Source organism: Maribacter polysaccharolyticus, assembly GCF_028882255.1.
GTDB classification, from domain to species: Bacteria; Bacteroidota; Bacteroidia; order Flavobacteriales; family Flavobacteriaceae; genus Maribacter_A; species Maribacter_A polysaccharolyticus.
On the sequence record NZ_JARBUY010000006.1, the window covers coordinates 100,263 to 157,933 of the forward strand.

At 42.6% G+C, this 57,671-nt stretch carries 46 protein-coding genes, 2 tRNA genes and 1 riboswitch (2 of these 49 cut by a window edge); of the genes, 18 read left to right on the forward strand and 30 right to left on the reverse strand.

Going from position 1 to position 57,671, the window contains the following annotated elements; translation table 11 throughout:
- The 5 genes from thrA to PHU20_RS17805 all read right to left on the reverse strand — a co-directional run.
- A protein-coding gene (gene thrA, locus PHU20_RS17785; RefSeq protein WP_274826760.1) for a bifunctional aspartate kinase/homoserine dehydrogenase I crosses the window boundary here: on the reverse strand, positions 1 to 2,339 show its 5' portion. Its footprint begins 1,048 nt before the window's first position; the window shows 2,339 of its 3,387 coding nt (coding positions 1-2,339); its start codon is at positions 2,337 to 2,339; its stop codon lies off the left edge, out of view.
- A 76-nt stretch (positions 2,340 to 2,415) separates the two neighbouring features.
- On the reverse strand, positions 2,416 to 3,696 hold the full coding sequence (locus tag PHU20_RS17790) for an O-acetylhomoserine aminocarboxypropyltransferase/cysteine synthase family protein (RefSeq protein WP_274826761.1): 1,281 nt from the start codon (positions 3,694 to 3,696) through the stop codon (positions 2,416 to 2,418).
- Positions 3,697 to 3,849: 153 nt separating this feature from the next.
- Positions 3,850 to 3,966, reverse strand: a riboswitch (SAM riboswitch).
- A 71-nt stretch (positions 3,967 to 4,037) separates the two neighbouring features.
- Positions 4,038 to 5,294, reverse strand: a complete 1,257-nt coding sequence (gene metK / locus PHU20_RS17795) for a methionine adenosyltransferase (RefSeq protein ID WP_274826762.1) — start codon at positions 5,292 to 5,294, stop codon at positions 4,038 to 4,040.
- A gap of 299 nt (positions 5,295 to 5,593) precedes the next feature.
- On the reverse strand, positions 5,594 to 8,272 hold the full coding sequence (locus PHU20_RS17800) for a TonB-dependent receptor (RefSeq protein WP_274826763.1): 2,679 nt from the start codon (positions 8,270 to 8,272) through the stop codon (positions 5,594 to 5,596).
- A gap of 64 nt (positions 8,273 to 8,336) precedes the next feature.
- Complete coding sequence (locus PHU20_RS17805) at positions 8,337 to 9,233, reverse strand: GLPGLI family protein (RefSeq protein WP_274826764.1); 897 nt, start codon at positions 9,231 to 9,233, stop codon at positions 8,337 to 8,339.
- A gap of 261 nt (positions 9,234 to 9,494) precedes the next feature.
- On the opposite strand from PHU20_RS17805, the gene PHU20_RS17810 reads away from it, so the two are divergent.
- The 3 genes from PHU20_RS17810 (at position 9,495) to PHU20_RS17820 (ending at position 11,805) form a co-directional block, all read left to right on the forward strand.
- Positions 9,495 to 10,109 carry a deoxynucleoside kinase gene (locus PHU20_RS17810; RefSeq protein ID WP_274826765.1) on the forward strand — a complete coding sequence of 205 codons (615 nt, stop codon included), beginning with the start codon at positions 9,495 to 9,497 and terminating at the stop codon, positions 10,107 to 10,109.
- A gap of 12 nt (positions 10,110 to 10,121) precedes the next feature.
- A complete protein-coding gene (gene pepE, locus PHU20_RS17815) occupies positions 10,122 to 10,832 on the forward strand; it encodes a dipeptidase PepE (protein ID WP_274826766.1) in 711 nt (236 codons plus the stop codon).
- Positions 10,833 to 11,094: 262 nt separating this feature from the next.
- On the forward strand, positions 11,095 to 11,805 hold the full coding sequence (locus PHU20_RS17820; protein WP_338040898.1) for an energy transducer TonB: 711 nt from the start codon (positions 11,095 to 11,097) through the stop codon (positions 11,803 to 11,805).
- A gap of 69 nt (positions 11,806 to 11,874) precedes the next feature.
- Here the strand turns inward: PHU20_RS17820 and PHU20_RS17825 are convergent, their stop codons facing one another.
- From PHU20_RS17825 to PHU20_RS17840, 4 genes are all read right to left on the reverse strand, one after another.
- The gene (locus PHU20_RS17825) at positions 11,875 to 14,280 is read right to left on the reverse strand and encodes a sodium-translocating pyrophosphatase (RefSeq protein WP_274826767.1); all 2,406 of its coding nucleotides are present in this window, start codon (positions 14,278 to 14,280) and stop codon (positions 11,875 to 11,877) included.
- Positions 14,281 to 14,388: 108 nt separating this feature from the next.
- Positions 14,389 to 14,916: an inorganic diphosphatase gene (locus tag PHU20_RS17830; protein ID WP_274826768.1), complete on the reverse strand. Its 528-nt coding sequence runs from the start codon at positions 14,914 to 14,916 to the stop codon at positions 14,389 to 14,391.
- 71 nt (positions 14,917 to 14,987) lie between these two features.
- Complete coding sequence (locus tag PHU20_RS17835; RefSeq protein WP_274826769.1) at positions 14,988 to 17,483, reverse strand: DUF5686 family protein; 2,496 nt, start codon at positions 17,481 to 17,483, stop codon at positions 14,988 to 14,990.
- Positions 17,484 to 17,592: 109 nt separating this feature from the next.
- Positions 17,593 to 18,570: a pyruvate dehydrogenase complex E1 component subunit beta gene (locus tag PHU20_RS17840; protein ID WP_274826770.1), complete on the reverse strand. Its 978-nt coding sequence runs from the start codon at positions 18,568 to 18,570 to the stop codon at positions 17,593 to 17,595.
- Between the two features lie 185 nt (positions 18,571 to 18,755).
- Here PHU20_RS17840 and PHU20_RS17845 point away from each other — a divergent pair, with 185 nt between their 5' ends.
- From PHU20_RS17845 to PHU20_RS17865, 5 genes are all read left to right on the forward strand, one after another.
- Entirely contained in the window at positions 18,756 to 19,502 is a 747-nt protein-coding gene (locus tag PHU20_RS17845) for an electron transfer flavoprotein subunit beta/FixA family protein (RefSeq protein WP_274826771.1), read from the forward strand.
- An 87-nt stretch (positions 19,503 to 19,589) separates the two neighbouring features.
- Complete coding sequence (locus PHU20_RS17850) at positions 19,590 to 20,558, forward strand: electron transfer flavoprotein subunit alpha/FixB family protein (RefSeq protein WP_274826772.1); 969 nt, start codon at positions 19,590 to 19,592, stop codon at positions 20,556 to 20,558.
- 86 nt (positions 20,559 to 20,644) lie between these two features.
- Positions 20,645 to 21,274 carry a bifunctional nuclease family protein gene (locus PHU20_RS17855; RefSeq protein ID WP_274826773.1) on the forward strand — a complete coding sequence of 210 codons (630 nt, stop codon included), beginning with the start codon at positions 20,645 to 20,647 and terminating at the stop codon, positions 21,272 to 21,274.
- A 121-nt stretch (positions 21,275 to 21,395) separates the two neighbouring features.
- A complete protein-coding gene (locus PHU20_RS17860; RefSeq protein WP_420828689.1) occupies positions 21,396 to 22,766 on the forward strand; it encodes a NupC/NupG family nucleoside CNT transporter in 1,371 nt (456 codons plus the stop codon).
- A 152-nt stretch (positions 22,767 to 22,918) separates the two neighbouring features.
- Positions 22,919 to 23,743: a thymidylate synthase gene (locus PHU20_RS17865; RefSeq protein WP_274826775.1), complete on the forward strand. Its 825-nt coding sequence runs from the start codon at positions 22,919 to 22,921 to the stop codon at positions 23,741 to 23,743.
- A gap of 77 nt (positions 23,744 to 23,820) precedes the next feature.
- On the opposite strand, the gene PHU20_RS17870 is transcribed toward PHU20_RS17865, so the two are convergent.
- Positions 23,821 to 24,117: an isoamylase early set domain-containing protein gene (locus PHU20_RS17870; protein WP_274826776.1), complete on the reverse strand. Its 297-nt coding sequence runs from the start codon at positions 24,115 to 24,117 to the stop codon at positions 23,821 to 23,823.
- A 487-nt stretch (positions 24,118 to 24,604) separates the two neighbouring features.
- Here PHU20_RS17870 and PHU20_RS17875 point away from each other — a divergent pair, with 487 nt between their 5' ends.
- Together PHU20_RS17875 and PHU20_RS17880 are read left to right on the forward strand one after the other, a co-directional pair.
- Positions 24,605 to 24,991 (forward strand): 2TM domain-containing protein, encoded by a 387-nt coding sequence (locus PHU20_RS17875; RefSeq protein WP_274826777.1) that lies wholly within the window; start codon positions 24,605 to 24,607, stop codon positions 24,989 to 24,991.
- An 83-nt stretch (positions 24,992 to 25,074) separates the two neighbouring features.
- Positions 25,075 to 25,569, forward strand: a complete 495-nt coding sequence (locus tag PHU20_RS17880) for a dihydrofolate reductase (protein ID WP_274826778.1) — start codon at positions 25,075 to 25,077, stop codon at positions 25,567 to 25,569.
- 5 nt (positions 25,570 to 25,574) lie between these two features.
- Here PHU20_RS17880 and murI read toward each other — a convergent pair whose 3' ends face one another.
- Together murI and pafA are read right to left on the reverse strand one after the other, a co-directional pair.
- Positions 25,575 to 26,363: a glutamate racemase gene (gene murI / locus PHU20_RS17885; RefSeq protein WP_274826779.1), complete on the reverse strand. Its 789-nt coding sequence runs from the start codon at positions 26,361 to 26,363 to the stop codon at positions 25,575 to 25,577.
- Positions 26,364 to 26,378: 15 nt separating this feature from the next.
- Entirely contained in the window at positions 26,379 to 28,073 is a 1,695-nt protein-coding gene (pafA, locus tag PHU20_RS17890) for an alkaline phosphatase PafA (RefSeq protein ID WP_274826780.1), read from the reverse strand.
- A gap of 112 nt (positions 28,074 to 28,185) precedes the next feature.
- Between pafA and PHU20_RS17895 the strand changes: the two genes are divergently transcribed.
- Positions 28,186 to 28,923: an MlaE family ABC transporter permease gene (locus PHU20_RS17895; RefSeq protein WP_274826781.1), complete on the forward strand. Its 738-nt coding sequence runs from the start codon at positions 28,186 to 28,188 to the stop codon at positions 28,921 to 28,923.
- The gene (locus tag PHU20_RS17900; RefSeq protein WP_274826782.1) at positions 28,923 to 29,690 is read left to right on the forward strand and encodes an ABC transporter ATP-binding protein; all 768 of its coding nucleotides are present in this window, start codon (positions 28,923 to 28,925) and stop codon (positions 29,688 to 29,690) included. The genes PHU20_RS17895 and PHU20_RS17900 overlap by 1 nt, the downstream gene beginning before the upstream one ends.
- Here the strand turns inward: PHU20_RS17900 and PHU20_RS17905 are convergent.
- From PHU20_RS17905 to PHU20_RS17915, 3 genes are read right to left on the reverse strand one after another with little or no spacing between them, the layout of a single operon-like run.
- Positions 29,687 to 31,144 (reverse strand): DUF389 domain-containing protein, encoded by a 1,458-nt coding sequence (locus PHU20_RS17905; RefSeq protein ID WP_274826783.1) that lies wholly within the window; start codon positions 31,142 to 31,144, stop codon positions 29,687 to 29,689. The two genes, PHU20_RS17900 and PHU20_RS17905, sit on opposite strands and share 4 nt — an antisense overlap.
- A 2-nt stretch (positions 31,145 to 31,146) precedes the next feature.
- A complete protein-coding gene (locus tag PHU20_RS17910) occupies positions 31,147 to 32,226 on the reverse strand; it encodes a mannose-1-phosphate guanylyltransferase (RefSeq protein WP_274826784.1) in 1,080 nt (359 codons plus the stop codon).
- A 3-nt stretch (positions 32,227 to 32,229) separates the two neighbouring features.
- Complete coding sequence (locus tag PHU20_RS17915; RefSeq protein ID WP_274826785.1) at positions 32,230 to 32,832, reverse strand: SprT-like domain-containing protein; 603 nt, start codon at positions 32,830 to 32,832, stop codon at positions 32,230 to 32,232.
- A 108-nt stretch (positions 32,833 to 32,940) separates the two neighbouring features.
- Here PHU20_RS17915 and PHU20_RS17920 point away from each other — a divergent pair, with 108 nt between their 5' ends.
- The gene (locus PHU20_RS17920) at positions 32,941 to 33,291 is read left to right on the forward strand and encodes a ribose-5-phosphate isomerase (RefSeq protein WP_274826786.1); all 351 of its coding nucleotides are present in this window, start codon (positions 32,941 to 32,943) and stop codon (positions 33,289 to 33,291) included.
- Between the two features lie 244 nt (positions 33,292 to 33,535).
- Here PHU20_RS17920 and PHU20_RS17925 read toward each other — a convergent pair whose 3' ends face one another.
- The 6 genes from PHU20_RS17925 to porV form a co-directional block, all read right to left on the reverse strand.
- Entirely contained in the window at positions 33,536 to 34,216 is a 681-nt protein-coding gene (locus PHU20_RS17925; protein ID WP_274826787.1) for an SDR family NAD(P)-dependent oxidoreductase, read from the reverse strand.
- Positions 34,216 to 35,262: a M28 family metallopeptidase gene (locus PHU20_RS17930; RefSeq protein WP_274826788.1), complete on the reverse strand. Its 1,047-nt coding sequence runs from the start codon at positions 35,260 to 35,262 to the stop codon at positions 34,216 to 34,218. The genes PHU20_RS17925 and PHU20_RS17930 overlap by 1 nt, the downstream gene beginning before the upstream one ends.
- Positions 35,263 to 35,344: 82 nt before the next feature.
- Complete coding sequence (locus tag PHU20_RS17935; RefSeq protein WP_274826789.1) at positions 35,345 to 36,961, reverse strand: pyruvate dehydrogenase complex dihydrolipoamide acetyltransferase; 1,617 nt, start codon at positions 36,959 to 36,961, stop codon at positions 35,345 to 35,347.
- Positions 36,962 to 36,968: 7 nt separating this feature from the next.
- Positions 36,969 to 37,964 carry a pyruvate dehydrogenase (acetyl-transferring) E1 component subunit alpha gene (gene pdhA / locus PHU20_RS17940; RefSeq protein WP_274826790.1) on the reverse strand — a complete coding sequence of 332 codons (996 nt, stop codon included), beginning with the start codon at positions 37,962 to 37,964 and terminating at the stop codon, positions 36,969 to 36,971.
- A 201-nt stretch (positions 37,965 to 38,165) separates the two neighbouring features.
- Complete coding sequence (gene cdd, locus PHU20_RS17945; RefSeq protein WP_274826791.1) at positions 38,166 to 38,654, reverse strand: cytidine deaminase; 489 nt, start codon at positions 38,652 to 38,654, stop codon at positions 38,166 to 38,168.
- Between the two features lie 77 nt (positions 38,655 to 38,731).
- Positions 38,732 to 39,877 carry a type IX secretion system outer membrane channel protein PorV gene (porV, locus tag PHU20_RS17950; protein WP_274826792.1) on the reverse strand — a complete coding sequence of 382 codons (1,146 nt, stop codon included), beginning with the start codon at positions 39,875 to 39,877 and terminating at the stop codon, positions 38,732 to 38,734.
- Between the two features lie 450 nt (positions 39,878 to 40,327).
- Between porV and gldJ the strand changes: the two genes are divergently transcribed.
- Positions 40,328 to 41,995: a gliding motility lipoprotein GldJ gene (gene gldJ / locus PHU20_RS17955; protein WP_274826793.1), complete on the forward strand. Its 1,668-nt coding sequence runs from the start codon at positions 40,328 to 40,330 to the stop codon at positions 41,993 to 41,995.
- Between the two features lie 63 nt (positions 41,996 to 42,058).
- Positions 42,059 to 43,339, forward strand: a complete 1,281-nt coding sequence (locus tag PHU20_RS17960) for a UDP-N-acetylmuramoyl-tripeptide--D-alanyl-D-alanine ligase (protein ID WP_274826794.1) — start codon at positions 42,059 to 42,061, stop codon at positions 43,337 to 43,339.
- 30 nt (positions 43,340 to 43,369) lie between these two features.
- Here PHU20_RS17960 and PHU20_RS17965 read toward each other — a convergent pair.
- The 9 genes from PHU20_RS17965 to PHU20_RS18005 form a co-directional block, all read right to left on the reverse strand.
- Positions 43,370 to 43,444 (reverse strand) — tRNA-Val (locus PHU20_RS17965).
- 117 nt (positions 43,445 to 43,561) lie between these two features.
- Positions 43,562 to 43,846: a hypothetical protein gene (locus PHU20_RS17970; RefSeq protein WP_274826795.1), complete on the reverse strand. Its 285-nt coding sequence runs from the start codon at positions 43,844 to 43,846 to the stop codon at positions 43,562 to 43,564.
- A gap of 579 nt (positions 43,847 to 44,425) precedes the next feature.
- Positions 44,426 to 44,500, reverse strand: a tRNA-Val gene (locus tag PHU20_RS17975).
- Between the two features lie 59 nt (positions 44,501 to 44,559).
- Positions 44,560 to 45,771, reverse strand: coding sequence for a bifunctional folylpolyglutamate synthase/dihydrofolate synthase (locus PHU20_RS17980; RefSeq protein WP_274826796.1), 1,212 nt, complete (start codon positions 45,769 to 45,771; stop codon positions 44,560 to 44,562).
- On the reverse strand, positions 45,772 to 46,671 hold the full coding sequence (locus PHU20_RS17985; protein ID WP_274826797.1) for an energy transducer TonB: 900 nt from the start codon (positions 46,669 to 46,671) through the stop codon (positions 45,772 to 45,774).
- 150 nt (positions 46,672 to 46,821) lie between these two features.
- The gene (locus PHU20_RS17990) at positions 46,822 to 47,208 is read right to left on the reverse strand and encodes an ExbD/TolR family protein (RefSeq protein WP_188244122.1); all 387 of its coding nucleotides are present in this window, start codon (positions 47,206 to 47,208) and stop codon (positions 46,822 to 46,824) included.
- Positions 47,209 to 47,214: 6 nt separating this feature from the next.
- Entirely contained in the window at positions 47,215 to 47,907 is a 693-nt protein-coding gene (locus tag PHU20_RS17995) for a MotA/TolQ/ExbB proton channel family protein (protein WP_274826798.1), read from the reverse strand.
- Between the two features lie 50 nt (positions 47,908 to 47,957).
- Positions 47,958 to 49,295 (reverse strand): sodium:proton antiporter NhaD, encoded by a 1,338-nt coding sequence (nhaD, locus tag PHU20_RS18000; RefSeq protein WP_274826799.1) that lies wholly within the window; start codon positions 49,293 to 49,295, stop codon positions 47,958 to 47,960.
- Positions 49,296 to 49,307: 12 nt separating this feature from the next.
- Positions 49,308 to 50,543, reverse strand: coding sequence for a Glu/Leu/Phe/Val dehydrogenase dimerization domain-containing protein (locus PHU20_RS18005; RefSeq protein ID WP_274826800.1), 1,236 nt, complete (start codon positions 50,541 to 50,543; stop codon positions 49,308 to 49,310).
- Between the two features lie 273 nt (positions 50,544 to 50,816).
- On the opposite strand from PHU20_RS18005, the gene PHU20_RS18010 reads away from it, so the two are divergent.
- From PHU20_RS18010 to PHU20_RS18020, 3 genes are all read left to right on the forward strand, one after another.
- Complete coding sequence (locus tag PHU20_RS18010; RefSeq protein ID WP_274826801.1) at positions 50,817 to 51,959, forward strand: acyl-CoA dehydrogenase; 1,143 nt, start codon at positions 50,817 to 50,819, stop codon at positions 51,957 to 51,959.
- Positions 51,960 to 52,268: 309 nt separating this feature from the next.
- The gene (gltB, locus tag PHU20_RS18015; RefSeq protein ID WP_274826802.1) at positions 52,269 to 56,777 is read left to right on the forward strand and encodes a glutamate synthase large subunit; all 4,509 of its coding nucleotides are present in this window, start codon (positions 52,269 to 52,271) and stop codon (positions 56,775 to 56,777) included.
- An 8-nt stretch (positions 56,778 to 56,785) separates the two neighbouring features.
- The coding region annotated (locus tag PHU20_RS18020) for a glutamate synthase subunit beta (RefSeq protein WP_274826803.1) crosses the window boundary (this coding region is incomplete at its 3' end): on the forward strand, positions 56,786 to 57,671 show 886 of its 1,425 nt. 539 nt of the annotated region lie beyond the right edge of the window.

The following is a 57,671-nucleotide window of genomic DNA, read 5'->3' on the forward strand; positions in this document are numbered from 1 at the left end:
TGCCCGAAAACGACCACATTCACTTTTTTACTGATTCCGAAAATCTGTCCGTGCATTACATTCAACGCTTTGTGCAGATCCGATTTCTTGACCACCAGGCTCACATTCTTGCCGGTAACCGTATTGTTGAAAAGCAAAGGCACGATTTGATTCTTTATCAAAGCGTTGTAGGGTTTGTGGAACGTACTTAAATCCTGACCCACGATCGAGATCACCGATACATCGCTCACAACGGTTATCTGATTAATATCCTTGGATTGGAAATCATGGGAAAATTCGCGTTGCAAGGCCAACTTCGCCCTTTGCGCCTTATCGGCATTCACCACCAAACCGATTCCCCGTTCGGAAGAGCCTTGGGCAACAATGCTCACACTTATATTATTATCTCCCAAGGACCTGAAAATCCTGGCATCAACACCGACCTTACCCAATAACCCACGACCTTCAAGATTGATCAGGGCGACATTCTCCAAGACCGATAAAGACCGAATACCCTCCTTATTTGATTTGGCACTAATAAGCGTACCTTCATTATCACTGTTGAACGTATTCAATATTCGCAACGGAATATTTTTTTCGATCAGGGGAATGATCGTCTTGGCATGCAAAATCGTCGCTCCGAAATTTGCCAATTCGTTGGCCTCACTATAGGAAAGTTCGGCTATTCTTTTCGCTTCAGGAACATAATCGGGGTTCGCCGTATAGATCCCATCGACATGTGTATAGTTCTGCAATTCTGCCGCATCAAGATAATTGGCCATCATCGCCGCGGAGTAATTACTGCCATTTCTTCCCAAAGTAGTGGTCTCACCATCAATGGTGGAAGCGATAAAACCGGTTATGATAGGTACCGTGTCTTGGCTTAATCGGGAAAATTCGCGCAATACGTTTTCTTTGGATAAAGCTTCGATTACATGGGCATCCCCAAAAGTATTGTCGGTCTTTATCAATTTTCTGGAGTCCATCAATTTTGCATTAACCCCTTTTCCTATCAAAAGCTTGGTCACTAATTTTGCGGAAATCAGTTCACCATAGGCCAACACCTGATCCCTTATTTTCGGACTATAATCCCCCAGTAGGGAAACCCCTTCGAACAATTTAAATAAAGCTTCATATTCCTTTCCAAGGTTCACGTTCTTGAACGAATGGGTCTGATAATTTTCAAATTCCGTGAAATCCTTTGAATAATCTTCCCCTCGTGCCGCTTTTTCGAGCATGGTCTCCAATTGATCGGTGGCTTTCGCCCGGGCAGATAGCACCACGGCAATATTCTCACCACTCTTCACCTTATCGGTAATGATATCGAGCACATATCCTATACCTTCACCATTACTCAACGATTTACCGCCGAACTTCAAGATCTTTACCCGATCGGTCTTTCCATTGGCATTGAAAATTCCCGTAAGGAGTTTCTGCATTTGTTCAAACTCGATCAGAAAGGCATCGTGCCCATGCAATGATCGCACCTCCCCGTAAGTGACGTTGCTGTTCGCTTGTGCCAATTGCCTAAAGGTGTCTTTATTCTCCTTGGCGGTAAAAAAAAGATCTGAATCGACCCCGATGATATGGATATTGGTATCGCTGTTCTGAAGTGCAGCAAACGCAGCATCCCCATTACGGGTAATATCGATGGTCTTTAACAATTGGTTCATCAATTTATAAGCGGAAAGTTGAAAACGGTCCTTTAGTTTTTCACCATGGTGCATTAACCAACTTTCCACATTAAACACCTGCAACTCCTCATTGGTACTTCTCTTAAACCGTTCCTTGAACGACTCCGGTGTCCTATAGCACAACATGGCATGCATACGGGCATCATGCACCGGCTGTTTCGAATTGACCAAGAATTGTTCCTGTATTTGGCAATTGGCAATAAGCCAATCGGTAGATTTCCAATCGGAGGCTACGGGTATCAAATGCGTTGTAAGATTGGGATCGACCGCCGCCATTTCCCAAGCAATGCCCCCGCCTAACGAACCCCCTATCAAAGCAAAGAGCTTTTCTATTTTCAAGGCCTTCAATCCCAACAAAAAAATACGGGCAATATCCCCTGCCACGAAATCCTTGTAATTCTCGATAACAAACCCATCATAACCATTCCCGGGAATATTGAAGGCCATAATGGTATACTTGTCGGTATCGATACATTTTCCTTTCCCGATAATGGCAGACCACCACCCTTCAGGTCCGGTGACATTCGAGTTTCCGGTAAGGGCATGGTTTACCAATACAATGGGTGCCTCATGGAGGGGTTGACCAAAAAGTTGGTAGGATAGTGAAATATCCTGGGACACTCCACTTATCGTTTTGAAATCTTTTAATTCTATTTGATGTAGCATTCTAATAATACTGTATTAACCTTATCACCCCCATTACCTGAACCAAATAAAGGAGTATGCAAATTTACGACAAAACCTATTGTCCTATGGAAGAAAAAGCCTGTTCCAAATCGGCTTTAAGATCCTCAATATCTTCCAAACCGACAGAGAGACGAATCAAATCCTGACCAACACCGGCAGCCTCTTGCTGTTCTGCCGTCAATTGCTGGTGGGTCGTACTTGCCGGATGGATAATCAAGGATTTCGTATCCCCGATATTTGCCAACAGAGAGAATATTTTAGTGGCATCGGTAACTTTTTTAGCTGCTTCAAACCCGCCTTTGACCCCGAAGGTCACCAATCCACTTTGCCCTTTTGGCAAATACTCCTGTGCCAAATCGTAATATTCACTACTCTTTAAACCTGGGTAATCCACCCATTCAACCTCTTCCCTACTTTCTAACCAGGTAGCCAACTCCAAAGCATTCTCACTATGTTGTTTAATGCGTACCGATAAGGTTTCCAAACCTTGAATGATCTGGAATGCATTGAACGGACTTAGCGCTCCACCAAAATCGCGCAACCCTTCCAAAATCAATTTAAAAGTAAATGCAGCTGCACCTAAGGCCTCGCTGTACACCAAGCCGTGATACCCTGCGGAAGGCTCGGTAAATTCAGGATATTTCCCGTTTGTCCAATCAAAAGTACCCGCATCGATTACGGCCCCACCCAAAGAGGTGCCTTGGCCTCCGATATATTTTGTCAACGAATGGATCACAAGGTTCGCCCCGTGTTCTATAGGATTCAACAAAGCCGGTGAAGCAACCGTATTATCGACGATAAATGGCACTTGGGCCGTTTTGGCCTGTTTTGAGATTTCCTTTAGATCCAATACGTCCAATTTTGGATTTCCCAAAGATTCCACAAAGATCGCCCTGGTGTTTTCCTGTATGGCTTTTCCGAAATTCCCAGGATCGGAGGCATCCACAAACGTAGTGGTAATCCCCAATCGCGGTAAGGTAACGTTCAATAAATTGAAGGTACCCCCATACAAACTGCCCGATGCCACAATATGATCCCCGGTTTTCAAGAGGGTCAATAAAGTAGTTGAAATGGCCGAAGTCCCCGAAGCAAACACCACGGCACCGATCCCGCCCTCAATGGCTGCCAATCTTTTCTGCAAAATTTCATTCGTCGGATTGTTCAACCGGGTGTAAATGAAGCCCAATTCGGCCAAGGAGAACAAATTCGCCGCATGATCGGTGTTATCGAATACATACGATGAAGTTTGATAAATAGGCACTGCACGGGTTCCACCTGTTTGTGTGGTGTCGTGACCGGCATGCAATGCGTTTGTTTTAAATTTTTGATTACCCATGATCTTAATTTGTTTTTGTTGTTGTTACTAAAATAAACCAAAACACGCGAATCCATGTTGCGGTGGGCAACGAGGATAATCAAAAAGTTATTAAGAAAGAGACAATTACATGAATGTAATTCGTTTCGTTATCTATTCTTGACCGATTCGGTGCTGTGACCCCGAAGCTTCGGGCAGCATCAAGATAGAATTTAGCACCTTCTTTACATTGGACGTAAAGGGTTGCTAAGGCTTCAAAGGGTCTATTCCCTCCACCTTTCTTGATAACAATTCAATTTGTGTTTGAACTTTGAACGGCAAATATAAGGCCGTGATTTTGTTTTATCCTAATTATTTTAAAATTATAATTCGAATGCCGATTTAACGGCCGCTACCATATCCAATTTTTCCCATGTGAACAATTCCACCTCCTTTTCGATCCTTCCATTATAGGGGGATTCAAAAATCTTGGTGATTTTTTGGGGTTCTTTACCCATGTGTCCGTAGGCCGCGGTTTCCAAATAAATAGGGTTACGCAGTTTTAGACGCTCTTCAATGGCAAAAGGGCGCATATCGAACAATCGTGAGACGATACTTGCTATTTCCCCATCGGAATGTGAAATATTGGATGTCCCGTAGGTGTTCACAAAAATGGATGTTGGTTCTACAACGCCGATGGCATAACTTACTTGCACTAAAATCTCATCGGATACTCCGGCTGCCACCAAATTTTTCGCAATATGACGGGCCGCATAGGCTGCACTTCGATCGACTTTACTGGGATCCTTGCCACTAAATGCCCCACCTCCATGGGCGCCTTTACCACCGTAGGTATCCACGATGATTTTTCTACCCGTAAGTCCGGTATCGCCGTGCGGACCACCGATCACGAACTTTCCGGTCGGATTGATGTGGTATTTTATTCGACCATCGAATAATGCCCGGTCACTCTCGGGCAATTGTGCAATGACCTTAGGCATCAAAATCGAAATGATGTCCGATTTGATTTTGGCAAGCATTTTATCGTCGTCCTTATCAAAGGCATCATGTTGGGTAGAAACCACGACGGTATCGATGCGTTGTGGTACATTGTCATCCGAATATTCGATAGTTACCTGGGCCTTGGCATCCGGTCTTAAATACGGGATCTCGGTCCCTTCCCTTCTTAAGGTCGCTAGGGTTTTCAATATTCTATGTGAGATATCCAATGCCAAAGGCATGTAATTCTCCGTTTCCTTGGTCGCATAACCGAACATCATGCCCTGGTCTCCTGCTCCTTGCTCTTCCTTGACCCCACGGTCTACGCCTTGGTTAATATCTTGCGACTGCTCATGGATCAAGGAAATAACCCCACAAGAATCCCCGCTGAATTGGTATTCCCCTTTCGTATAACCGATTTTATTAACGATATCCCTGGCGATGTTCTGAACGTCCAGATAAGTATCACTTTTCACTTCCCCGGCCAAAACCACCTGACCGGTAGTGACCATGGTCTCACACGCTACCTTACTTTCGGGATCAAAAGCCAAAAAACTATCCAATAATGCGTCGCTGATCTGATCGGCAACCTTGTCGGGATGCCCTTCACTTACGGATTCTGATGTGAATAAATATGCCATTTTCGATTTAATTTACAGGAGGAAACAAGAGAAAGATTGCGAAAAAGGCGAATATACCGAAAGACATCGGCTATTACTGCTTTAGCATTTTTACAATACCGAACAAACTACGGTATCCGGCTCCTTTTGGAACCAGGTCCTAAAGTATTTTTAGGACTATGAGGTTGCAATCAGTCAAATCTTTCCTCTCAAGATTGGGGACAAAGGTATGAAAATGTTTTCTTATTAATGTAATCAACCCGTAATTTTCAACCCATGATAAAAAAATTTCACGGAAACCCCAGGTAGGTATACAAGCCCTAAATGTCGTATTTGACCGTAAACAACACATATCTGGGCTGCACATAATACGATTGGGTGGTAAAGTAAAGTTCACTCGTGCTGTCCCTATTGAGTATGCCGGTATTGAATAGGTTGGTCCCTTTGATACCGAACTCCCACCGACTGTCTTTTTGTTGGTAGGTCAAATTCGAATCCATAAAGCTATACTTATTGTCTATGGTATCATCCTTATCGGTATAATTATAGAAATCATAATCTACGGTTAGGATGAAATTTTTCAAAAATGCGGCATCGAACCGAGCGTAGGGCCTATTCGTAAAATAGGTCGTCTCCCCTCCTCCGTTGTCATAATTGTTAACGGAATAACGATACCCCAATTCAAGATTGGGCGCATTCTTGAAATTGGTCGACAGGGCCCCGGTATAGCTTTGCGTAAACGAATTTGAAGTAAGCTGCTCATCATCTACCAGGTTATTGGTCGTAGACCAAGACAAACTGCCCCTTACCGAGCCTTTTATTTTACCAAAAGTACGCTCGTACCTACCATTCGCCGAAAACGATTCATCTTCAAAATCGGAATTGATCGTACTGCTAATTCGGTTGATCCCGACAATTTCAGCACTGCTTTTAAGTGCGTCAATTCTTTTCGTATAGGTCAGATTTCCGAAAATATTAGTGAAATTGAACATGTTAAAACTGAAAAAATTCAAGGACAGGTTGTGGTTTAGGGCACTTTCAAGATCCCTATTGCCTTGGTAGGCCGAATTATAGTCGTTCAGCACATAGGCCTGCGCGAATTTATTGACATCGGTAAAAGAACGGGTAACGCTATAGTTAAACCTTAAATTTTCCGACTTTTTCAATTGGGCATTGATATAGACATCCGGTAATACGGCGGTAAGGTCATCGGTAACCACGCTCCCCAATTGTTCGTTCTTAATATTGTACTGATGCAAGGAAAACCCGGGATTAAAAGTGAAAATTCCCGAAATCACCTTGTAATGAAAACCCAAATACAGATCCGATACGTTATAATCCACGTCGTTCTCATAATCGGAACCCTCCATATCCAAAGTACTGTCGTTATCAAGAATCTGAAAAATCGCCGAATTGAAATTCTGATGGCTCTGGGTAGTCCCAAGGGTAAAGTTCAAATTGCTTTTTAGTCCCGTTACAAAATAATAATCGACCTTGGCATCCAATTTGTTCGTGACGATATACTTCAGCTGATTCATATTGTATAACTCTTGGTCTTCGTCTACCGGAAAAAGATCGGTGAAAGCAAACTCACTACGGATCGCCTCATAAAAGGGATCTTCATCTTGATATAAATATTGGGCCTCTACAGCAAAGATATGCTTGTCATTCAACGTATAGTACAGGTTTAGATTTTGGTTCACCGCCAAGGGCTTCTGTTTTTTGGTCTCGGAAATCTCATCGGTTATATCCGAAACGGAAAGCACGTCAACGACCTCATTGTCGTCGGATTGTTTTAGGAGCACATCGTAATCCAATTGAAGATCGGTATTGGGCTTATACCTTGCACTGAATTTCGCAAGCCCCAAATGAACGGTCTGATCCGTATTTGTAGTTGCATTCTCGATTTCGTTACTGGAAATATATGTGGTACTTCTTTGTGATTTCATGAGGGTCCCGGTGTAGGAATAAATACCGAATCCACTTAAATCCAAGGTTTTCGTGGGGGCATAGCTAAAGTTCACTGCTGCAAATTTGGTATCTATTTCGTTCGCCCTGTTATTTTGGGCCGTAGACAGGCCTAAACCATCAGAGCCTATATCTATAGAGCTACCTCCCCTTGAATTGATACTTCGAAAGCCACCCGTAAAATTGCGGTAATCACTACGGGTAAAGGGCACCTCTCCCAAATTATTCAAATCCGTAATGATATTGATACTGTAGTCCGGACTATAATAAAATAACTTGGGGTGGGCCAAGTACCTATTATCGGGACCATAACCAGCGGTTAGCTCCCCAAACCAAAATTCCTTTTTACCTTCTTTCAATCGAATGTTCAGGGCCACATTATCATCATCATTCGTCAACCCCTTCATTTGCGATACTTCATTATAGTTCTTAAGTACCTCTACCTTGCTCAAGGCATTGGCAGGAATATTCTCAACCGCCAATTTGGAATCCCCATCGAAAAAATCCTTTCCTTCAACCATTACCTTGGATACGGTCTTCCCCTCTACCTCTATTTGACCATCATCATCAATTTCGATACCCGGTAGATTTTCGAGAACATCCTTCAACTTTTTCTCCGTGCCGGAAACGAAGGCATCCGTGTCATAGACTATGGTATCACCCTTTACCGAAACAGGCATTTCATAGGTCACCTCAACCTCATCCAAGGCCGCTGCCTGTTCATGCATAACAACATCCTTCACTGCATCTACCTCGTTAGGGGTAAACGTAAATGACTCGGTCCCAAAACCTAGATAACTTACTTTCACCGTATACTGAACCCCGGCTTTCAACTTTAATTTATATTGCCCGGCATGGTTGGTAATACCATAGGACTCCAAGCCTTTTGTAGTGGTATTTATGGCAATGACATTCGCCATATCCACACCGGTACCGGTACTGTCCTTTACAATTCCCGTTAAAGCGATTTCCTGGGCCGAACCAATAAAACATAGCACAAGAAAGGCTATTAAGGACAAAGTGTTTTTCATCTAAATATATTTTGATGGATAGAATTAAATGGATAGCATTAATATGAATACCGAAAAAGTAACTTTACGACCTGCCGCTTCCGGGTCCCCCACCCCTTCCGCCACGAAAGTTCTCGCGCATCTCTTTCATCTTCTCCCTAGAGATTTCATCGTATTCGGCCTGGGTTACCTTCTTACCTTTCTTTGGAGCCTTGATTTCTACCTTATCCTCAGGGTTGAGCTTTATTTTGGAGCAGATAATGGTGGTTACGTCATCACTAACGGCCAAAATGAGTCCGGGTAGACCCCAATAGTCCAAAGGCCCATTATTTACGGGTATTTCCGGGGTATACCATGCTACGATTTCAACCTCTTTCTCTATAAACTCCTCCTGCTTGTTCTCCTTATCCTCTTTGTTTGCAGTTTCCTCTGTGTTCGCGTCTTCCTTTTTAGCCTCATTTCGGTCGTCCCTATTTCTACGGAACAGAGCTTGCATATTAGGTCTTTTTACCACCCTGACCGCGGTTGCCTTATATGCCGTATAATTGCCGATTTGCCTGGACTCGCTTCCCAATTGCCAATTCAATTTTTCAAGAGCGTCATCAATTAAAAAAATCTTGCCGAAAAGTTCATTCTTGACCAGATACTTTTCTTCTTTTATGTTTTTATATAAATCCCCACCTGTGGACCCCATAGCTCCAAACCGAAAGCGTCTACCCCCATTATTACCTGGCTGTTCCAGTTTCTCAACCTCCTCGTATATCGATTCCGTAGCATTGAAAGAAAGCTCAAAGGTTTTTTCGTTCGCCCTTTTCATGCGCTCCAAAATTTCCTTCTTTCTGTCTTCCGGAATTTGCCTGTTCCCAAAATCCATATTCACTTGGGTTTTGCTTTCATACGTCGCTATCCCCTGAAAATCCTGGGAAATCCCACCATACATGGCAAAAACCATAAACAAAACAACTACAACTGTATTTTTCATCTACCGGACTATTGTTTTAAAGAACCATTGAACCAAAGCATTCGACCTTGTCATAAGATCTTATTCGCCAACAAGTGCTTTAAATTGATTTACACCCCATTGGACTCCACGAAATTCAGAAGGTTTAATATGTGCCCAAAAAAAATATCCTCCTTCCCATATTTTTTTCCCGATATTGACATAAAGTTTTTTACTTCCTATAGTTATCTTGTATATTGTACGCTCCTAAACTTATTTCAAAAACAATAATTAGAATACCTTATGCATATTGCCGTTGCAGGAAATATTGGCGCCGGAAAGACCACCTTGACCCGATTATTGGCCAAACACTACAAGTGGGAAGCCCATTTTGAAGATGTTGTCGACAATCCTTATCTGGATGATTTCTATAATCAGATGGAACGTTGGAGCTTTAATCTTCAGATTTATTTTTTAAACCATAGATACCGTCAAGTACTAAGCTTTAGGGAGAGTGGCAAGGACATCATTCAGGACAGGACCATTTACGAAGATGCCTATATTTTCGCCCCAAACCTACATGCGATGGGGCTGATGACCAATAGGGATTTCAAAAATTACTCGAGCCTCTTCGAACTTATGGAAAGCTTGGTACAACCCCCCGACCTTCTCATCTATCTGAGGAGCACGATACCCAATTTAGTCTCCCAAATACATAAACGTGGCCGGGATTACGAAAACACGATTTCGATTGACTACCTAAGTCGTTTGAACGAACGCTATGAGGCTTGGATCTATGGCTATGAAAAAGGGAAACTACTGATCATCGATGTGGACAATCTTGATTTTGTCGACAATCCTGAAGACCTAGGGGAAATCCTGAATAAGATCGATGCCGAAATCAACGGTTTATTCTAAGTACTGATAAAAATGGTCAATTGCCTGCTTGCAAGCACCTCAAACCTTTACGGAGGCACTTATTTAAGTTATCTGTTTGACAGGTTAGCGGCGTTGTTTCAATCCACTGAAGAAATTATTTTCATCCCCTATGCCCGGCCTGGGGGTATTTCCCATGATGCCTATACCGAACTGGCTGCTTCCGCATTTGGGAAAATCGGAAAAAAAGTAGTAGGCCTCCATACCTTTGATGACCCTAAAGCCGCTCTGGAAACAGCCCAGGGTTTATTTACCGGAGGGGGCAACTCTTTTGTACTTGTCAATGACCTTTACCATCTTGATCTTATGACGCCCCTAAGGCAGGCTATTTTAAACGGAACCCCTTATTTAGGCACCAGTGCCGGCAGTAATATTGCCGGCCCCACGGTCAAGACCACCAATGACATGCCCATTGTTTACCCGCCCAGTTTTGACAGTTTGGGAATCATCCCGTTCAATATCAATCCGCACTACCTTGATCCCGACCCAACCTCAACCCACAAAGGGGAAACCAGGGAAACACGTATCAAAGAATTCCACCAATTCAACAACACTCCGGTTATCGGCTTGCGTGAAGGCAGTTGGATCCGAGTACAAAACGAAGAAACGACACTTCAAGGAGCCCAACTTAACGCCCGTATTTTCGAAAAAGGAAAAGAGGCCTATGAAATACCGGAAGGCACATCGCTGAAATTTCTTGGATAAGGAAAAAGTCCATTGATTATAATCCCCTTCAAAAATAGGCTACCCTTCTTTAAACAAACACCTCACTCTTTCAACGCTATATTCCACGCATTGAAACAGGCCCTTTACGCAATATCGATTTTTGGAACAAGGGATAAACCGTAGATTCATTCCAAACATTAAGCAAGCCAAAAAACCGACTGTATCAATTCCGGATACCGATACAATGGACTTGCAACCCTTGTATAACCGCTCCTTTCATTGGAAGGACCTAAAATTTCGAATGATGAAACCAAAAAAATATCCCCAAAGGGATTTAAACAAAAACAGCGGACTCTATTTTGTTATAGGACTAATCATGGTCATGGCCCTGACCTATTTTGCTTTCGAATGGAAAACCTACGACAAACCCCATTACTTTACCGAGACCCTAAACAATCCTGATGAACTGCTTGAAGAATTGCCGCCATTCATCACGTTGGATGTACCCCCTCCGCCTCCTGCCCCAATAATTCCTGAAATCATCCAAGTAGCGGAAAACGATGACCCTGTACCGGAAACAGTTATTGAATCATTGGAAAGTGACCCTGATAGGGAAATCTTGGAAGTCAGCGACATTGATATCATCGAAGACCCTGTCGATATGCCACCTGTTCCTTTTTCAGTAATAGCGGATGTACCTGTTTTTCCCGGATGTGAAAATGCCACCGATAAACGGGCGTGCTTTCAAGAACAAATGAACAAACACATTCGAAAAAACTTTAGGTATCCCGATATTCCATTGGAAATGGGCATCCAGGGTAAGGTATATATGCAATTCATCATTCAGACCGATGGAAGTATCGGAAACATACAGCAAAGAGGTCCGGATAAATATTTGGAAGCAGAAGCTGTTCGCATCATCGAACTTTTACCGAAAATGCAGCCCGGCAAACAACGGGGAATAGCCGTAAAGGTCCCCTTCAGCATACCGATTAATTTTAAACTCCGATAAACCAAAAAAACAACAAACCCTGACGGCTTACCATCAGGGTTTGTTTATACAAATAGATGTCTTGGGTTACTATTCCGCTATAACCTCTTCAACTTCTTTTTCTACTTTGATACGTATATCGGAATCAGCTCCTTTAAACGCCTCTACTTTAGCTTTAACCTCTTCTTCGGTACCCGTGAACACTTCTTCAGAAACAGTCTTTTCGCCATTTAGGGTTTCGGTGGTAGTTACAGTGGCATTAACCGTACCGTCATCATTCTTCTTCATTTCTACCCTGACCTCTTTACGGACTTCCTGCGCCACCATTTCAGTATTCGATTTTTGCCCATTATAGGCCGTCAAGGTATCTGCAGATATGGCTATACTAGGGGCAATTACCAAAGCTACCACGGACATTAATTTCAAAAGAATGTTCAAGGAAGGACCTGAAGTATCTTTAAAAGGATCACCGACGGTATCCCCAACAACAGCCGCCTTATGGGCATCCGTTCCTTTTCTGCCATCCGATTCGATCATTTTTTTGGCATTATCCCAAGCACCACCGGCATTGGATTGGAAAATGGCCATGAGTACCCCACAGGTTGTAACCCCTGCCAGTAGTCCTCCCAACATCTCAGCCCCTCCGATAAAACCAATGGCAACAGGAACGGCTATGGCCAATAAACCTGGTAGTACCATTTCTTTGATCGATGCTTGAGTTGAGATTGCCACACATTTGTCATATTCTGCCAAACCATCCGCCTCATCAAATATCGCCCTTTGTTCTGGTGTTGCTTTTGTCATATCCGAATCAACCGCCCTCATGACTTCCAATGCTGCTTTCAATTGCGGAATATCCCTGAATTGACGCCTTACCTCTTCGATCATTGCCATAGCGGCCCGCCCAACGGCATTCATGGATAATGCCGAAAAGACAAATGGCAACATACCTCCGACCAATAGTCCGGCCATTACAGTAGGCTTGGAAACATCAATAGCGGAAACATTCGCAACTTTCATAAAGGCAGAGAACAGGGCCAAAGCCGTTAATGCGGCTGAAGCGATTGCAAAACCTTTTCCAATTGCGGCCGTTGTATTACCTACAGCATCCAATTTATCGGTACGTTCTCGAACTTCACTTGGCAATTCGGCCATTTCAGCAATACCACCGGCGTTATCGGATATGGGTCCGTAGGCATCAACAGCCAATTGTATACCCGTATTGGCCAACATACCAACGGCAGCGATGGCGATACCATATAATCCGGCAAAATGGAAGGAAACCACAATCGCGATGGCGATCAATAATATAGGAATCATTGTGGACATCATACCGACACCCAACCCAGCAATAATATTAGTCGCTGCACCAGTCTCTGATTGACGCACAATAGAGTTTACAGGTTTTGTACCAGTACCAGTATAATATTCAGTTATTTTACCTACACCCAAACCGGCGATCAATCCGGCCAAGGTTGCCCAGAAAATACCCATAGCCCCACTTGGAAGACCTTCAACAGTCTCTGGGATCATTGCAGTGATAATAAAATAAGAGGCTACAACCATCAGTCCGGCAGAACCAAATTCACCGATATTCAGTGCGGTTTGGGGATTTCCCCCATCTTTGACCTTAACGAAAAATGTTCCGATGATAGACATTACGATTCCGACCGCAGCGAGTACCAATGGTAAATACACGGCTCCCAAACCAGCGAAATCAGGGGTAATTATAAACGCCCCCAACACCATGGTACCGATGATAGATCCCACATAGGATTCGAACAAATCGGCTCCCATACCGGCAACATCACCAACATTATCCCCAACATTATCCGCAATGGTAGCAGGGTTTAATGGGTGGTCCTCAGGAATACCGGCCTCTACCTTACCGACCAAGTCGGCCCCGACGTCAGCCGCTTTTGTGTAAATACCACCTCCAACACGGGCAAATAATGCTATAGAGGATGCCCCCAAAGAAAATCCGGACAACACATTCAGCACCAGCGCCAAGTTTTCCGCACCTGGCCATATATTTTGATAAACCATAAAAAGTCCACTAAGACCCAAAACTCCAAGTCCGACGACCCCAAGTCCCATCACGGAACCACCGGCAAATGCAACTTCAAGGGCTTTTCCCAAGGAGTTTCTAGCCGCCTGCGTTGTTCTTACATTTGCCTTAGTCGCTACTCTCATGCCGATAAATCCGGCCAGAGCAGAACAAATGGCACCGACAATAAATGAGACGGCCACCATACCGTGGGACCCCACTTCATTGCTTCCTTTGAAATAAAGGAGAATGGCTACGGCAATTACGAAGATTGCGAGTACTTTGTACTCCGATTTTAGAAAAGACATTGCCCCATCGGCAATATTCTTGGCAATCCTTGCCATTTTTGCATCACCAACTTCTTGTTTGGAAACCCACATATTCTTGACGAATACGAACAATAAGCCCAAAATTCCAAAGGCAGGTAAGAACTTCACTAATAAATCCATTTTTACAGTAATTTAAGTTTTTAAAATACTGGCAAAAGTAGTGAATATTGATAAAAAAAATAGCTTTTCAATATTGAAAAGCTATTTTAAATACGCTTAAATTAAGGTTTAAATAGTGAACGTCCGTTTTTTCTTATGCTCACTGTTTTCATAGCGCTCAACGCACTCATGATAAATTTGAATAGCCTCTTTGGAATCGCCCCAACCGCCTACATCGACTTTTTTCTCTTCCAGGTCCTTATACACTTGGAAGAAATGTTCTATTTCCTTTAATCTATGTGGATTAACATCCATGATATCGTTTCGTTTACTCCATATCGGGTCTGAAATGGGCACACAGATAATTTTTTCATCGGGGCCTTTTTCATCGGTCATATGAAAAACCCCTATAGGTTTGACCTCTACCACCACCATGGGGAAAGTAGGTTCGGTACACAAAACCAATACATCCAAGGGATCTTTGTCCAAGGCCAAGGTTTCAGGAACAAACCCGTAATCACCTGGGTACATCATTGACGAAAACAAGGTTCGATCAAATCGAATTTTATTTAAGGTAAAATCATATTCATATTTATTTCTACTTCCCTTGGGTATTTCAATCAGTACATCAAAAGTGACGGTTGGTTTTTTACTCATAATTTAATTTTTTTCTTCAACAAAGATATTCAAAAGATTGAATTAGCTTTTGTACATTCCTTAAAATACCTTTAAAAATGAAATCCGAATTCCCCCGTTACACTAAACCTTCTTGCGTCCGGATTTTCGAAATAATTACCCCTAAAATTAAAATCTATCCTAAAAAACTTCAGGATATTACCCACACCTACCGAATATTCATAATATACTTTTTTATTCGGGGCCTGTAAGATAATATTGGTCGGGGAGCTTAAATCAATATTCCCTTGGGACAATTCGCCCCAAACCCCTCTTAATCCGACAAGCTCCCTTAAGTTCAGTTTACGGATCAGGGGTATCCTTGAAAACAACCTTCCATTAAAGTTATGTTCCAAATGCAAGGACGTATAGGTATCTGTAACGAACTCGTAAAAATCAAGATTGGGAAAAGTATTATAAATCGTAAACAAGGTCTGGTTCCCCGGCACTACATTCAAAAGACTTAAGGGCACCTCCCCAAAAGTCTTCCCTATTTCAATGGTGCTCTTTAGCCGACCAAAGCCACCCAGCTGCCAGGGTTGACTATACGAGAATTGCAATTTACTATAATTGAAATCACTTTCGAGAAATCCTTCGAAACCTCTTGTATAATTCAACAATAAGGTACTATAGGTATCATTGATCTCCCTTCGCTCCACTCCGTATCCAATGGTTCTTTTCCCTGGGGTATAAACGACCATGGTATTCACATCGAATTGTTTTACTTCCGAAGATATACCCGTGGGCGAATCCGGATCTACATAATCGAGATTAAAGGCATCGGGCAAGGCGGAACTCAAGGTCCTGAAAGAGCTACCGACCAGAACCCTAAGGTTCGTTACGGGCTCTATGTCGAAATTTATCGTACTTAAATTGATATTGGTAAGCCTATCGTTAGATCCCACGGTCAACACCGAAGAAGAGGCTATGCTCCGCCCCATCACATCATTGGTGGCGGTTAAACTAAGCCCCAATTGTTCCACATCGCGTCGATTTCCTCCCGAGACGATCAACCTGCTTTTTTTATCCAATAGCCATTTACCGGAAAAGCCATATTTTACCTTTTTATCCAAAAAGCCATAAGCCACGTACCCTTCCAACCGCCAAGGGTCATTTTGACCGAAATAGGTCCTCGCACCTCCCCTGAACCGAACCCCTTCCGCATCGTTGTAACCAAAAACACTATAGATGTCCCCGAGATCGAGATTCCATTTATCTATCTCAACATATCCTGAACCCAATATACTTACTATATTATAAATGGATTTGAATTTAGGGACGGTCTTGAGGGTATCCAACAATTGGTACACCCCTTTTTCATCCTTGTTCAAAGCCTCCAACCTATTGTTCTGCCAAAAAACACTATCCCTATTCAGTACGATGGGATCGAATTCACTACTTTTCACCTTATAGAATTCCTTGGGCCGGGGCATATTGAACCGATAATCCCCATAAACGGTGGTTCTTTTGCCGTACACCCCTTTTGAATCCTCTTTTTTCCTTAAACTGAAATCGGTCAACATATAATCCCGTTGCAATAGGAAAACCGAGTCATTGACCACCTCAAAATCCTGTTCAATATAGATTTCCTTGACCCAGTTGATATTGGCACTTTTGGTTACTTCAAGGTTGATGTTCTTGATCGCATACGTAGAATCGTTTACCCAAAAATCGCCCTTAAAGGTCAATTCATTCTTACGCCGTGGGTAATAGGTAATATTGTAACACCATTTATTGTCTATGAAAGCACTGTCCCTTAAAACATAATTATAGGTATCTATTCCGGTTTTCGAAAGTGGACTGGTAAAGCTCTTGTCAAAGAACTTCAGGTAATTGTCATATATATCGTAATCTTGGTACAGATCTTCGACAAATGCAATAATGGCCTGGTTGTTTTCAAAACCGGAGTTTTTGTTGCCCAGCACATCTTCCTTTTCCACATTCTGTATATTATCCCCATATACTTTAGAAAACGTTTCGTTCAGGAATATGGGAAGATAGGTTTTACCGGTTATACGCGAGGTATCCAGATCCTGGAAGACGAACTCCATTCCCTTAAAGATTTTCTTCTTCATAAGGGCACTATCAATGGTATTGAGATCGAATTCTACCTTTTCATATTTATCGTATTGGTATTGTTTGAATTTCCGCAACCCATTGACCCGCTTTTTAGCCCATATTTTTCGTAGAATATCGATTGCAGGGTTATTCTTTTTGGGTTGTTTACCCCCAAAAACGACGACCTCCCCGAGCTGCTCACTCGACTCCAACAATACTATCCGCAGTTTATAATTCACCCTTGCGGGCAACATGATCTCTTGTGTCTCAAAACCCATATAGGACACCACCAAAACATCATAAGTTGTATCGGACTCTAAATAAAAATTACCGTTTTCATCGGTTACCATACCCTCGGTAGAACCCTTAAAAAGAATATCGGCAAAAGGAATTGGCTCACCGAATTCATCGACAACCTTACCCTCGACCTTGGTTTGGGATAGGGCCACAATGGTAAAAAACATGAAAAAAGGAAAAAAGAATCTATTCATTTACTACATCTATTCAATTTCGCATTGCGATAAGACATGGCCCAATCAAAAAAAGCTCCGCCAACACTTGGTCGGAGAAGCTTAATTTCCTTTACAATTCCGTACTTCTTTATTTATAAAGAACCTTTTTAACGGCTTTTATGACATCTTCTTTGTTCGGCAACCACTCCGCCAACAAAACTGGAGAATACGGTGCAGGGGTATCTGCAGTATTTATTTTCTGAATCGGTGCATCCAAATAATCAAAAGCGTTATTCTGCACATGGAACGTAATTTCAGTAGCGACATTACCAAATGGCCATGCTTCCTCTAAAATGACCAAACGATTCGTTTTCTTAACCGACTTCAAGATCGCATCATAATCCAATGGCCTTACCGTGCGCAAGTCAATGATCTCACAGCTAATACCTTCCTTGGCCAAATCATCAGCGGCTTTATCGGCTTCTTTTATGATCTTACCAAAAGAGACTATGGTGACATCGGAACCTTCCCTTCTTATATCGGCAACACCTAAAGGAATCGTATACTCTCCTTCGGGCACTTCACCTTTATCCCCGTACATTTGCTCAGATTCCATGAAGATCACCGGGTCATTATCGCGAATGGCCGACTTCAATAACCCCTTGGCATCTGCGGGATTGGAAGGAACAACCACTTTTAATCCCGGGCAATTTGCAAACCAACTCTCCAAAGCCTGTGAATGCGTCGCCCCCAATTGACCTGCAGAACCTGTTGGTCCTCTAAAAACGATGGGGCAACTGAATTGGCCACCTGACATTTGTCTGATTTTCGCAGCGTTGCTGATAATCTGATCGATACCGACCAATGAAAAGTTAAAGGTCATGAATTCGATAATGGGCCTATTACCTGTTAACGTAGAACCCACCCCGATACCGGAGAAACCCAACTCGGAGATAGGCGTATCAATAACACGTTCAGGACCAAATTCGTCCAACATACCTTTTGAAGCCTTGTAAGCGCCATTGTACTCTGCAACTTCCTCACCCATTAAATAAATGGACTCGTCCCTTCTCATTTCCTCGGACATGGCCTCTGCTATGGCTTCCCTAAACTGTAATGTCTTCATCTAAATACTTTTATTTTATAGTTTTCGCTACGGATAAAACGAAAACAAAAATAGGAAATTATATATCAATTTATAGACCTATGGAAGTAAAAAAACAACAAATTTTACTATGCATGCATAGTATTTTTGAAAAAGAATACCTATCTTAGCTTAATTCTTTCAAAGACTTGAAAAACATTACATTTATGAAAATTCTAGTTTGCATAAGCAACGTTCCCGACACGACGTCCAAGATCAATTTCACGGATGACGATACCAAATTCGACACCAATGGGGTGCAATTTGTCATAAATCCCTACGATGAATTCGGGCTTACACGCGCCATGTGGTTCAAAGAAAAACAAGGGGCGACAGTACATGTAGCCACCGTTGGTGGGCCTGGTGCCGAACCCACCATACGAAAAGCCCTTGCTATCGGAGCCGATGAAGCCATCCGCGTAAATGCAGAACCTACCGACGGATTCTTTGTTGCCCAGCAATTGGCGGAAATCGTAAAAAATGGAGGATATGACCTTATCATAGCAGGAAGGGAATCCATTGACTATAACGGCGGCATGGTACCCGGTATGTTGGCCACCCTTTTAGGTCTAAATTTCGTGAACACCTGTATAGGTCTCGAGATAGACGGCAACAATGTTATCGCTACCCGCGAGATCGATGGGGGAAAGGAAAAATTAGGAACCACCCTCCCTTTGGTGATCGGAGGTCAAAAAGGATTGGTCGAAGAGAGCGATTTGCGCATACCCAATATGCGGGGTATCATGATGGCAAGAAAAAAAGCTTTGAACGTGGTAGAACCCATTGACGCCACAGTGGCGACCAACGATGTGAAATTTCAACGACCCGCTCCAAAAGGAGCCGTTAAACTCGTTGATGCGGACAATGTGGAAGAATTGATAACCCTTTTACACAACGAGGCCAAAGTGATCTAATGGCCACTCAAATGATTCGGGACAACCCCAAAACCATTAATCCATAACACCTTCCTGTAGCAAATCCAGGAAACAATTTTAAAAAATATGTCAGTTTTAGTATATACAGAATCGGATAACGGCAAATTCAAAAAAAACGCTTTTGAGGTAGCTTCCTATGCCTATGAGGTTGCCAAGCAATTGGGAACTACCGCAACGGCCATTGCAATCCAAGCCAATGACCATGGGAGTTTGGGACAATATGGCATTTCAAAAGTCTTGAAGGTCACCAACGACCAACTGGCCGTCTTCAATGCCAAGGCATATGCCGATGCAATCGTACAAGCCGCTAACCAGGAAAGCGCACAGGTCATCATAGTCAGCTCAAGTTCGGATTCAAAATACCTTGCCCCGATCATCGCGGCCAAACTGAAAGCCGGCTATATCGCCAATGTTGTTTCCGTACCTGAGGGCACCAGCCCTTTTATCGTTAAAAGAACCGTTTTTAGCAACAAAGGTTTTGCCCAGTCCCAAATAGATACCGACATAAAGGTCCTAGGCCTATTGAATAATTCATTCGGCTTGGTCGAGAACAGCACCACGGCAAGTATCGAAGCATTCGCACCCACCCTGGAAGAGGCTGATTTTGCCGTAAAATCGATCGAGATCGACAAAGTTGTCGGCAAGGCCACCATTGCGGATGCCGAAATTGTAGTTTCCGGCGGTCGCGGCCTTAAAGGTCCTGAAAATTGGGGTATGATCGAAGAACTGGCCGAGGTACTGGGTGCTGCCACCGCATGTTCAAAACCCGTTTCGGATATGGGATGGAGACCCCATAGCGAACACGTGGGACAAACGGGAAAACCCGTAGCCAGTAATCTTTACATCGCCATTGGTATTTCCGGTGCCATACAGCATTTGGCCGGCGTGAGCTCTTCCAAAATAAAAGTAGTCATCAATACAGATCCGGAAGCTCCCTTTTTCAAGGCTGCAGATTACGGCATTGTAGGGGATGCCTTTGAAGTTGTCCCTAAACTCATCGAAAAATTAAGGGAATTTAAAGCCCAAAACGCTTAATTTTTGTTAATTTGCGCATCTAAGAGCTGTTCAATGGATTGGCCATGCTTTTAATTTGAACAGCCCTTTGTGGTTTATAACAGCCTATGAGTTTAGTACGATTGAAAATAAAGGGGATTTCCTATAGCCAAACCCAAAATGGCGCTTATGCCCTTATATTGAACGAGGTAGACGGAGACCGTAAGCTTCCTATAGTCATCGGAGCGTTTGAGGCACAATCGATTGCCATTGCCCTTGAAAAGGAAATTAAGCCTCCAAGACCTTTGACGCACGATCTTTTCAAGAATTTTGCGGACCGGTTCGATATTGTGGTAAAACAGGTCATCATCCATAAATTGGTTGATGGGGTATTTTACTCCAGCATTATTTGTGAACGGGATAAGATCGAGGAAATAATAGATGCCAGGACCAGCGATGCCATTGCTTTGGCCCTACGCTTCAATGCCCCAATATTTACTTATAAGACCATCCTTGACAAAGCCGGGATATTTTTAAAATTCACCTCCAAGGAAAGCGAAAAAGACAAAAGTGACGACAGTATCATGGTCGATGAGATCCTTCAAGAAGGGGAAACCGTTGAAATAGACCAAGGAGCAAGCGATGCATTTACGGAATTGACCATAGACGAATTGAATAAAGAGTTGGAAAAGGCAGTTGCCAACGAAGACTACGAAAAAGCAGCCAAAATAAGGGATGAAATATCAAAACGCAATTAAACGAAAATAAGCATTCTATAATATGAGAAAAAATTATTGGATGCTTTTTCCAGTACTTCTACTATCCTTAACTTCCTTCGCACAAATCGATGTCGCACAAGATACCTTGGTATCGGCAGTTATGGAATCTGCAATAATCAACCCATCGGAAACTACCCAACAAGCCAGTGAAATCATTCCAAACGCAGGCTTTTCAACCCAAAGTTTATGGCGGGGTATTTTGGGGATGATTTCCCTTATCCTGATTTCCTTTGTATTCAGCGCCAATAAAAAGGCCATTAATTGGAAGACCGTAGGTATGGGGCTAAGTATCCAGGTATTGCTGGCCATAGGCATTTTACAAGTCCCTTTTATTCGAAAGATCTTTGAATTCCTGGGAATGATTTTCAACGAACTCTTGAATTTCACTTTAGCAGGCAGCGAATTCATTCTAGGCAATCTTCTTAATCTTGACAATCCGAACATCGGATATATTTTTGCCTTTCAAATACTGCCAACCATAATATTCTTCTCAGCACTGACATCCGTTTTGTTCTATTTGGGGATCATCCAAAAAATAGTAAAAGGCTTGGCATGGTTACTCACCAAATCTTTAGGCATTTCAGGGCCGGAAAGCCTCTCTGTTGCCGGTAATATTTTCTTGGGCCAGACCGAATCACCCCTAATGATCAAGGCTTACTTGGAAAAAATGAATAAGTCGGAAATACTTTTGGTAATGATTGGTGGCATGGCCACGGTTGCCGGAGGTGTTTTAGCGGCATATATTGGCTTTTTAGGAGGAAACGACCAACAATTAAGGCTCGAATTCGCCAGACACCTTATTGCGGCTTCCGTAATGGCCGCACCAGGTGCAATCGTAATTTCAAAAATATTATACCCGCAAACCGAATCGGTAAATACCGACGTATCCGTTTCCTCAGAAAAAATCGGTGCGAATCTTCTTGATGCCATAGCCAATGGGACTACCGAGGGATTAAAATTGGCCGTAAACGTCGGTGCCATGCTTTTGGTTTTCGTGGCTTTTATCGCCATGATCAACGGTATCTTAGGATGGGTCGGTGACATGACCACCTTGAACGAATGGATTGCCGCAAATTCATCATACCAGGCATTTTCCTTGGAATCTATCCTTGGGACCATTTTCGCCCCTTTAATGTGGTTAACCGGGGTACAATCCGAGGATATTATGCAGATGGGACAGTTATTGGGCATTAAATTGGCCGCAAGTGAGTTTGTAGGGTATATCCAATTGGCAGAATTGAAGAATATTGCCAACGCTACCCACTTCACATACAACAAGTCTGTCATCATGGCGACCTATATGTTATGTGGATTTGCCAATTTCGCCTCTATCGGAATACAGATCGGAGGCATTGGATCATTGGCACCGGGACAACGCAAAACGCTTTCCGAATTTGGAATGAGAGCCGTACTTGGCGGTTCTATTGCTTCCTTGCTTTCCGCTACGATTGCAGGAATGATCTTAGGGTAACCTTGGGCAATCCACCCACCCCCCGTACCGCAACGCACAGTAAAGGGAAGATTCCAATACCGTGACCCAGTTATGCATCGTTAATAAAATGTAATAACTCCAAGGACGAGACCTTTGACCCGTAAACATTATCCATTTACCTTTACCCCATTATGAAACAATACCACGATTTATTAAAACAGGTGCTGCAAAACGGCTGCCAAAAAGGCGACCGGACAGGAACAGGGACTTTGAGTGTTTTCGGACACCAAATGCGTTTTGACCTTAGTGAAGGGTTTCCCATGGTAACCACTAAAAAATTACATTTAAAATCGATAATCCACGAACTTTTATGGTTTTTAAAAGGGGACACCAATATTGCGTATCTGCAAGAAAATGGAGTGCGTATTTGGAATGAATGGGCTGATGACAACGGGGATTTAGGCCCCGTATACGGACACCAGTGGCGCAATTGGAACAATGAAGGGATAGATCAGATCAAAGAGATCGTACATAGTTTAAAACACAATCCGAACAGCAGGAGAATGTTGGTATCCGCTTGGAATCCCAGCGTACTCCCCGATACCTCCAAATCCTTTGCCGAAAATGTTGCCAACGGGAAAGCTGCCCTCCCCCCCTGTCATGCTTTCTTCCAATTTTACGTCGCAAATGGCAAATTATCATGTCAACTTTACCAACGTAGTGCGGATATTTTTTTAGGAGTACCCTTTAATATTGCCTCCTATGCCCTGTTTACTTTGATGATGGCACAAGTTTGCGGCTATCAACCCGGGGAGTTCATACACACCTTCGGTGATGCCCACATTTACAACAATCATATGGAACAGGTTGAATTACAATTAAGCCGGGAACCAAGACCATTGCCAAAAATATGGATCAACCCGGAGGTAAAAGACATTTTTGATTTCAAGTTTGAAGATTTCACCTTGACCGATTATGACCCGCACCCCCATATTAAAGGGACCGTGGCCATATGATCAAAAAAATCCTACCATAAAAAAAGGCGCAAAAGTCCACACTTTTGCGCCTTTTTTTTGATTTTATCTTTCAATCACTATAGCTCCAAAACCGCATTTTCAGTTCCGGCGTAATCGTTCCATTGGTATCCATCGGCCTCTGTTTCATTTACATAGGTTCCATCTACCAAATATCTAAATTCATAGGTATTCTCCTTAGGAAGGTCAAACGTGCCCTTAAAAGTTCCATTTTTCAATTTTTTCAATGGACTCCCTTTGGGGTTCCAGTTGTTGAAATCCCCAACAACGGTAACTTTCTTGGCATCTTCGGCCGGTACGGTAAAAGTCACTTTACATACTGGCTTTGTTTTTAAATATTTTTTTGCGATTCCCATAACGTGAACAATTTAAATTCAACACAAAATTAACGCAATAAACACCTCATAACCAATGATTAATGTCATTTTTGTGATTTTCTTAATATATAGGACACATTTAGCACTGCATCTCAAAAACCTAGCATGTTAATTACTATGTAAGTAACGCCTATCGCGTTTTAAACCCCATTGCATACGACCCAATCCCCATTCCGTGGTATTGATTAAAAAGCACACCTGTTACCTTTTCCATATTGTAACCCAGTATCCTATTATACCTTATGCAATCGAATAACCCATGATTTTTTTCAAATCAATTTGGCTACATTAATAGTTTTGTGCCTACTTTTCACAAGGAATCGGCAAAATATTGTAAGCAGTAAGTGATACCCTTTGTTTTGGGATATCCCCTGAACATCGAAATGTACATGGAATAATTCCACACCTACCCAAAATCCAATATAGGTCAAATGCCGTATCTTTGTACCTAAAGATAGCTGTTGGTATGTTTAAGAAAGACAAAAAGCAATCGGAAGTGAATTTGGAACAGCATGACCTGCTGGAAACGGCCCAAGCACGTATCAAACAAAAGAAGAGGCTTTATGAACATTTTGTCCTATTCTTGATTGGTAGCGTTTTCTTAATCCTTATCAATAAAATACTGAAATTCGGAGTTGAATATGATTGGTTTATTTGGGCCATTACCATTTGGGGCTTTTTGTTTGCCATCCATGTTTTCAACGTTTTCGTGACCCAAAAATTCATGGGAAAGGATTGGGAAAGACAACAGCGTGAAAAACTCGTTTTAAAACAAAAACAAAAAATAGCCGAAATCCAAAAAGAAATCGAAACGGACTTTCCCCTTTCAAAAATCAACAAAAAAGAAATATAGAACACTCGATAAAAAGAGGCTTTATTCATCAAAATATTGATCGGTCTACTTTTTGTAGCTTATTAACCTTAAAACCAATAAAGGTGCAGACCATAACCATGATAGCCGCCGTGGGCGAAAACAATGCTTTGGGCAAAGACAATGACCTACTTTGGCATCTTCCCGATGATTTCAAACGTTTTAAACAACTTACCACGGGACATTGTATCATAATGGGAAGAAAGACTTTTGAGAGCTTTCCAAAACCGTTGCCGAATAGGACCCATATCATCGTTACCAGGGACAAAAATTACACTACGGCCCATAAGGAATGCTTGGTAACCCATTCCTTAACGGATGCCATTTCCCTATCCCATGAAGACAATTGCCCCTTTATCATAGGTGGAGGAGAAATCTATAAACAAGGTGAACAGTTCGCCCATGTGATGGAAATCACCAAAGTGCACTCCGATTTTGAGGCCGACACCTTTTTTCCCGATATCGATGAAACGGTTTGGCAATTAACAAAGTCGGTTTATCACCCCAAAGACGAAAAGCACGACCATGCCTTCACCTATTTGACCTATCATAGAAAATAATCGATTTAAAAATCGAAGTATGCCACTTCAAGGGAAGGGCCATAACCCGCTAAAAAACCCTGAAGGATTTTTACATCGGCATTTGTTATGAATCGGTGTATGGGGTTTTCAACGGTATCGGCCAACAAATCATTCTTAATCAAAATTGCCTTGGTTTGTCGGGCCACCGCCTCTCCGGAATCTATTATCCGTACATGTTCAGGTAATATCTTTTTTAAGACTGGTAGTAAATACGGGTAATGGGTACATCCCAAAACCAAATAATCGATCCCCGCAGCGATCATTGGGTCGAGATATTTTTCCAATAAGGCCCTTGTTTCAGGAGCATCCATTCGACCGCTTTCTATCAATGGGACCAAACCGGTTCCTACCTGTTCGTAAATACGTATTTCTTCTGCGTGATTCTCTGCGGTATTATGGAAGAGAAGACTTGATAAGGTTCCCTTCGTGGCCAACACCCCTATCTTTTTCGACTTCGATCGTAAAGCCGCCGGCTTAATGGCCGGTTCAATACCGATAAAAGGCAAATGATAATGGGCACGTAGATAGTCTATCGCATTTGTGGTGGCCGTATTACAGGCCACCACAATGAGTTTACACCCTTTTTTTATCAGGAATTCGGTATTTTTTATACACAATTGGATGATTTCATCCTTTGATTTCTCGCCATAGGGGGCATTTTTACTATCGGCTAAATAAACGGTAGGCTCATGGGGCAGTAAGGCATTGATCTCTTTCCAAATGGATAACCCTCCCACGCCAGAATCAAAAATACCAATGGGATGCTTGTCCATAATACCTACAATAAATTACTCCAATACTTTTGAAATCGGATTTCCTATAGTACCGCTAGGAAAGGAAATATCCAATAAAGCCGAAATGGTCGGTGCCACATCGGAAATCTCCGTCCGCGTTGTCGTACTCCCGTTTTTTATACCCTTACCATAAAAAAGCAACGGCACATGGGTATCATAGATCTGTGGCGAACCGTGGGTAGATCCCGTAATCGAATAGCTGATCACCCCTGGCTTTAAAACCATAAGAATATCCCCGGAACGTTTAAGGTTGAAACCGTTCTGTAAAATATAAGGAATCCCTTCGGTATATTCATTTTCCCACATTTGTTCGGCCGTATACACTCTATCGATATCGCTATAACCCAATAATTCCCTTGCTATTTCTTCCTCAACATCCCCAATATTCAAATCAAGGTTTTTAATGATGTCATGGTCAAGAAACATTTGATGGTTTGAGATATTCTTCACGATATCGGTCGTACCATACTTATATTTAAGGAATTCGTCGAATTTCGATTGAAGCACATCCTTATCCATATAACCAGCAGGTATTTTTAGATCCTGTAAATACGTCGGCACATTGATCGCCGCATGGTCTGCAGTTAGGAAAAAGACATATTCATTTTCGCCTACCTTTTTATCCAGGGCCTCGAGCAAACGGGCCAAATCCTTATCCAATCTAAGATAGGTATCCTCGACTTCCTTTGAATTGACACCGAATTTATGTCCGACATAATCCGTACTGGAAAAACTCACGGCCAAGAAATCGGTAATTGCATCCCCCCCTAAATCCTCACCTTCCAAGGCAGCGATGGCAAAATCAGCGGTTAGGCTATTTCCATAAGGGGTCGACTTGATCAGGTCGAACGCTCCATTGTCTTCCCATAAGGTTGGCAGATCATGGGGGAAGGTCGGTGTGACCTCTCCCTCGAACAAGCCTTCATACGCATTATTGTCCGAACCGCTTTCCAAATAAGCACTTATATCCTTTAAGGTGGTCCATGGCTTTTTATAACTTTCTGCACTATCGGAGGCATTGAAATCGTTGACCCATTTTGGCAATTCATCCATATAGAAAGAACTGGTTATCCAATTGCCCTCATTCTTACCATAAAACCAATAAGCCCCATTAGCCGTATGTCCGCCGGGCAAAATCGCCCCCCTATCCTTTAGGGCGACCGCAATGGTCTTACCCCTAAGTTGGGTATGTAACCGCAATTGATCCGTCACGGTAGTGACCAACATCCTGTGGGGCGACATTTTACCGGCATCCGAAGCGGTCCCTACGGAAGTATAACTGTCATCAGACGCACAATATACCGATTTGTCGAGTTCCTTGTCGTACCAATCATTGGCAATGATACCATGGGTTGCGGGAGTTGTTCCCGTATATACCGAGGCGTGTCCGGGACCGGTATAGGTCGGGGCATAGTTAAAATGATTGTTCTTGCAATTGAACCCATTATCGATCAAGCGTTTAAAACCACCCTCCCCATACTGATCCCAAAAACGGGTCAGATAATCATACCGCATTTGATCTACGACGACGCCAACCACCAATTTGGGCTTTGTCGACGAATATTCGGTATTTTCGATGGTATTGGCTACCGTTCTTTTGTTCTTTGATTTTTTTTGCGCTGAAGTGTCAAACGTGTTGAAGATTACTAAAACCAGTAGTAAAATCAGGGAAACTCTATTCTTGTACATTTATGGAAAAATTGATACTACAAAAATATATAAATAAAGACTTAAAAAATTAAATGAACGTTAAAAGACATTCTTAATTCCTATTTTTACACTTATAAGTCTATTCCATTCTATGAATTATCTGGCATCAATAGGTAGTTATGCAATCATGATCAAAGAGGTTTTCAGGAAGCCCACAAAATGGCGCATAATGAAATCGTTGTTATTCAAAGAAATAGACGAACTCATTTATGGTTCGTTGGGTATTTTGGTATTTATTTCATTTTTTATTGGAGGGGTTGTCGCCATACAAACGGCATTGAACATCACCAGTGAACTTATACCAAAAAATTTGGTCGGATTCGCCACAAGACAATCGATCATATTGGAATTCGCCCCTACGTTCTGCTCGATCATCATGGCGGGCAAGGTTGGTTCTTACATTACCAGTAGTATCGGTACGATGCGGGTTACCGAGCAGATCGACGCATTGGAAGTAATGGGGGTAAACGCCCTTAATTACTTGGTATTCCCAAAGATCATTGCGCTACTTTTATATCCTTTCGTAATAGCCATATCCATGTATGTCGGGATTTTAGGAGGATGGGTTGCAGCCGTTTTCGGTGGCTTTAGCACAAGTGCGGATTTTACGGAAGGGATCCAGCTCGACTTTATCCCTTTTCATGTCACTTATGCGTTTATCAAAACACTGGTATTTGCCTTTATTTTAGCGACCATACCTTCCTATCACGGGTTTTACATGAAAGGAGGGGCGCTGGAAGTGGGTAAGGCCGCTACAACTTCCTTTGTCTGGACAAGTGTCGTGATCATTATTTTGAATTATATTCTAACACAACTTTTATTGGGCTAATGATAGAGGTAAACGACATTTATAAATCTTTTGGAGACACCCCTATATTAAAGGGCATAAGCACGGTTCTTGAAAAAGGCAAGACCAACCTGATCATTGGGCAAAGTGGTTCCGGGAAAACGGTTTTCCTGAAATGTCTTTTGGGGCTATATGCTCCTGACAAGGGAAATATAAGTCTCGACGGAAAAATATATTCGGAATTATCACCCCGGGAACAACGGAATCTTCGACAGGATATGGGGATGGTATTCCAGGGGAGTGCCCTATTCGATTCGATGACCGTCGAAGGCAATGTGAAGTTTCCCTTGGAAATGTTCACCGATCAATCCCCATCCGAAATGCAAGATCGTGTCGATTTTGTACTCAATAGGGTAAACCTCATAGATGCCCATAAAAAATATCCTTCTGAAATTTCCGGTGGTATGCAGAAACGGGTCGCCATTGCCAGGGCCATTGTGATGAACCCCAAATACCTGTTTTGCGATGAACCTAATTCCGGATTGGACCCAAGAACCGCCATAATCATAGACAACCTGATCCAAGAAATAACCAAGGAATACGATATCACCACAGTTATCAACACCCATGATATGAACTCTGTCATGGAAATCGGCGAAAAAATCGTTTTCTTGAAACACGGCATCAAAGAGTGGGAAGGCACTAAAGATGAAATCTTCAAAACCAACAACGAAGCCGTGACCAACTTTGTTTATTCTTCCGAACTCTTCAAAAAAGTAAGGCAAATGTATATTGAGGAACGGGATTAATCCTGTACGATCTCTTTAAGTTGGATCGTACTGTCTTTCAACCTTAATTTTAACCAAGCATGTAGTTTTTTGGTATCCTCAATAGTTTGGACCCTTTTCGCATCCGTTTTCCATTTTACTTCGAAAACGGGAATGGTATCGATCTTTTTAAAGTCGGTCTGTATCGTTGGGGAAAAACCCAGTGATTCCAAATTTCCATAATTGGTTATGGCTTCGGCACTCACATCGGCAAAAGGAATCGATAATCGCCCCAATTTATCCAATTCACCCTCTAACACCTTTATCCTTGCATCTTTATCCAACAGCTCGGTTTTTTGGGTTTCATATAACTGATCCACATATTTAAGCTGATCCAGTTGTTCATTTTTGGACCCCTGGATTATATGTAACTCGGTATTCTTCAACCTGTCGAAACTACCGTCATCCTTTTGCTTCTTCCAAGTTGCGATCACATTATCGGGAACGGTTTCATTCCCCATAAAAACCAATTCTATAAATGGGTTTTCCCCTTTATTAAACTCAATATCGGTAAAATCCTCCATAAACCGGCCCGAACCTTCAAATTGATAGGGCGCTATTTTATCCTCTATAAAACGTTGTGCCTGCTTTCGAAACAAGGATTCCTGAAGTGCATCCCAAAAAGTCATTCCTGCAGGTATCATCACCAACACTGCGAAAAGTGAAGCCAACCTACCGATAAGCCTACGTTTCTGGGAATTCACATAACGCACCATCGGAAAACGCAACAACTTCAATACCAAAAAGGTCGCCAAGGCAATGAAAATGGTATTTATACTGAATAAATACATAGCCCCACTTGCGTAATCATAATTCCCTATGGCCAAACCAAAACCTACGGTACATAAGGGCGGCATTAAGGCCGTTGCTATGGCAACACCAAAGATCACCGAGGCAATGGTCCCTTTTTTGGCCCGGGCAATGACCAGGGCAAGTCCACCGAAAAAGGCAATCAAAACATCCCGAATATCGGGTGCGGTACGTGCCAAAAGTTCCGAAGACTCATCCCGCAAAGGAAATATGGCAAAAAACAAATAAGCCGTTAACACACTGAGGACGACCATTACGGTGAAGTTTTTCAAAGACCTGCGTAAGGTATCCACGTCATTTACCGCCAAAGACAATCCAATCCCCAAAATCGGCCCCATTAAGGGGGAAATTAACATGGCACCGATCACCACTGCGGTTGAATTGGCATTAAGCCCTATCGAAGCGATAAAAATAGAACAGATCAAGATCCATGAGGTATGCCCTTTAAAAGGAATATCCGCGATAATCGCCTCTTTGGTGGCGTCTTGATCGGTATTGCTACGGATATCAAGAAGTTCGAGAAGGAACTTTTTTGTACTCCCGAGCAATCCCTGAATATCTTTTTTTACCTCTTCCCCACTATCGGTTTGGTTCGGTGGTATGTTATTTTTACCATTTTCTTCCATAATTATGAATACTTGTCGCCAAACTTATCGTTGACCTTTGCCAACACTTGTTTTATATCCTGTTCTTTTGATTTCGGATAAATCAAAAGTACGTCTTCCTTATCCACAATGATATAGTCTTTTAGTCCGTCAACTACAACGACCTTATCCTTTGGGGAGCGGATCATGTTACCTTTGGCGTCTTGACAAAGGACTTTACTATTGACAATGGCATTCTCATCGGCATCTTTATCCAATTTGTCATATAAGGATCCCCAGGTACCTAAATCATTCCAATCGAAAGTGGCGGGGCGTACGTAAATAGATTTGGACTGTTCCAATATAGCATAGTCTATCGAAATATTTTCCGCTTTGGGATAGTTCTCCTTTATGAATTTACTTTCATTCGCGGAATTATAGTCTTGCATTCCCGATGCGAACAACTCATATTGCGAAGGTTGAAAATTCTGGAAAGCATTGATGATCGTTTTAATGCTCCACATGAAAATACCTGCATTCCAAAGAAAGTTACCTTGGGAAACGAATTCCTTAGCGGTTTCATAATCGGGCTTTTCCCTGAATTGATTTACCCTTTTAAGATTTGATGTGCTCGCTTTATCAAATTCAATATAACCGAATCCCGTATTCGGGAATGTCGGCACGATCCCCAAAGTACAAAGCACCTCTTCTTTTTCACACTTATCGAAACACTCGATAACATCCTTTGCGAACGCCACCTCATCCTCTATCCAGTGATCACTGGGTGCCACGATCATAACTCCGTTCGGGTTCATTTTTTGGATCTTCATGGCCGCATACAAAATACAGGGTGCCGTATTACGCATTTCTGGCTCCAAAACTACCTGCTCCTGTTTCACCAAAGGCAATTGTTCCAAGACCAAATCATTATAACGCTCATTGGTCAGTATCAAAATATTCTCGGTCGGAACGAATTTATTAAGGCGTTGAAAAGTTTTTTGGATCAATGTTTGCTCCGTACCCAACATATCGTGGAACTGTTTTGGATTTTCTTTGGTACTGATGGGCCAAAATCGGGAACCTACCCCTCCGGCCATTAAAACTGCGTAATAATTTTTGTTCATTCTTTAGTTCTTTATTAGTTCCACTTCTGCGTTGGGTTGAAACAAATATAGTTTACCTGAAGTTATTTCAACACACTCATAACGTTTTATGCGTTTATTTCCTTTTTTAAAAAGTTTACCGTTATAAATTCGGAAAACACTTCCTAAAGGCAATTCGAATATATAGGTTTTCTTTAAATGCTGGGGATCGTACTGCTTCAATGCCAGAGACAATATTGCATCGGTATCACTACTGGCCTTAGGGTTCTTAAAATGATTTGCTAAAATCGGGAGTAATTTTAAAGGGAAAATCTCTGGCCTGATAAAAGGCAACATCAAGTATTGAAAGGTTCTCTTCCACTCCAATCCATGGGGCTTAATATGTCTCCCATATTGCTCAAAAGCAGACAAATGGGCGATTTCGTGTACCAAAGTAATTAAAAAACGATACTTGTTCAGTGTAGCATTGATGGTGATCAGGTGCATGCCATTGGGTAAACGCCGATAATCGCCATGGCGGGTAACCCTTTTGTTTACGATCTTAAGATTTACCCCTGAGGTCTTAATAAGATCCAAACAGGGGGGCACTGCCCTTTCCGGTAAATATTTCAAAAGAATATCATCCATTGTAACAAAAATAGGATTTTTAGGGCTTTGTTAATATTGCCCTACAACTTTCACCATCACCCATTGCAAAAAAATAGTACATTGGCCGATAGCAAAGTAAAATATAAAATGTCCAAAACTGTTTACCGAGTGTATGTTATTGAACTAACAAAAAGGGTTTTTACCGAAAATGCAAGGTTCAGGACTGCCAACCCTCAATTTAATGGGGTACTCCAATGCCTTTATGTGGGTATGAGCAGTAAAACTCCGAAAGAACGTTTTGAACAGCACAAAACAGGGTATAGGAATAAAAAAGGGTATAAAATATCCGCTTCCATAGTCGAAAAATACGGCATGTACCTACGCCCCAGTCTCTATAATCATATAGCCCCCTTGACATCAAGGGCCGAAGCCCTGGAAATGGAAGAAAAACTATCCTTGGAATTACGAAGGCAAGGTTACGCCGTTTGGTGGAACTAAGCGAACACCCCAGTACTTTGTTTTGACCTTTGACTTTTCAAGATAAGTTCAAATGGGCCTTCAAACCGATAGGAACGGAAATTAGCGCACCTTTTACCGGAACCCTCTACCCAACTATTTCATGTAAAACGAAACCTATCCCTTGGTTTTTCGCGGGTATTTTCCGGTTATGGGTTGCATCGGGTTTTTTCTGTTTGGTCTTTTGGTTTGGTTACCTCCCCAAACAACAATAACTTGAATTCATTTAAGGCGTACTGTTGCTGACCTGCAATAATTTACCATTGAACAATTTATGTCCGCTCAATGCAAAATCCTTGATGTAATTGGCCATTTCCAAAGCCGTGACGGGTGCTTGGTACCCGGGGAATGCCTCTTCCAACATCTCGGTCTGTACCGCTCCCAATGCCAATACATTGAAAGACGGCCCTGTTTCCTTAAATTCCTCCGCCCAGAGTTCGGTCATCGTAATCACCGCCCCTTTACTCGAACTATAGGCCGAAAGTCCGGGAAATTTCATACTCCCTTGCACCCCGCCCATAGAGCTAATAGTCACCACATGACCGTTTTTAGGCATTTTGGGAATTATCAGTTTTGTCAGGTTTGCCACTCCGAACACATTTACTTTATAAACCGCTTCAAATTCAGAGGCCTCCGTTTCCAAAAACGGTCTGTTCAGCAGCATCCCGGCATTGTTGACCAGCACATCGACGGTTTTCCATTGACTGTCCAAATAGGTATTCAACTTTGACAAATCCCCTTCCTTGGTAATATCGAAAGGAAAGGCCGCTATATTATCATGCTCCAATGCGGCGATTGTTTTCTCATTCCGTGATAGGGCCAATACCTTATGCCCCTCTTCGGCAAAAAGTCGTGCCATTTCAAAACCGATGCCCCGGCTGGTCCCCGTTATGATTATATGTGCCATTAGTTATATTTAATTTCCTGTTCTGCCCCATTTGCCACCCCTTCTATAATAGGTATGAAGGTATTTATTAGTTGGGCCATATGTTCAAAATCCATTTCCGAATTCTCATCACCCACCTTATGATAGTGGTCGAAATTGGTAAAATCGAAAGTTGAGAATGTCTGTGAAGGCACATTGAATTCTTGATGGAATGGATAATTATCTGACCTCATGAACAAATTGAATTCCTTGGCCGTTGGCAGAAACCCCACTACCTTATCCTGGGCATACTTGTTACAGACCTCTGCCATATTCGACATTTGATACCCTGTAAGATAGGCCAAATAACCCTTATCTTTCATGGGAACCCCTACCATTTCAAAATTCATCATGGTATACAAGTTGAATTCCTTTTCCTTTAACCGTTCAGCCAAATGTTTAGACCCCAACAATCCTTTTTCTTCCGCACTGAAAAAGGCAAAAACCAAACTTCTTTTATTTGTCTTTGCCCCACTAAAATAACGCATTATTTCCAGTACGGTGGTCGTCCCTGAGGCATTGTCATTGGCCCCGTTGGCAATCGTATCGCCCATAACCGCCCTTTTGGTTCCGATATGGTCATAATGTGCCCCTATCAAAACCATTTCATTTTTCAAATCCGGATCTGTTCCCTCCAAAATCCCAATGATGTTATAGGCAGGTTCATTAAAATTGGAAAGGGTATCCTTATACGTTTTAAAATAGGGCATGACCCCGTTCTCTTCAAAAACACCCTCAATATATTGCGCGGCTTTTTCTATTCCCGGGCTACCGGAATCCCTTCCGTTAAGCGCATCAGAAGCCAAAAAATCCATGATATCGGAAACCCTCCTTTGATCGGAGAACATTTCGCCGGGTGCTGTATTTCCTGACGGCACTGCATTAATCCCGGTTTTTTCCACTGTACCGACACTTCCCTTTACGCCGGCCGGACCACTCGGAATACCCTTTTGAGTGGTTGGATCCGATTGTGCGGCACCACAACCTAGAATGAGCAACAACAAAGCATAGGGAATGATTTTCTTCATAAAACACATCGTATTGGTTTTTAAAGATAAAAAAACATCCGCCAAAGGCGGATGCAATTATTCATTAATATTTGTACAGAACTTATGCCAGCATGGTTACCGGATTTTCAAGATAAGCCTTTAACGTCTGTAAAAATTGTGCCCCTGTGGCACCATCAACCGTTCTATGGTCGCAGGCCAAAGAAAGCTTCATCGTGTTACCGATAACGATCTGACCGTTTTTAACCACAGGCTTTTCAACAATTGCCCCTACGGATAAAATCGCTGAATTCGGCTGATTGATAATGGAGGTGAACTCTTGAATACCGAACATTCCTAAATTGGAAACCGTAAAGGTACTCCCATCCATTTCAGCGGGTGTCAATTTTTTGTTCCTAGCCCTGCCTGCAAGATCTTTTACGGATGCCCCTATTTGAGTCAAGTTCAACTGGTCGGTGAACTTAAGTACGGGAACGACCAAACCGTCTTCCACGGCGACCGCCACACCTACATGGACATGGTGGTTATATTTTGTAGTATCCCCTTCCCAGGAAGTATTCACCTGTGGATGCTTTTTAAGTGCCATGGCGCAAGCCTTAACGACCATGTCGTTAAAAGATACCTTGGTATCTGGCAAATCATTGATCTGGGCACGCGAAGCTTTTGCATTATCCATATCGACCTCAATACCTAAATAGTAATGTGGTGCCGTGAATTTCGATTCGGACAATCGTTTGGCAATGGTCTTACGCATTTGCGAATTCTTCACTACCTCCGAGCTTTCCTCACCAACCGGCAACGCTATGGGCGCGATTGTAGATGTAGCCGCCCCTTCTGAAGCTGCCGCAGGTTGAGCTGCTTTTTGTGAAGGCACAAAATTCTCGATATCTTTCTTTACGATCCTACCTTGTTCTCCAGAACCTTTGACCTCCCTTAAATCGATGCCTTTTTCCTTGGCGATTTTTTTCGCCAATGGAGAAGCAAAAACACGTTGGCCATCCGAAGTGGTCCCACTAACGGATTCCTGGACCGGTTCGGCCACTTTTTCTTCTTTAGCCGGTTCTTTGGAAACCGATTCGGTTTTACCTGACGAGGGCTTTGCGTTCAAAACAGCGTCTACATCGGTACCTTCCGGACCGATAACGGCAAGAACGGCATCTACCGGTGAAGATTCCCCCTCCTGGATACCGATATATAATAGGGTTCCGGTATAAAAGGATTCAAATTCCATGGTAGCCTTGTCTGTTTCTATCTCAGCAAGAATATCACCTTCCTCAACCTTATCACCCACTTTCTTTAACCAAGTAGCCACAGTACCCTCTTCCATGGTATCACTTAAGCGTGGCATTTTAACGATTTCAACGCCTTCCGGTATTTCTGCCCCTTCGCTGGTCGCACTGGAAGCAGGAGCTTCGACAGCGGATTCCGAAGTCGGTTCACTAGGGGCATCAGCGCCATTAATCAATCCTGAAATATCCTCACCTTCTTCGCCTACAATGGCCAAGAGTGAATCAACGGGAGCTCCGTCACCTTCTGGAATACCTATATACAATAAGGTACCCTCATGGAAGGATTCAAACTCCATCGTTGCTTTATCAGTTTCAATTTCCGCAAGGATATCTCCTTCTTCAACCTTATCTCCAACTTGCTTAAGCCATTTTGCCACGGTACCTTCTTCCATGGTATCGCTCAAACGCGGCATATTAATCACTACTGCCATCTAAATATTATTTATGTTGTACAAATGGGTAGTCTTCCTGATCATAGACTACATCATATAATTGGTTTAATGGAGGATAATCGGATTCCTCGGCGAATTTCTCACATTCGGAAACCCTTTTTTTGACCCGACCATCAATTTCCTTTATTTCATCTTCGGTCGCATACTTCTTATCAAAGATAACTTGCTTTACCTGTGAAATAGGGTCGATTTTCTTATACTCCTCAACCTCATCCTTGGTTCTGTAGTGCTGTGCATCCGACATGGAATGACCCCTATAGCGATAGGTCTTCATTTCCAAGAAAGTAGGCCCGCCACCACTTCTCGCACGTTCGATGGCTTTGCTCATTTCCTTGGCCACGGTTACCGGGTCCATTCCGTCAACAGGGCCGCAAGGCATTTCGTAACCTAATCCCAATTTCCAAATATCGGTGGAATGTGATGTCCTGGCAACGGAAGTCCCCATGGCATACCCATTGTTCTCACAAACGAATACTACGGGTAATTGCCAAAGCATGGCCAAGTTAAAACTTTCATGAAGGGAACCTTGGCGAACGGCACCATCTCCCATATAACATAACGTTACCGCATCCCTTTTAAAGTATTTATCGGCGAATGCCAGACCCGCACCCAAGGGAATTTGACCACCGACGATACCATGACCGCCGTAAAAACGATGTTCTTTGGAAAATATGTGCATAGAACCACCCATTCCTTTGGAAGTACCTGTGACCTTACCATAAAGTTCGGCCATTACCCTTTTGGGATCCTCTCCCATGCCTATCGGCTGAACATGGTTCCTGTAAGCGGTTATCATTCGATCCTTCGTAAGATCCATAGCATGTAATGCCCCAGCCAATACGGCTTCTTGACCATTATACAAATGAAGGAAACCCCTAACCTTTTGCTGTATGTATACCGCAGCTAGTTTGTCCTCGAACTTCCTCCAGAACAACATATCCTCGTACCACTTCAGATAGGTTTCTTTGGTGATTTTTTCCATTAATCGTAGTTTAATTATAAATTATTAATTCATGAAGCCACTAAAATCGGACTTTAAGGCTCCGAAAATCAGCGAAACAAAAATACACATATTAATCAATCAGTAAAAAAAATAAAGATAAAAGCTTCAAACAAAAGTATTCGGAGGTTCGATGGCACAACAAAAAGGAACACCCATTGTTATTCCAAACCCATTTCAGGATCAACCTTTTAAATACGTATTATTGAAACCCAGCGGAAGCATATCGGCCAAGGAACTACATTTAATGACCTCGCCTTTCTCACCCATCATAAGAATCGGAATGGGTTCTTTCTGCCTAAATTCATACTCCGAAATCGCCTGTCTGCAATTACCACAAGGGGCGGCCGGTGTATCGACCAGATGGTTTTCGGACATTGCGGTTATCGCGATGGCCTTAATCACCATGCCAGGATAGTTGGCCCCGGCATAAAACAAGGCTACCCGTTCCGCACACAAACCTGAAGGGTAGGAAGCGTTTTCTTGATTGTTGCCGATGACAACCTCTCCATTTTCGAGTAAAATCGCGGCCCCGACCAGAAAACTGGAATAAGGGGCATATGCCGCTTCCCTAGCCTTGATGGCCCGCTGCATCAGCCTTTGGTCTTCCTGACCCAATTCGGCCATGGATTCATAAACCTGAAACTCAAAGGAAATCGTTTGTTTTCTCATACCATATTACCATTGATGGCCGTCTAAAATAACAAAACCTGCACAATGGCAGGTTTTGATTCAATAATATTTTTTTGTCAATCGTTATAATACTCTTCCCCTAAACTAAAGGTTAAGGAAAAACGAAGCGTATTTTCCAAAGGATTGGTGACTTGCGATGAAGAGAAAAGGTATGACAGATCTATCTGGGCCGCTTTAAATTTGAATCCGGCCCCCATGGAAACAAACTTCCTTGACCCTTTTTCCTCACTTTCATTGAAATACCCTGCCCGTAGCATAAACGCATCCTGATAGGTATATTCCGCACCGATTGCCCAAGTGACTTCTTTCAATTCTTCACTTAAACCATCGGGCGCATCACTGAATGATTTAAAAACACCACTTAGAAAGCCCACCTCTTGATACTCGTCGTTATCTTCCGAGTCGATCGACCCGTCCCCATTGAAATCTTGGGGTGTAGGTACTAAAAGCTTGTTGAATTCCGCGGTTATCCCAAGAACATTATCCTGATCCAGGATAAAATCGAATCCACCACCAAGACTCAAGTTGGTCGGCAAAAAGTTCTCTTGCCCCCCTTCGTCATAAGTCATTTTACCCCCAAGGTTCGAAATATTGAAACCGGCCCTCCATCGACCATCAAAATTATCATAAGCAATTTCCCGAGACCTATAGTACCCAGAAATATCCACTGCGAATGCCGTTGCAGCTTGGGAATCTTCACTTCCGTTTTGGGTCAATTTTAAATTTGACCGTATGAACCTACCGCCTACCGCCATCGAAAACGTCGGACTCAATTTTAGGGAATACGACCCATCCAAGGCCAATTCATTGGGTTTGGCCACGGTACCGGGATCATTCGCGAACTGTCTTAATTCTATTTCACCCAAGGTAAAATACCGTAATCCGACGGCAAATGCACTTCGGTCATCCAATTTATTATAATAGCTGGCACTCATTAAAGAAATATCGGTAATCAAACTCTCCAAATAAGGGGTATAGCTCAAACTAATCCCCATTTTCCGTTCGGCAAAAGCAAATTTCGATGGATTCCATTGCTGTGCGAAGGCATCCGTGGAAGTCGCCACACCCATATCCCCCATCCCGGCAGACCTGGCATCTGCAGCAATGGTCAAGAAAGGGACAGCCGTTGTAATGACCCTATCATCTTGGGCCGACAATTTCACGGCAAAGGCCAATAATAACAATAATGGTATTTTCTTCATCGGTATTGGTCTTGATTTCATTGGATATCCGGATATAATGCATTCATAAATCCCCGAAAATAATTCAGGGTTATTGTATTGGTAAACGGGCTTTTTAAAAATATCTTATACCGTTCATCGAAAATATTGAAATCAAGGTTGCATTTAATGGCACGATCGACCTTGTAATTTACATTTACATCAATTTTCCGATCTGCACCCCATCAATGTCCAAAGTAGGAATCAAAAGAATTCTTCAAATCCATACTATATTGAAAAATACGCCGTTATATTTTTTGTATATACGCTTTTGTCTTACTTAAAAGGGCAAACCCCGGAAATTATTTTTCAGTTACAAAATATTATGGGCGAAACATCGTTTAATAAGCCGAAAGTGACACCAAATTAATCAGTATAAGAAATTCAAACTACGCAAAAGGTAGTTTAAATATTTGAACTCAAGTCCTAATTATGAAAAAACAGTTAATCAAAATTGTACTTTCTTGTGCAGTAATAGCGGGAGGTTGCAGTGTTACAAGTTGTAGCAAAAAAACCTCATCTTCTAAAAACGTATCAAGAGCTACAGGTTGGAAAATCAATGCTAAAGAAGGTGGTTTCCAATTCAACACTGACTTTAAGGAGCAGGAAACTGCCCCAGGTCTTGTTTTTGTAGAAGGTGGAACGTTTACCAAAGGTAAAGTGCAAGATGATGTAATGCACGATTGGAACAACACCCCTACCTCACAGCATGTTCAATCCTTTTATATGGATGAAACCGAGGTTACCAATGTTATGTACTTGGAGTATTTGGATTATTTGAAGAGTGTATACCCGCCCGAGAATCCTAAATATGCGAATATTTACAAGGGGGCTTTACCCGATACCTTGGTTTGGAGAAATCGTCTTGGCTTTAACGAAACCATGACCAATAATTACCTAAGACATCCTGCCTATGCAGAATATCCCGTTGTTGGTGTCAACTGGATACAAGCAACACAGTTTGCCGAGTGGAGGACCGACCGTGTAAACGAAGTAATGTTGGAAAGAGAGGGTTATTTGGCTAAAGATGCCAAATACCAAGCCGCACAAGGTGAAGTTGCTGGAACGTTCAGTACCGAAGCCTATTTGAACAGACCCGAATCTGTCTACAACGGACAAATAGATTCACTTCAAGGGAACAAGAAAAAGGACAGCATCAGTACCTTCGCAAAAAGAAGCAGCGGTGTCATCATGCCCGAATACAGATTACCTACGGAAACGGAGTGGGAATATGCTGCCCAGGCCCAGGTGGGATCAAGGGAATACAACAATTATAGAGGAAGAAAGAAATATCCATGGGAAGGCGACTATACCAGAAATGGCCAACGTGTGGGCCGTGGCGATCAATTGGCCAACTTTAAACAAGGTAAAGGTGATTATGGTGGAATCGCAGGTTGGTCCGATGATGGCGCCGATATTACTGCTGAAGTAATGTCATACAAACCCAACGACCTTGGTCTTTATGACATGGCCGGTAATGTTGCCGAATGGGTGGCCGATGTATACCGACCTATCGTAGACGACGAAATAAGTGACTTTAACTACTACAGGGGGAACATCTATTTGAAAACCGCCATAGGTGAGGATGGTAAAGTGAATATATTGAGGGATTCAGTGGTTTATGACACATTGCCTACAGGTAAGGTCGTAGCTGTTAATTTACCCGGTGAAATTAAAATGGTACCGGTAGATGAAGAAGAAACCTATTTAAGAACCAATTTCTCATCAAGTGACAATAGAGGATATAGGGACGGGGAACCAAGTTCATCCAGATTCTTCGACAGGTTCAGTGAAGAGGAAGAGGAAGACAAGAAAAAAATGTATGATTCCCCAAAACACAAGGTAGAAAGGGATTCGTCCGGTAATTTGATACGTCAATATGACCGCTCCAACAACAGGACCACATTGATCAATGATGAGGTACGGGTTTACAAAGGAGGCTCATGGAGGGATAGGGCTTATTGGTTAGATCCCGCACAACGTAGGTACTTACCACAATATATGGCTACCGACTATATCGGTTTCCGATGTGCAATGTCAAGGGTAGGTTCAAAATCGAAAACGAAAAACAAAACGGTAAGAGGCAAAAAAGCCAAATAAAATTACTACAGTTAAATAGTGAGCCCCGACCATAAGGTCGGGGCTTTTTTTTATCTTTGGTTTATGAGCATAACCCAACTTCATCACATCTTTTTACAATTTCCCGATGTTTGTACGGATACCCGTAAAATCACGGAAAATTGCCTTTTTTTCGCCTTGAAAGGTGATAATTTCAATGGTAACGATTATGCGGAAGCAGCCTTGGAAAAAGGGGCTTCATATGCCATAATCGACGACAGCAAATATGCCGGCCTAGACAAGACCATTATGGTCGATGATGTTTTGACCACCCTACAAGCCCTAGCCAATTACCATAGAAAACAGTGTAACGCAAAGATCCTGGCCCTTACCGGCAGTAACGGAAAAACAACGACCAAAGAGCTGATAAACGCCGTTCTTTCCCAAAAATATAAAACCGTGGCAACGGTTGGCAATCTCAACAACCATATTGGAGTTCCCTTGACTCTATTATCCATCAAGGAAGATACCGAGATGGCCATCGTGGAAATGGGGGCCAACCACCTCAAGGAGATCGAATTCCTTTGTTCCCTTGCCGAACCGGATTATGGTTACATCACGAATTTCGGAAAAGCCCACCTGGAAGGGTTTGGGGGTATCGAGGGGGTAATACAGGGCAAAAGCGAACTTTATGACCATATCATCGGACACAAAGGAACCTTATTCTATAATGCAGATGACCCTATTCAATTGGATAAATTGCAAGACTACAATGATAAATATGGTTTTACACAAAAAAGGGAAGGGAACCACTATACGATAAACTTCTTAAAAGCCGACCCATTTGTTTCCCTACAGGCGGAAGAAACGATTATTCGATCCCATTTAATCGGAAGTTATAATTTTACGAATTGTTGTGCCGCCATTCTCATTGGCCATCATTTCAATGTTCCCATAAACGCCGTTCAAAAGGCCATTGAGACCTACGTTCCGCAAAACAACAGGTCGCAGATCATTGAAAATAACGGCAGACAGATCGTCTTGGATGCTTATAATGCGAATCCGACGAGCATGAAAGCCGCGTTGGAAAATTTCAGTAATTTGGTAGGGGGGCCAAAGATTGCGTTTTTGGGCGACATGTTCGAGTTGGGCACTTCGGCCCCATTGGAACATCAAAAAATAGCCGATTTGACCACTCAACTCAATCTGGATATGGTTTTCTTATTGGGAGAGCATTTCAACAAGACCGATGGTCCTGCCTCGAAATACAAGAATTTCGAAGCCCTTGCCCCAAACTTCAAGGACATTGGCTTACCTAATAAGGGTAAAATCCTGATCAAGGGTTCTAGAGGCATGGCCATGGAACGCTTGCTCGATTTGCTCTAAAGTTGCCTTAGGGTAAAAGTGGGAAAGAAGTGGGATATACTGGATTCGAACCAGTGACCTCTGCCCTGTCAAGGCAGCGCTCTAAACCAACTGAGCTAATATCCCAAGAATTTTTCAGGGCGCTAAGGTATGACTATTTTTTTATTCCGAAAACTTCAATGACAAGAATGATCGCCGATTTCAAAAAAAAAATCCAAGACCCTTGAAGAAAGTAGTGGCCCTTTATTGATTTTGGGAGTATAGACTATCCATTTCCTTTCTGAACCTCAAAATCATCAAACTATCGAATTGTTGCTCGATACTATCGCGCATAAACCTCCAATTTGACGGGTTCATATTCAAATTATAGTTTCTTATCTTGTTGAAGCGCTTAATATTGAACCGATTGGCCTGCCAAGCAGCCTCCGTACTCTGTTGATGTTTTAGATCCTGTAAGTATATTCCTATACTAAATCCTACAACAACCAGTATCAATACGGTTATCCATAATTTTGAATTCGTTTTCATAGCATCCTTGTGATTTTTAGCATTAAATCATACGGCATATTAGGGGCATCTATCACACATAGACGTTTAAAGTTAACTCTTTACTCCTTTCCATCAAAAAATAACTTGTCCATCTTTATAATTTTATGGTTTAATTACATGTTTCGACCTTCCCCCTTACACCATCAGCTCTTAAAGTACACCATATTAATAGTAACCTATATCGTCAAAACCACCCGTATGTGTTGGCCTAACCGGAAATTTACTGGTTATTGAGCCATCCTACCCTCAAATAAGATCGGAAGTCCGTCAAAGAGGGCACTATAGGCATTTTTTTGCGGCAAAGAACCAAACGGTGTGTAGGATTCCTTCATTAAGAAAGACCTTGTCATTCTTGACCCGTAATCATCTCTGGAAATCCCAGAAAATTTTAAAAAGATCCTCAGTCACTCGAAACCGATAATTCTGATGTCCAAATAGGCCGAAACAAGTTTACCAAGGTCAGTAAGTAATATAATCTTCAGGAATAGGACAAAATGCCTTGAGGAGGTAGCAATAACACAAATAAAAAAAGGCTATCTAAAATTTAGATAGCCTTTGTGGGCCCTACTGGATTCGAACCAGTGACCCCCTGCTTGTAAGGCAGGTGCTCTGAACCAACTGAGCTAAGAGCCCTAACGGGGTGCAAATATAGAATAGTTTTCCTTTTCCCAAAAGAAAAAATCAAAAAAATATCACACTACTTCGGCTACGGTAAAAGTACTGCCGCCAATAAATATCAAATCATCCTTTCCTGCCTTTTTTTTGGCCGCCCTAAAGGCTTTATCCACAGAGCCATAAGACTTACCAAATAACCCAAGCCCATTGGCCTTCTTGGCAAGAATGGTCGCATCCAAACCGCGTATGATATTTGGCCGACAAAAATAATAACGGGCCTTTTGTGGCAAAAGTGGCAATATACCATCCAAATCCTTTTCCTTGACGAACCCGAGGACCATGTGCAATTCATTGAATTCTTGCTGCCCTAATTGGTCGATAACATAGGTCAGTCCCTCCTTATTATGCGCCGTATCGCAAATGGTCATTGGATATTTATCCAATATTTGCCACCTTCCCAATAATCCCGTGTTTTTTACGACACGTTTCAACCCCCTTTTTATATGCCTTTTTTTAATTGAAAAGTCCTTCAGTTCATTTAAAACGGCCAGAACTCCTTTGACGTTCTTATTTTGATAGTTACCCAGCAAAGACGTCTTAAAGGTTTTAAGGATGGTCTGATCGGCAAAAACCAGCTTGGCATGCTTTGATGCCGCTATGGATGTAAAGACCTCGGCTATTTCTTCTTGATGCTCACTAATGACAACAGGGGTATCCTCTTTGATGATGCCCGCTTTCTCTACAGCAATCTTCGAAAGGGTATCCCCAAGCATTTCCAAGTGATCCATCCCGATATTGGTAATCAATGCCACCTCTGGCTTAAGGATATTGGTTGAATCCAACCGACCGCCCAAGCCTACCTCCACAACCGCAATATCGACATGCTGTTGGGCAAAGTAATCAAAGGCCATCCCTACGGTCATTTCAAAAAAAGACAATCGGTTTTCTTCTAAAAAGACTTTATTCTTTTTAATAAACCGGACAACCTCTTTCTTTCGAATGGTCTTCCCATTGATTTTGATACGCTCCCTAAAGTCTTTTAAATGGGGCGAGGTATAAAGTCCGACCTTATAACCTGCCTCCTGCAGAATGGAGGCCAACATGTGACTACTGGAACCTTTACCATTGGTACCTGCCACGTGTATGCTTTTGAATTTTGTTTCAGGATGCAATAAATATGATGAAAAAGCCTGGATATTATCCATTTTACCATTATATGCGACTTTCCCTTTTTGCTGATAGGCTGGAAGTTGGCCGAACATCCAATCCAAGGTTTCTTTATAGGTCACTTATCCCCCTAATTTAAAATTGACCACCACAAAACCGATTTGTTGGCTGGGTGCATTGGAATCCAAATTCCATTTATGTTTGAATGCCGTTTTCTTTGCGGGCTCCAACAAACAGGGATCGTTATTGGTCGTTCCTTTTACCCCAGGAGTGGCATTGATTACCTTCCCGGTACGATCCACGACAATTTTAACGACTACCCTCCCTTCTTGGTTACATTCTTGCTGTACGGCCCCCTTACTGACCAAAGAACGGCCATTTAAGCCATAACCGGCTGTGCCGCTCCCTGAACCTGGGCTACCATAATAACTGGTCGCATACGGATCGCCTTCGGGCTGCCCTTTATCCCCTGGCCGGGTATCATCCCCTTCACTTCCCGATGCCGTACCGTCGGAATTATTGAGTCCGCCCATAAGCTTATCCAATTCCGCTTTTTTCGCCTGTTGCTCTTGTAATTTCCGTTCTTCAGCTTCCCGTTTTTCCCGTGCAATCCTATCCGCCTCAGCCTTGGCTTTTTTTGCTTCCGCCTCAGCTTTTTTCTTGGCTTCCTGCTGTTGTTTTATCTTAATCGATTCCTCGCTTTCCTGTGTAAGAACCTTTTCGGCAGGCGGTTCCTTCGCTACCACTTCTTCCTTAACCTCTTCCGGTATGGCTTCCTGCACCTGTTCCTCCTTAGTGTTTGGAGGCTCGGGAATATCCAAGGGTTCAGACTTGATTTTTTCTTTAGGTTGGGTATCCCCCATTCCAAATTCCATCGTACCGAAATTTACGGAAATGCCATTCTCAATAGGTGGGTCCAAGTACGTCAACCCAATATAAAAAAGCAATAACACGAGTACACTCAACAAGGCTGTTGTCAGTGTAAATGATTTTTTCTTGTGTCTCGTATCTAAAAATGACATTATAACAATGGTATTTTAAAATGTCGTATTGACCTTTTGGATTATTCCTTTGCACAAGGAAACAAATATTAAGCCAGAGTCAAAATCAGCGTTCAAAAAACAGTTGTGAAAAAGAAATAAAACAGCTGTGGATCTTTAAGCCGTATTGTACTAGTTAGGTCGTACGGCCAAGATTACCTTATAATTGTTCCGATTCGCTATATCCATGACGTGTACGGCCTCTTTTATGGCTACACTCTCTTCTGCCCTAAGGATTATTGTAGGTTTGTCTTGACCTTTCAGTGCCTTTTTCAATTCAATTTCAATATATTCCCCGTTTATTCTCTCGTTGTTCACAAAATATTCCAAGTTCTTATTGATGCTTACTGAAACATTCTGTGTATTCGTCGATTTACCTTTTGCCTTTGGCAACAACAAATCCAATGCATTGGGTGAATTTGCGGTTAACATAAAGAATATCAACAACAAGAAAACAATATCTGTCATGGACGACATGCTGAAGTCCGGACTTACCTTATTTCTTCCTTTTAATTTCATCGATGCCTATAGGGGTTCGTTCAACAAATCGAGGAACTCAACGGCATTCGCTTCCATTTTGTGAACGACTTTATCCGTTCTGTTCACCAAATGATTGTAGCCGATATAGGCAATGATACCTACGATCAAACCTGCCACCGTAGTGGTCATGGCCGTATATATACCCGATGCCAAGGATCCCATTTCCGCTTGTCCCCCACTCGTTGCCATTTCATGGAATGCCAGAATCATACCAATGACCGTTCCCAAGAAACCGATCATGGGAGCTGCACCGGCAACGGTTGCCAAAACACTTACGTTCCTTTCTAACTTATAAACCTCCAAAGTACCCGCATTTTCGATGGCCGTATTTATATCGTCCAATGGTTTGCCGATTCTCGACACCCCTTTTTCGGTTAATCGGGCCACTGGGGAATCGGTCTGGGCGCACAACAATTTTGCCGCATCCAATTTACCATTGGTGATATGGTCCCGTATCTGGTTCATAAAGTCCTTATCTATTTTCGATGCCGCCTTAATGGCGAAAATCCGTTCGAAATAGATATAGAGGGCAACAAACAACAAAATGAATAAAATAGCAATAATGACGATACTTCCCGTACCACCGCTGAAAATCAAATCCATTACCGATAGCGTCTTTTCTTCGGATAGCATTTCACCCACGGCCGGGTCTTGAGTAAGATCTTGTAACATTGACATATAGTTTCTCTTCTTTACGTTGCCTTAATAACGGTAATTTATCGATAAAATTATGCGTTTAACAGAAAATCCCTCAATAAAACGAAGGATGCGGCACCGGCCAAAAATCCGATCAATGCCAGCCATGCGATTTTCTTTAGGTACCAGAAGAAATCGATTTTCTCCATCCCCATGGCCACAACACCTGCAGCGGAACCTATGATCAACATACTACCCCCCGTACCAGCGGAATAAGCGATAAAATGCCATAGTGGATTATCCATAGGTTCAGAAAACATCCCCATACTTGCCGCTACCAAAGGAACATTGTCGATTACGGCAGATCCTACCCCAAAAAGCATTACAACAATATCCGTATTGGGAATGGCCGTATTCAAACCTCCGGCAGCATGGAAGAGTATACCCAAAGATTCCAATGCAGCTACAGCCAAAAGTATCCCTAAAAAGAATAAGATACTAGGCAATTCTATCTTTGATAAAGAATGATGTACGGGGCTATGATGGCCAACGGAATCATTGTCCTCCCCATGCACATTTGAAATATTGAACTTTGAATTGCTGTATATTTCCGCAAATGTGGCCACAACCGCCAAGGAAAGCATCATTCCCACATATGGAGGCAAATGGGTTACCGTCTTGAAAATCGGCACAAATACTATTGCAGATAGCCCTAAATACAACATGGTTGGCCCAAATTTGGATTTTGGTCCTTCATCCCCATCAACATCCCCTTCTATCTGTCCTTTAAAAGCTTTGTTTCGACTGGCCACAAGTACCGGTACCACCATACAGATTATCGACGGAATCAATACATGTTCTATTAATTGCAGGGCACTTACCTTGTTGGCAATCCACAACATCGTTGTCGTAACATCACCGATAGGCGACCAAGCCCCACCTGCATTGGCAGCGATTATAATCATCCCCGCAAACCATAAACGGGTATTCCTATCATTGATCACCTTCTGTAAAATGGTAATCAAAACGATCGTTGCCGTTAGGTTATCTATTATAGCGGAAAGTACAAAAGCCAATATGGAAAATAGCCAAAGTAATTTTCTTTTACTCCTTGTTTTTATAAACCCTTTTATCGCCGCAAAACCATCAAAATAATCAATAATCTCAACAATGGTCATTGCCCCAAGCAAGAAAAACAATATCTCCGCCGTCTTTCCCAAATGATGCAACAATATCTCATCGATATGGGTCGCCTCCAACTCCTTAAGTTCCGCATTCACCTCAAAGACCGGCATATGCCCCAAAGCAATTACCGCCCAAAGCAAGGCCATCATGGCCAAGGCGGGAATCAATTTATCTATTTTAAGGTTGTGTTCTAGCGTTATGGCAAGATACCCAGCTAGGAAAATGGCAATAATAATGGTTTCCATATGTATTAAAATTTATTTAACTAATTGCTTTAGCGCAATTTCAAATCCGGTTTTACTTAAATTTATTTTTGTTTGATTTTGTTTAAAGATATTTAAAATTGCTTTTCTAATGGTATCGGATGTATCCTTAAATATCAATTCATCATCCATACCCACCCTTTGCTCCATAAAATAGGCAAAAACACGTGCCATTCCACAATTGGAAATAAAATCGGGAATAAGACTCACTTTGCCATCGGCATATTCCATAATCGGCCCGAAGAAGATCTCCTTATCGGCAAAAGGAACGTTAGCCCCACATGAAATCACTTCGAGTCCCGTAGCCATCAACTTGGAAATTTGATCTTTGGTTATCAATCTTGATGCTGCACAGGGAGCGAATATCTCGGTCTGAAGGTTCCAGATTTTTTCATTGATCTCTTCGAAGGGAAGCATTTCATCGGCGCTGGCCATCAGGTTGTTTCCCCTCTTATTCAAATAAAAATCCTTGATTTCCTCAAAAGTAAAGCCATCCTTTTTAATGACCCCTCCCGTCCGATCCAAAATACCGACGATTTTGGCACCCATCTGGGCCAGATAAAAAGCAGCAGCACCGCCGACGTTTCCAAAACCTTGGATAACGGCACGTTTACCCATTACATTACCGCCAAAAATATCGTAGTAATGCCGTACGGCTTCCGCGACCCCATAACCCGTTATCAGATCGGCAACCGTATATTTACGGGAAACATCAGGTGAATACCTACTACTCTCAAGGGGTTTAACCACCCCCAAGCGCAATTGTCCGATCCTATTGATCTTATCGGCTTCCGTTGGTTTAAAATGACCATTGAAAACCCCTTCTTGGGGATGCCAGACCCCAGCATCTTCCGTTATCGGTATCACTTCCTTGATCTCATCCACATTCAAATCCCCCCCAGTACCATAATAACTTTTCAACAGCGGGGCTACAGCGTGGTACCATCTTTCCAACACCCCTTTTTTCCTGGGATCATTGGGATTGAAATTAATACCTGATTTAGCACCGCCTATCGGAGGGCCTGAGACCGTGAATTTAACTTCCATGGTCTTTGCCAAGGAAAGCACTTCGTTCAGATCAAGACCTTCCCTCATACGCGTACCCCCACCGGCAGCACCACCCCTGAGCGAATTGATCACTGCCCAGCCTTCGGCTTCAGTCTCTGGATCTTTCCAATGAAATACGATTTCGGGTTGTTTATCCTCGAATGCCTGAAGAAGTTTCTTCATTAGTTTGACTTTACCGATTATGTGATTTTGATTTCATCTTGATATCTCGCATCATTCTAACATTAGTTCCTCCAAAGGAGGTCAGCGTTGTGCCATAATCTTGTTTTAAATCAAATTGAGGAGTTCGAAGGAACAAATATAAAATACAGAATTTAAATAATAGAATTTCCTTCTTCCAAACTTAAAAATTTCACACTTCTGAAACATCTCCCCTTTACATTTTGAAATTTATAACATAACTGTATATTTGTTATGAATACAAAAATGTTGACTATGGATTTCACTTTATCCGAAGAACAAAAGATGATTCAGGAAGCTGCCCGGGAATTTGCCCAAAATGAATTGCTGCCTGGTGTAATCGAACGTGACGAAAAACAAAAGTTCCCCGCCGAACAGGTAAAGAGAATGGGGGAGCTCGGTTTTTTGGGTATGATGGTGGATCCAGAATATGGCGGTAGTGGACTTGACACCGTTTCCTATGTCCTTGTCATGGAAGAGCTATCAAAAGTCGATGCTTCCTCTTCGGTTATCGTATCGGTCAACAATTCCTTGGTCTGCTGGGGATTGGAAACCTACGGCTCGGAAGCGCAAAAAACCAAATACTTAAAACCATTGGCCTCTGGGGATGTCATAGGTGCCTTCTGCCTTTCCGAACCGGAGGCAGGAAGCGATGCAACCTCACAGAAAACCACTGCAGTCGACAAAGGTGACCATTATATCCTCAACGGAACAAAGAACTGGATAACGAATGGCAATTCGGCTTCGGTTTATATCGTAATCGCCCAAACCGACAAAGAAAAAGGACATAAGGGAATCAACGCCCTAATTATAGAAAAAGATATGCCAGGTTTTGAAATAGGTCCTAAAGAAAATAAATTAGGAATACGGGGCAGTGACACCCATTCCCTGATTTTCAATGATGTGAAGATCCCTAAAGAAAATAGGATCGGTGAAGATGGCTTTGGATTCAAGTTTGCGATGAAAACCTTGGCCGGAGGGAGGATCGGCATCGCGGCCCAGGCTTTGGGCATTGCCGCCGGAGCATACGAACTCTCCAAAAAATATGCCAAGGAGCGCAAAGCCTTTGGCACCGAGATCGCCAATCACCAAGCCATTGCATTTAAATTGGCCGACATGTGCACACAAATAGAAGCTGCCAGGTTATTGGTATACAAAGCGGCCCGTGATAAGGATATTGGCGCCAATTATGACCTCTCGGGTGCCATTGCCAAACTACACGCTTCCCAAACAGCCATGGACACCTCGATCGAAGCGGTGCAAATACATGGTGGAAACGGTTACGTAAAAGACTACCACGTTGAACGGCTAATGCGCGATGCCAAGATTACCCAGATTTATGAAGGCACCTCCGAAATACAAAAAATCGTGATTTCAAGAGGTATCCTACGTAATTAAGCTTATCTTTATGAAACCGTAACTTCCTAAGACTTACGGTTACTATTACAATAGGACCACCTACCTAAGTTAAACTGCTTGTTTTACCGGAATTATCTGGATGTTCTTCCATAATGGACACACCAATAAAAAAAATCCGGTTTTTCAAACAAAAAATGATTGCGAATTTCTCAATAAAACCTTCCTAAAATTTAGATTTTGAGGTTAATAAACCAAATATATAAAAACGTTGGTTTTTTTTGTTATAAATTAAATGAGTGATAAATATAATTGAAAGAATGTAATATTTTTACAGAAATACCTTAATATATGAAGTTGAAGAAACAAGGAATGTACCTGCCCGAATTTGAGCACGATAACTGCGGTGCAGGTTTTATATGTAGCTTAAAAGGTGAAAAGTCCAATGACATTATTCACAAGGCACTGGAGATTCTGGATAAACTTGAACACCGAGGTGCGGTAAGTGCCGATGGGAAAACGGGTGATGGAGCCGGTATACTCATAGATATTCCCCATGATTTCTTTACCGATGTCTGCGATTTTGAACTTCCGCCTGCAGGTGAATATGCCGTTGGAAATATTTTCCTTCCCCAGAAGGAAAATCAAAGGACATATTGTATTTCCGAGTTTGAAAAGAACATTAAAAACCAAGGATTACGATTGTTAGGCTGGAGGGATGTCCCTGTTAACCGGTCAATCCCGGGCCGTATCGCCATGGAGACCGAACCTTTTGTAAAACAGGTCTATATTTCCAAAGAAAACGACGAGCAAGATGATTTTCAATTCAATTTGAAATTGTTCATCGCCAGGAAAATCACCGAACATGCCATTTTAAAATCAAAATTATCTGAGAGCAAATTCTTTTATGTTCCCAGCCTGTCCACAAAAATAATCATCTTCAAGGGCCTATTAATGCCCAAGGACATCAGTCTTTATTACACCGACCTTATGGATTCAAGGGTCGTTACAAGACTATCGCTGGTACATCAACGTTTCTCTACCAACACCTTCCCTACATGGGATCTGGCCCAACCATTTAGGTACATGTGCCACAATGGTGAGATAAATACCTTGCGTGGAAACGTCACACGTATGAAATCGCGCGAAGAACTGCTGAAAAGCGATTGGTTCGGCGACGATATTAAAAAAATATTACCGGTTATATTACCGGGGAAATCAGATTCGGCAACCATGGATATGGTCGTTGAACTGCTCCTAATGACGGGACGCTCCCTCCCAGAAGCTATGATGATGTTGGTTCCCGAGGCTTGGGAGAAGAACCCGGAAATGTCAGAGGCCAAAAGAGCCTTCTATGAATATAACTCCTGTACCATGGAACCATGGGACGGGCCAGCTTCAATCCCTTTTACGGATGGAAATTACATCGGTGCCCTTCTCGATAGGAACGGACTTCGCCCTTCACGTTATACCGTGACCAAAAACGGCAACGTTATCATGTCCTCCGAAACCGGGGTAATCGATATCAAACCCGAAGATGTGGAATTTCATGGCAGACTTGAACCGGGCAAGATGTTCTTGGTGAACATGGAAGAAGGAAGGATCATCAATGACGAGGAAATCAAGGAAGAAATAGCACAGCGCCATCCGTATAAAAAATGGTTGGATGAAAATCTTGTACATCTTAGGAACATCCCATACAACGATTGTCCGCTCTTTTTAGGGGAAGCTTCTTTGGAAAAAAGAAAAGCCGTTTTCGGATATACCCTTGAAGATATCAATACGATCATTCTTCCTATGGGCAAAACCGCCAAGGAGCCTATAGGCTCCATGGGATCCGATACCCCGATAGCGGTTTTATCGGAACGTCCACAGCACATTTACAATTATTTTAAACAGTTATTCGCACAGGTTACCAATCCGCCTTTAGATGGGATTCGTGAGGAATTGATTACCGACATCAGTTTAACACTCGGTCGGGATGAGAACCTATTTACGATAACCGAAAAGCACTGTAGAAAATTAAAGATCCAAAATCCGGTAATCTCGAAAGAAGATTTGGACAAGATAAAAAACTATGATGCCAGTCCTGATTACAGTGTCGTCTCGATACCGATCCTTTATGAGGTCAAAAGAGGTCTTAACGGATTGGAAGATGCGCTTGAAACCGTTTTGGACAAAGCCTCGAAAGCCATAGATGAAGGTGCGAACATCATCATTCTTTCAGATAGGAATACGAATGAGGAAAAAGCACCCATACCGGCCTTATTGGCCTGCTCTTATGTAAACAGCGGACTGCAAAAAATTGGAAATCGCTCCAAATTGAGTATAATCATAGAATCCGCGGAACCTCGGGAAGTCCACCATTTTGCCCTCTTGTTCGGGTTTGGCGCCAGTGCCATCAATCCGTACTTGGTCAATGAGATAATCGGAGAGCAGATCAAAGAGAACGATATTACCGATTTCACCTTCGAGGAGGCCGTCAACAACTACAACAAGGCCATAGGTAAAGGTATTCTTAAGGTCATGAACAAAATCGGGATCTCTACCTTAAATTCCTATCGAGGATCGCAATTATTCGAATGTATCGGAATAAATACGAAGGTAGTCGAGAAATATTTCCCGAATACCCCAACCAGAATACAAGGGATCGGACTCTATGAAATAGAAAAAGAGATCGCCAAAAGACATCACAAGGCTTATGCCAAGAAAGATATAGCAGCTACCCTTGATCTGGAAATCGGTGGAGAATACCGATGGAGAAGAAATGGTGAAAAACACATGTTCAATCCCGAATCGGTCGCCAAACTTCAAAAAGCGGTAAGGGGCAATGAACCTGAAACCTACAAGGAATTTGCCGCAATGGTCAATGAGCAATCGAAAAACTTGATGACGATTCGTGGTTTGTTCGAATTTTCGAATTACGACCCAATACCGTTGGATGAAGTCGAACCCTGGACCGAAATCGTAAAGCGATTTAAAACCGGGGCAATGTCTTATGGATCCATCAGTAAGGAAGCCCATGAAAACCTAGCCATTGCCATGAACCGTATTGGAGGTAAGAGCAATTCGGGCGAAGGAGGTGAAGATGCGATCCGTTTTTATAGAACCCAAACAGGGGATTGGCTCAATAGTGCCATTAAACAGGTTGCATCAGGAAGGTTTGGGGTAACTTCAAACTATTTGACCAATGCCCAGGAGATACAGATCAAAATGGCACAAGGTGCCAAACCTGGTGAAGGTGGCCAATTACCGGGCCCGAAAGTGAATCCGGCCATTGCCAAAACCAGGAATTCAACCCCTTATGTGGGATTGATATCCCCACCACCGCATCACGATATTTACTCCATCGAAGATTTATCCCAATTGATCTTCGATTTGAAATCCGCCAACAGAAAAGCACGTATCAACGTTAAATTGGTATCTGAAGTTGGAGTGGGCACAGTAGCTGCCGGGGTGGCCAAGGCCAAAGCCGATGTAGTACTCATTTCCGGTTTTGATGGAGGTACAGGGGCCTCTCCCCTAACCTCATTGAAGCATGCCGGACTCCCTTGGGAATTGGGAATTGCCGAAGCACAGCAAACCTTGGTACTTAACGACCTTAGAAACAGGATCGTATTGGAATGTGACGGCCAATTGAAAACCGGTCGAGACGTGGCAGTCGCCTGTCTTTTGGGAGCCGAGGAATTCGGTTTCGCAACTGCTCCCTTAGTGGCCTCCGGGTGTATTATGATGCGGGTTTGCCACTTGAATACTTGTCCCGTAGGGATTGCCACACAAAATCCCGAATTGCGTAAAAAATTCGAGGGTAAACCGGAGCACGTCGTAAATTACATGTACTTCGTTGCCCAGGAACTTCGGGAAATCATGGCACAATTAGGGTTTAGGACCATTAATGAAATGGTTGGCCAAGTACAAAAATTGGATCGTAAGAAAGCCATCGACCATTATAAAGCCAATGGAATAGACCTATCACCCATACTTCATGAAATTGATGTGCCCAAGGGAACGAAGTTCCATAATACCACGAAACAACAGCATGATGTGGATAAATCGATCGAATTTGAAATTTTGGAAAAAGCACATCCCGCCTTGTTCCGAAAGGAAAAAATCTCCTTGGATTTCCCTATAAAGAATACCGACAGGGCCATTGGGGCGATTATCAGTAACGAAATTTCAAAAGTTTATGGTGCCCAAGGGCTGCCCTTGAATACCATTAAGTTGAATTTCACGGGTTCTGCGGGGCAAAGTTTTGGGGCATTCGCTACCCGGGGCCTCACCATGATCGTAAACGGTAATACCAACGATTATTTGGGCAAAGGGCTATCGGGTGCAAAGTTGATCATCAAGGTTCCTGAAAAATCGACCATTGTACCTGAAGACAACATAATAACCGGTAACGTAACCCTTTATGGGGCTACCGCCGGACGGGCTTATATCAATGGTAAAGCGGGGGAACGATTTTGTGTACGGAACTCCGGAGCCAAAACCGTAGTCGAGGGTATTGGCGACCATGGTTGTGAATATATGACCGGAGGAGTCGCAGTTATTCTCGGAGAAGTAGGACGCAATTTCGGCGCAGGTATGAGCGGTGGCATCGCCTATGTATACGACAAGAACAAAACTTTCGTGAAACAATGCAACATAGAAGCATTGAACCTATTACCTGTTGAAGAAAATGATGATATAAAGCAACTAAAAGACCTTATCGAAAGCCACTACAACTACACCATGAGTCCGTTGGCACAACGTATACTTGAACATTGGGAAGAATGTCTCCCGGACTTTGTCAAGGTCTTCCCTGAGGAATATAAACAAGCGTTGATACGTTTGGAAAAAGAAAAATTAGAAACAATTTAAATCGGAACATGGGAAAGATTACAGGTTTTTTGGAATTCGATAGAAAAACAGAAGAATACGCACCAGTGGATGCAAGGGTAAAGAATTATAAGGAATTTACCCTTCCGATGAAAGAAACGGAATTAAAAGATCAAGGTGCCCGTTGTATGGATTGTGGCATTCCTTTTTGCCATAGCGGTTGTCCTTTAGGCAATCTAATCCCTGATTTCAATGATGCCGTATACCGTGGCAAATGGGAAAAAGCCGCTAAAATTTTACATTCGACCAATAATTTCCCCGAATTCACGGGAAGACTATGCCCTGCACCTTGCGAAGAGGCATGCGTACTGGGTATCAATGAAGATCCCGTGAGTATTGAAAATATCGAAAAGAATATTGTCGAGACCGCCTTTACAAATGGTTGGATCAAACCCGTACCTCCAGCTGAGCGTACCGGCAAGAAAGTGGCCGTAATAGGTTCCGGACCTTCAGGTCTGGCAGCAGCACAACAATTGAATCGTGCCGGACATTTGGTCACGGTTTTCGAAAGGGATGAAAAACCGGGCGGATTACTTCGCTATGGTATTCCTGATTTCAAAATGGAAAAAACTGTCATTGACCGTAGATTGGCCATATTGGAAGAAGAAGGAATCACTTTTAAATGTGGGGTTCATGTTGGGGTCGACATAAAAGCAAGTGAACTTAAAAAAGAATTTGATGCCTTGGTGTTATGTGGAGGAGCTACCGTACGTAGGAGTTTGCCCATTAAGGGAGTAGATCTTAAAGGTGTTGTCCAGGCTATGGATTTCCTGGCACAAAACAATAGACGTGTAGATGGCATTAAGGATTTGGGTGAAGAAATATTGGCTACCGATAAAGACGTCATCGTTATCGGTGGTGGTGACACCGGATCCG

What these genes read in the sequence shown, in the direction of transcription:
- PHU20_RS17910 (WP_274826784.1), bottom strand. Translation starts at nt 32,226, where the DNA reads ATGAACAAAAATTATTACGCAGTTTTAATGGCCGGAGGGGTAGGTTCC.
- PHU20_RS17830 (WP_274826768.1), bottom strand. Translation starts at nt 14,916, where the DNA reads ATGAGTAAAAAACCAACCGTCACTTTTGATGTACTGATTGAAATACCC.
- pdhA (WP_274826790.1), bottom strand. Translation starts at nt 37,964, where the DNA reads ATGGAAAAAATCACCAAAGAAACCTATCTGAAGTGGTACGAGGATATG.
- PHU20_RS17810 (WP_274826765.1), top strand. Translation starts at nt 9,495, where the DNA reads ATGCATATTGCCGTTGCAGGAAATATTGGCGCCGGAAAGACCACCTTG.
- PHU20_RS17995 (WP_274826798.1), bottom strand. Translation starts at nt 47,907, where the DNA reads ATGTCAATGTTACAAGATCTTACTCAAGACCCGGCCGTGGGTGAAATG.
- PHU20_RS17925 (WP_274826787.1), bottom strand. Translation starts at nt 34,216, where the DNA reads ATGGCACATATAATCATAACGGGGACCAGCCGGGGCATCGGTTTTGAA.
- PHU20_RS18010 (WP_274826801.1), top strand. Translation starts at nt 50,817, where the DNA reads ATGGATTTCACTTTATCCGAAGAACAAAAGATGATTCAGGAAGCTGCC.
- PHU20_RS17820 (WP_338040898.1), top strand. Translation starts at nt 11,095, where the DNA reads ATGATGAAACCAAAAAAATATCCCCAAAGGGATTTAAACAAAAACAGC.
- murI (WP_274826779.1), bottom strand. Translation starts at nt 26,363, where the DNA reads ATGGACAAGCATCCCATTGGTATTTTTGATTCTGGCGTGGGAGGGTTA.
- PHU20_RS17970 (WP_274826795.1), bottom strand. Translation starts at nt 43,846, where the DNA reads ATGAAAACGAATTCAAAATTATGGATAACCGTATTGATACTGGTTGTT.
- PHU20_RS17915 (WP_274826785.1), bottom strand. Translation starts at nt 32,832, where the DNA reads ATGGATGATATTCTTTTGAAATATTTACCGGAAAGGGCAGTGCCCCCC.
- PHU20_RS17920 (WP_274826786.1), top strand. Translation starts at nt 32,941, where the DNA reads ATGTCCAAAACTGTTTACCGAGTGTATGTTATTGAACTAACAAAAAGG.
- PHU20_RS17870 (WP_274826776.1), bottom strand. Translation starts at nt 24,117, where the DNA reads ATGGGAATCGCAAAAAAATATTTAAAAACAAAGCCAGTATGTAAAGTG.
- PHU20_RS17850 (WP_274826772.1), top strand. Translation starts at nt 19,590, where the DNA reads ATGTCAGTTTTAGTATATACAGAATCGGATAACGGCAAATTCAAAAAA.
- cdd (WP_274826791.1), bottom strand. Translation starts at nt 38,654, where the DNA reads ATGAGAAAACAAACGATTTCCTTTGAGTTTCAGGTTTATGAATCCATG.
- PHU20_RS17875 (WP_274826777.1), top strand. Translation starts at nt 24,605, where the DNA reads ATGTTTAAGAAAGACAAAAAGCAATCGGAAGTGAATTTGGAACAGCAT.
- pepE (WP_274826766.1), top strand. Translation starts at nt 10,122, where the DNA reads ATGGTCAATTGCCTGCTTGCAAGCACCTCAAACCTTTACGGAGGCACT.
- PHU20_RS17905 (WP_274826783.1), bottom strand. Translation starts at nt 31,144, where the DNA reads ATGGAAGAAAATGGTAAAAATAACATACCACCGAACCAAACCGATAGT.
- PHU20_RS17930 (WP_274826788.1), bottom strand. Translation starts at nt 35,262, where the DNA reads ATGAAGAAAATCATTCCCTATGCTTTGTTGTTGCTCATTCTAGGTTGT.
- PHU20_RS17985 (WP_274826797.1), bottom strand. Translation starts at nt 46,671, where the DNA reads ATGTCATTTTTAGATACGAGACACAAGAAAAAATCATTTACACTGACA.
- PHU20_RS17860 (WP_420828689.1), top strand. Translation starts at nt 21,396, where the DNA reads ATGGAATCTGCAATAATCAACCCATCGGAAACTACCCAACAAGCCAGT.
- PHU20_RS17855 (WP_274826773.1), top strand. Translation starts at nt 20,645, where the DNA reads ATGAGTTTAGTACGATTGAAAATAAAGGGGATTTCCTATAGCCAAACC.
- metK (WP_274826762.1), bottom strand. Translation starts at nt 5,294, where the DNA reads ATGGCATATTTATTCACATCAGAATCCGTAAGTGAAGGGCATCCCGAC.
- PHU20_RS17900 (WP_274826782.1), top strand. Translation starts at nt 28,923, where the DNA reads ATGATAGAGGTAAACGACATTTATAAATCTTTTGGAGACACCCCTATA.
- PHU20_RS17895 (WP_274826781.1), top strand. Translation starts at nt 28,186, where the DNA reads ATGAATTATCTGGCATCAATAGGTAGTTATGCAATCATGATCAAAGAG.
- PHU20_RS17960 (WP_274826794.1), top strand. Translation starts at nt 42,059, where the DNA reads ATGAGCATAACCCAACTTCATCACATCTTTTTACAATTTCCCGATGTT.
- PHU20_RS17990 (WP_188244122.1), bottom strand. Translation starts at nt 47,208, where the DNA reads ATGAAATTAAAAGGAAGAAATAAGGTAAGTCCGGACTTCAGCATGTCG.
- PHU20_RS17935 (WP_274826789.1), bottom strand. Translation starts at nt 36,961, where the DNA reads ATGGCAGTAGTGATTAATATGCCGCGTTTGAGCGATACCATGGAAGAA.
- PHU20_RS17790 (WP_274826761.1), bottom strand. Translation starts at nt 3,696, where the DNA reads ATGGGTAATCAAAAATTTAAAACAAACGCATTGCATGCCGGTCACGAC.
- PHU20_RS17835 (WP_274826769.1), bottom strand. Translation starts at nt 17,483, where the DNA reads ATGAATAGATTCTTTTTTCCTTTTTTCATGTTTTTTACCATTGTGGCC.
- PHU20_RS17805 (WP_274826764.1), bottom strand. Translation starts at nt 9,233, where the DNA reads ATGAAAAATACAGTTGTAGTTGTTTTGTTTATGGTTTTTGCCATGTAT.
- PHU20_RS17865 (WP_274826775.1), top strand. Translation starts at nt 22,919, where the DNA reads ATGAAACAATACCACGATTTATTAAAACAGGTGCTGCAAAACGGCTGC.
- PHU20_RS17800 (WP_274826763.1), bottom strand. Translation starts at nt 8,272, where the DNA reads ATGAAAAACACTTTGTCCTTAATAGCCTTTCTTGTGCTATGTTTTATT.
- PHU20_RS17825 (WP_274826767.1), bottom strand. Translation starts at nt 14,280, where the DNA reads ATGGATTTATTAGTGAAGTTCTTACCTGCCTTTGGAATTTTGGGCTTA.
- pafA (WP_274826780.1), bottom strand. Translation starts at nt 28,073, where the DNA reads ATGTACAAGAATAGAGTTTCCCTGATTTTACTACTGGTTTTAGTAATC.
- gltB (WP_274826802.1), top strand. Translation starts at nt 52,269, where the DNA reads ATGAAGTTGAAGAAACAAGGAATGTACCTGCCCGAATTTGAGCACGAT.
- porV (WP_274826792.1), bottom strand. Translation starts at nt 39,877, where the DNA reads ATGAAGAAAATACCATTATTGTTATTATTGGCCTTTGCCGTGAAATTG.
- PHU20_RS17840 (WP_274826770.1), bottom strand. Translation starts at nt 18,570, where the DNA reads ATGAAGACATTACAGTTTAGGGAAGCCATAGCAGAGGCCATGTCCGAG.
- PHU20_RS17845 (WP_274826771.1), top strand. Translation starts at nt 18,756, where the DNA reads ATGAAAATTCTAGTTTGCATAAGCAACGTTCCCGACACGACGTCCAAG.
- PHU20_RS18005 (WP_274826800.1), bottom strand. Translation starts at nt 50,543, where the DNA reads ATGAAGAAACTTCTTCAGGCATTCGAGGATAAACAACCCGAAATCGTA.
- nhaD (WP_274826799.1), bottom strand. Translation starts at nt 49,295, where the DNA reads ATGGAAACCATTATTATTGCCATTTTCCTAGCTGGGTATCTTGCCATA.
- gldJ (WP_274826793.1), top strand. Translation starts at nt 40,328, where the DNA reads ATGAAAAAACAGTTAATCAAAATTGTACTTTCTTGTGCAGTAATAGCG.